Annotated in this window: 57 protein-coding genes and 2 pseudogenes (2 of these 59 cut by a window edge); 28 read left to right on the top strand and 31 right to left on the bottom strand. The window is 69.1% G+C overall.

What is annotated here, in order from left to right; translation table 11 throughout:
* Both G4Q83_RS11875 and G4Q83_RS11870 read right to left on the bottom strand, forming a co-directional pair.
* Nucleotides 1-79 carry the 5' portion of a serine hydrolase domain-containing protein gene (locus G4Q83_RS11875; RefSeq protein ID WP_343068351.1) on the bottom strand. It extends 1,136 nt beyond the left edge of the window, so the window shows 79 of its 1,215 coding nt (coding positions 1-79); it begins with the start codon at nt 77-79; its stop codon lies beyond the left edge, outside the window.
* Between the two features lie 273 nt (nt 80-352).
* Nucleotides 353-1,441: an alkene reductase gene (locus G4Q83_RS11870; RefSeq protein ID WP_128421277.1), complete on the bottom strand. Its 1,089-nt coding sequence runs from the start codon at nt 1,439-1,441 to the stop codon at nt 353-355.
* Between the two features lie 289 nt (nt 1,442-1,730).
* On the opposite strand from G4Q83_RS11870, the gene G4Q83_RS11865 reads away from it, so the two are divergent.
* Nucleotides 1,731-2,939, top strand: coding sequence for an MFS transporter (locus G4Q83_RS11865; protein ID WP_128421276.1), 1,209 nt, complete (start codon nt 1,731-1,733; stop codon nt 2,937-2,939).
* 330 nt (nt 2,940-3,269) lie between these two features.
* Here G4Q83_RS11865 and G4Q83_RS11860 read toward each other — a convergent pair whose 3' ends face one another.
* Entirely contained in the window at nt 3,270-3,614 is a 345-nt protein-coding gene (locus G4Q83_RS11860) for a hypothetical protein (protein ID WP_185817204.1), read from the bottom strand.
* Nucleotides 3,615-4,114: 500 nt separating this feature from the next.
* On the opposite strand from G4Q83_RS11860, the gene G4Q83_RS11855 reads away from it, so the two are divergent.
* The 5 genes from G4Q83_RS11855 (at nt 4,115) to G4Q83_RS11835 (ending at nt 7,866) form a co-directional block, all read left to right on the top strand.
* On the top strand, nt 4,115-4,570 hold the full coding sequence (locus tag G4Q83_RS11855) for a PA2169 family four-helix-bundle protein (RefSeq protein WP_128421274.1): 456 nt from the start codon (nt 4,115-4,117) through the stop codon (nt 4,568-4,570).
* Nucleotides 4,571-4,784: 214 nt separating this feature from the next.
* On the top strand, nt 4,785-5,423 hold the full coding sequence (locus G4Q83_RS11850) for a 2'-5' RNA ligase family protein (RefSeq protein ID WP_128421273.1): 639 nt from the start codon (nt 4,785-4,787) through the stop codon (nt 5,421-5,423).
* Nucleotides 5,420-6,028: an HD domain-containing protein gene (locus G4Q83_RS11845; protein WP_128421272.1), complete on the top strand. Its 609-nt coding sequence runs from the start codon at nt 5,420-5,422 to the stop codon at nt 6,026-6,028. Before G4Q83_RS11850 ends, G4Q83_RS11845 begins: the two co-directional genes overlap by 4 nt.
* 60 nt (nt 6,029-6,088) lie before the next feature.
* On the top strand, nt 6,089-6,280 hold the full coding sequence (locus G4Q83_RS11840) for an oxidoreductase-like domain-containing protein (RefSeq protein WP_128421271.1): 192 nt from the start codon (nt 6,089-6,091) through the stop codon (nt 6,278-6,280).
* Between the two features lie 209 nt (nt 6,281-6,489).
* Complete coding sequence (locus G4Q83_RS11835) at nt 6,490-7,866, top strand: virulence factor family protein (protein WP_128421279.1); 1,377 nt, start codon at nt 6,490-6,492, stop codon at nt 7,864-7,866.
* A gap of 121 nt (nt 7,867-7,987) precedes the next feature.
* On the opposite strand, the gene mprF is transcribed toward G4Q83_RS11835, so the two are convergent.
* Nucleotides 7,988-10,552 carry a bifunctional lysylphosphatidylglycerol flippase/synthetase MprF gene (gene mprF, locus G4Q83_RS11830; RefSeq protein WP_128421270.1) on the bottom strand — a complete coding sequence of 855 codons (2,565 nt, stop codon included), beginning with the start codon at nt 10,550-10,552 and terminating at the stop codon, nt 7,988-7,990.
* A gap of 451 nt (nt 10,553-11,003) precedes the next feature.
* Here mprF and G4Q83_RS11825 point away from each other — a divergent pair, with 451 nt between their 5' ends.
* Both G4Q83_RS11825 and G4Q83_RS11820 read left to right on the top strand, forming a co-directional pair.
* Nucleotides 11,004-11,678, top strand: coding sequence for a DUF998 domain-containing protein (locus tag G4Q83_RS11825; protein WP_128421269.1), 675 nt, complete (start codon nt 11,004-11,006; stop codon nt 11,676-11,678).
* The gene (locus G4Q83_RS11820; protein ID WP_128421268.1) at nt 11,675-12,019 is read left to right on the top strand and encodes a RidA family protein; all 345 of its coding nucleotides are present in this window, start codon (nt 11,675-11,677) and stop codon (nt 12,017-12,019) included. The genes G4Q83_RS11825 and G4Q83_RS11820 overlap by 4 nt, the downstream gene beginning before the upstream one ends.
* Before the next feature lie 223 nt (nt 12,020-12,242).
* On the opposite strand, the gene G4Q83_RS11815 is transcribed toward G4Q83_RS11820, so the two are convergent.
* The 17 genes and pseudogenes from G4Q83_RS11815 to G4Q83_RS23345 all read right to left on the bottom strand — a co-directional run.
* Nucleotides 12,243-13,319 carry an SAM-dependent methyltransferase gene (locus tag G4Q83_RS11815; protein WP_128421531.1) on the bottom strand — a complete coding sequence of 359 codons (1,077 nt, stop codon included), beginning with the start codon at nt 13,317-13,319 and terminating at the stop codon, nt 12,243-12,245.
* 22 nt (nt 13,320-13,341) lie between these two features.
* Nucleotides 13,342-14,124 (bottom strand): DUF1295 domain-containing protein, encoded by a 783-nt coding sequence (locus G4Q83_RS11810; RefSeq protein WP_128421532.1) that lies wholly within the window; start codon nt 14,122-14,124, stop codon nt 13,342-13,344.
* Complete coding sequence (locus G4Q83_RS11805) at nt 14,121-14,672, bottom strand: DUF2878 domain-containing protein (RefSeq protein ID WP_128421533.1); 552 nt, start codon at nt 14,670-14,672, stop codon at nt 14,121-14,123. The genes G4Q83_RS11810 and G4Q83_RS11805 overlap by 4 nt, the downstream gene beginning before the upstream one ends.
* Nucleotides 14,669-15,994: an SAM-dependent methyltransferase gene (locus G4Q83_RS11800; protein ID WP_128421534.1), complete on the bottom strand. Its 1,326-nt coding sequence runs from the start codon at nt 15,992-15,994 to the stop codon at nt 14,669-14,671. The genes G4Q83_RS11805 and G4Q83_RS11800 overlap by 4 nt, the downstream gene beginning before the upstream one ends.
* On the bottom strand, nt 15,991-16,854 hold the full coding sequence (locus G4Q83_RS11795) for a DUF1365 domain-containing protein (protein WP_128421535.1): 864 nt from the start codon (nt 16,852-16,854) through the stop codon (nt 15,991-15,993). The genes G4Q83_RS11800 and G4Q83_RS11795 overlap by 4 nt, the downstream gene beginning before the upstream one ends.
* Nucleotides 16,851-18,113, bottom strand: coding sequence for an NAD(P)/FAD-dependent oxidoreductase (locus tag G4Q83_RS11790; protein WP_128421536.1), 1,263 nt, complete (start codon nt 18,111-18,113; stop codon nt 16,851-16,853). Before G4Q83_RS11790 ends, G4Q83_RS11795 begins: the two co-directional genes overlap by 4 nt.
* Nucleotides 18,110-19,027 (bottom strand): acyl-CoA desaturase, encoded by a 918-nt coding sequence (locus G4Q83_RS11785; RefSeq protein ID WP_246432075.1) that lies wholly within the window; start codon nt 19,025-19,027, stop codon nt 18,110-18,112. Before G4Q83_RS11785 ends, G4Q83_RS11790 begins: the two co-directional genes overlap by 4 nt.
* A gap of 595 nt (nt 19,028-19,622) precedes the next feature.
* A complete protein-coding gene (locus tag G4Q83_RS11780) occupies nt 19,623-20,390 on the bottom strand; it encodes an anti-sigma factor (protein ID WP_128421537.1) in 768 nt (255 codons plus the stop codon).
* Nucleotides 20,387-20,944 carry a sigma-70 family RNA polymerase sigma factor gene (locus G4Q83_RS11775; protein WP_128421538.1) on the bottom strand — a complete coding sequence of 186 codons (558 nt, stop codon included), beginning with the start codon at nt 20,942-20,944 and terminating at the stop codon, nt 20,387-20,389. Before G4Q83_RS11775 ends, G4Q83_RS11780 begins: the two co-directional genes overlap by 4 nt.
* A gap of 58 nt (nt 20,945-21,002) precedes the next feature.
* Complete coding sequence (locus G4Q83_RS11770) at nt 21,003-21,374, bottom strand: DUF4345 domain-containing protein (protein ID WP_128421539.1); 372 nt, start codon at nt 21,372-21,374, stop codon at nt 21,003-21,005.
* Between the two features lie 88 nt (nt 21,375-21,462).
* The gene (locus G4Q83_RS11765; protein ID WP_185817202.1) at nt 21,463-22,251 is read right to left on the bottom strand and encodes a hypothetical protein; all 789 of its coding nucleotides are present in this window, start codon (nt 22,249-22,251) and stop codon (nt 21,463-21,465) included.
* 89 nt (nt 22,252-22,340) lie between these two features.
* Nucleotides 22,341-22,757, bottom strand: a complete 417-nt coding sequence (rnfB, locus tag G4Q83_RS11760) for an Rnf electron transport complex subunit RnfB (RefSeq protein WP_246432074.1) — start codon at nt 22,755-22,757, stop codon at nt 22,341-22,343.
* A 198-nt stretch (nt 22,758-22,955) separates the two neighbouring features.
* The gene (locus G4Q83_RS11755; protein ID WP_221893084.1) at nt 22,956-23,468 is read right to left on the bottom strand and encodes an HlyD family secretion protein; all 513 of its coding nucleotides are present in this window, start codon (nt 23,466-23,468) and stop codon (nt 22,956-22,958) included.
* Nucleotides 23,469-23,529: 61 nt separating this feature from the next.
* On the bottom strand, nt 23,530-24,132 hold the full coding sequence (locus G4Q83_RS11750) for an HAD family hydrolase (RefSeq protein ID WP_128421544.1): 603 nt from the start codon (nt 24,130-24,132) through the stop codon (nt 23,530-23,532).
* A gap of 88 nt (nt 24,133-24,220) precedes the next feature.
* The gene (gene metG / locus G4Q83_RS11745; RefSeq protein ID WP_128421545.1) at nt 24,221-26,290 is read right to left on the bottom strand and encodes a methionine--tRNA ligase; all 2,070 of its coding nucleotides are present in this window, start codon (nt 26,288-26,290) and stop codon (nt 24,221-24,223) included.
* Between the two features lie 156 nt (nt 26,291-26,446).
* Nucleotides 26,447-26,899, bottom strand: a complete 453-nt coding sequence (locus G4Q83_RS11740) for a DUF2147 domain-containing protein (protein ID WP_128421546.1) — start codon at nt 26,897-26,899, stop codon at nt 26,447-26,449.
* 248 nt (nt 26,900-27,147) lie between these two features.
* Nucleotides 27,148-27,338, bottom strand: a pseudogene (locus tag G4Q83_RS23345) (VOC family protein); the annotation flags it as partial.
* Between the two features lie 4 nt (nt 27,339-27,342).
* Between G4Q83_RS23345 and G4Q83_RS23340 the strand changes: the two are divergent.
* Nucleotides 27,343-27,653: pseudogene (locus G4Q83_RS23340) on the top strand (homocysteine S-methyltransferase family protein); the annotation flags it as partial.
* Nucleotides 27,654-27,792: 139 nt separating this feature from the next.
* On the opposite strand, the gene G4Q83_RS11730 reads toward G4Q83_RS23340, so the two are convergent.
* The 3 genes from G4Q83_RS11730 to G4Q83_RS11720 all read right to left on the bottom strand — a co-directional run bounded on the left by G4Q83_RS11730 (nt 27,793) and on the right by G4Q83_RS11720 (nt 31,303).
* Nucleotides 27,793-29,673, bottom strand: coding sequence for a DUF885 domain-containing protein (locus tag G4Q83_RS11730; protein ID WP_128421547.1), 1,881 nt, complete (start codon nt 29,671-29,673; stop codon nt 27,793-27,795).
* 168 nt (nt 29,674-29,841) lie between these two features.
* Entirely contained in the window at nt 29,842-30,615 is a 774-nt protein-coding gene (locus G4Q83_RS11725) for a queuosine precursor transporter (protein ID WP_128421548.1), read from the bottom strand.
* A 10-nt stretch (nt 30,616-30,625) separates the two neighbouring features.
* Nucleotides 30,626-31,303, bottom strand: coding sequence for a DUF502 domain-containing protein (locus G4Q83_RS11720; RefSeq protein ID WP_128421549.1), 678 nt, complete (start codon nt 31,301-31,303; stop codon nt 30,626-30,628).
* Nucleotides 31,304-32,141: 838 nt separating this feature from the next.
* Here G4Q83_RS11720 and G4Q83_RS11715 point away from each other — a divergent pair.
* Entirely contained in the window at nt 32,142-32,336 is a 195-nt protein-coding gene (locus tag G4Q83_RS11715) for a hypothetical protein (RefSeq protein WP_128421550.1), read from the top strand.
* A 103-nt stretch (nt 32,337-32,439) separates the two neighbouring features.
* Here G4Q83_RS11715 and G4Q83_RS11710 read toward each other — a convergent pair whose 3' ends face one another.
* Nucleotides 32,440-33,423, bottom strand: coding sequence for an IS5 family transposase (locus tag G4Q83_RS11710; RefSeq protein WP_185817191.1), 984 nt, complete (start codon nt 33,421-33,423; stop codon nt 32,440-32,442).
* A gap of 115 nt (nt 33,424-33,538) precedes the next feature.
* Between G4Q83_RS11710 and G4Q83_RS11705 the strand changes: the two genes are divergently transcribed.
* Nucleotides 33,539-35,422, top strand: a complete 1,884-nt coding sequence (locus G4Q83_RS11705) for a methyl-accepting chemotaxis protein (protein ID WP_281401953.1) — start codon at nt 33,539-33,541, stop codon at nt 35,420-35,422.
* A 6-nt stretch (nt 35,423-35,428) separates the two neighbouring features.
* Here G4Q83_RS11705 and G4Q83_RS11700 read toward each other — a convergent pair whose 3' ends face one another.
* Nucleotides 35,429-36,235 carry an IS5 family transposase gene (locus G4Q83_RS11700; RefSeq protein ID WP_185817193.1) on the bottom strand — a complete coding sequence of 269 codons (807 nt, stop codon included), beginning with the start codon at nt 36,233-36,235 and terminating at the stop codon, nt 35,429-35,431.
* 110 nt (nt 36,236-36,345) lie between these two features.
* Between G4Q83_RS11700 and G4Q83_RS11695 the strand changes: the two genes are divergently transcribed.
* Nucleotides 36,346-37,329 (top strand): IS5 family transposase, encoded by a 984-nt coding sequence (locus G4Q83_RS11695; protein ID WP_185817191.1) that lies wholly within the window; start codon nt 36,346-36,348, stop codon nt 37,327-37,329.
* 182 nt (nt 37,330-37,511) lie between these two features.
* Nucleotides 37,512-38,495 carry an IS5 family transposase gene (locus G4Q83_RS11690; protein WP_185817191.1) on the top strand — a complete coding sequence of 328 codons (984 nt, stop codon included), beginning with the start codon at nt 37,512-37,514 and terminating at the stop codon, nt 38,493-38,495.
* A 114-nt stretch (nt 38,496-38,609) separates the two neighbouring features.
* On the opposite strand, the gene G4Q83_RS22620 is transcribed toward G4Q83_RS11690, so the two are convergent.
* Complete coding sequence (locus G4Q83_RS22620; protein WP_221893083.1) at nt 38,610-38,774, bottom strand: hypothetical protein; 165 nt, start codon at nt 38,772-38,774, stop codon at nt 38,610-38,612.
* Nucleotides 38,775-38,781: 7 nt separating this feature from the next.
* On the opposite strand from G4Q83_RS22620, the gene G4Q83_RS11685 reads away from it, so the two are divergent.
* Nucleotides 38,782-39,624 (top strand): substrate-binding domain-containing protein, encoded by an 843-nt coding sequence (locus G4Q83_RS11685; RefSeq protein ID WP_221893082.1) that lies wholly within the window; start codon nt 38,782-38,784, stop codon nt 39,622-39,624.
* Between the two features lie 414 nt (nt 39,625-40,038).
* Here G4Q83_RS11685 and parE read toward each other — a convergent pair whose 3' ends face one another.
* Entirely contained in the window at nt 40,039-41,928 is a 1,890-nt protein-coding gene (gene parE, locus G4Q83_RS11680) for a DNA topoisomerase IV subunit B (RefSeq protein WP_128421032.1), read from the bottom strand.
* A gap of 166 nt (nt 41,929-42,094) precedes the next feature.
* Between parE and G4Q83_RS11675 the strand changes: the two genes are divergently transcribed.
* The 8 genes from G4Q83_RS11675 to truD all read left to right on the top strand — a co-directional run bounded on the left by G4Q83_RS11675 (nt 42,095) and on the right by truD (nt 49,478).
* Nucleotides 42,095-42,355, top strand: coding sequence for a hypothetical protein (locus tag G4Q83_RS11675; protein ID WP_128421031.1), 261 nt, complete (start codon nt 42,095-42,097; stop codon nt 42,353-42,355).
* Nucleotides 42,356-42,491: 136 nt separating this feature from the next.
* Nucleotides 42,492-44,156 carry a CTP synthase gene (gene pyrG / locus G4Q83_RS11670; RefSeq protein ID WP_128421030.1) on the top strand — a complete coding sequence of 555 codons (1,665 nt, stop codon included), beginning with the start codon at nt 42,492-42,494 and terminating at the stop codon, nt 44,154-44,156.
* A gap of 137 nt (nt 44,157-44,293) precedes the next feature.
* On the top strand, nt 44,294-45,130 hold the full coding sequence (gene kdsA / locus G4Q83_RS11665; protein ID WP_128421029.1) for a 3-deoxy-8-phosphooctulonate synthase: 837 nt from the start codon (nt 44,294-44,296) through the stop codon (nt 45,128-45,130).
* Nucleotides 45,131-45,304: 174 nt separating this feature from the next.
* The gene (gene eno / locus G4Q83_RS11660) at nt 45,305-46,597 is read left to right on the top strand and encodes a phosphopyruvate hydratase (protein ID WP_128421028.1); all 1,293 of its coding nucleotides are present in this window, start codon (nt 45,305-45,307) and stop codon (nt 46,595-46,597) included.
* A 2-nt stretch (nt 46,598-46,599) separates the two neighbouring features.
* Nucleotides 46,600-46,947, top strand: a complete 348-nt coding sequence (ftsB, locus tag G4Q83_RS11655; RefSeq protein WP_128421027.1) for a cell division protein FtsB — start codon at nt 46,600-46,602, stop codon at nt 46,945-46,947.
* Nucleotides 46,947-47,648: a 2-C-methyl-D-erythritol 4-phosphate cytidylyltransferase gene (gene ispD, locus G4Q83_RS11650; RefSeq protein ID WP_128421026.1), complete on the top strand. Its 702-nt coding sequence runs from the start codon at nt 46,947-46,949 to the stop codon at nt 47,646-47,648. The genes ftsB and ispD overlap by 1 nt, the downstream gene beginning before the upstream one ends.
* A gap of 78 nt (nt 47,649-47,726) precedes the next feature.
* Nucleotides 47,727-48,218 carry a 2-C-methyl-D-erythritol 2,4-cyclodiphosphate synthase gene (gene ispF / locus G4Q83_RS11645; protein WP_128421025.1) on the top strand — a complete coding sequence of 164 codons (492 nt, stop codon included), beginning with the start codon at nt 47,727-47,729 and terminating at the stop codon, nt 48,216-48,218.
* 201 nt (nt 48,219-48,419) lie between these two features.
* Nucleotides 48,420-49,478 (top strand): tRNA pseudouridine(13) synthase TruD, encoded by a 1,059-nt coding sequence (gene truD / locus G4Q83_RS11640; protein WP_128421024.1) that lies wholly within the window; start codon nt 48,420-48,422, stop codon nt 49,476-49,478.
* 150 nt (nt 49,479-49,628) lie between these two features.
* On the opposite strand, the gene G4Q83_RS22615 is transcribed toward truD, so the two are convergent.
* The 3 genes from G4Q83_RS22615 to G4Q83_RS11630 all read right to left on the bottom strand — a co-directional run bounded on the left by G4Q83_RS22615 (nt 49,629) and on the right by G4Q83_RS11630 (nt 50,848).
* Nucleotides 49,629-49,862, bottom strand: a complete 234-nt coding sequence (locus G4Q83_RS22615; protein ID WP_211288325.1) for a helix-turn-helix domain-containing protein — start codon at nt 49,860-49,862, stop codon at nt 49,629-49,631.
* Nucleotides 49,863-49,871: 9 nt separating this feature from the next.
* Nucleotides 49,872-50,189 carry a sigma 54-interacting transcriptional regulator gene (locus tag G4Q83_RS22610; RefSeq protein WP_211288324.1) on the bottom strand — a complete coding sequence of 106 codons (318 nt, stop codon included), beginning with the start codon at nt 50,187-50,189 and terminating at the stop codon, nt 49,872-49,874.
* Nucleotides 50,190-50,311: 122 nt separating this feature from the next.
* Nucleotides 50,312-50,848, bottom strand: coding sequence for a Smr/MutS family protein (locus G4Q83_RS11630; protein ID WP_128421023.1), 537 nt, complete (start codon nt 50,846-50,848; stop codon nt 50,312-50,314).
* Nucleotides 50,849-50,944: 96 nt separating this feature from the next.
* On the opposite strand from G4Q83_RS11630, the gene surE reads away from it, so the two are divergent.
* The 6 genes in view from surE to G4Q83_RS11600 are tightly spaced (at most 19 nt apart) and all read left to right on the top strand, a layout consistent with a single transcriptional unit that may run on beyond the window.
* A complete protein-coding gene (gene surE / locus G4Q83_RS11625; RefSeq protein ID WP_128421022.1) occupies nt 50,945-51,724 on the top strand; it encodes a 5'/3'-nucleotidase SurE in 780 nt (259 codons plus the stop codon).
* Nucleotides 51,721-52,398, top strand: coding sequence for a protein-L-isoaspartate(D-aspartate) O-methyltransferase (locus G4Q83_RS11620; RefSeq protein WP_128421021.1), 678 nt, complete (start codon nt 51,721-51,723; stop codon nt 52,396-52,398). The genes surE and G4Q83_RS11620 overlap by 4 nt, the downstream gene beginning before the upstream one ends.
* Nucleotides 52,399-52,417: 19 nt before the next feature.
* Nucleotides 52,418-53,032: a YqaA family protein gene (locus G4Q83_RS11615; protein WP_128421020.1), complete on the top strand. Its 615-nt coding sequence runs from the start codon at nt 52,418-52,420 to the stop codon at nt 53,030-53,032.
* The gene (locus tag G4Q83_RS11610) at nt 53,011-53,805 is read left to right on the top strand and encodes a peptidoglycan DD-metalloendopeptidase family protein (RefSeq protein WP_128421019.1); all 795 of its coding nucleotides are present in this window, start codon (nt 53,011-53,013) and stop codon (nt 53,803-53,805) included. The genes G4Q83_RS11615 and G4Q83_RS11610 overlap by 22 nt, the downstream gene beginning before the upstream one ends.
* 5 nt (nt 53,806-53,810) lie before the next feature.
* A complete protein-coding gene (locus tag G4Q83_RS11605) occupies nt 53,811-53,954 on the top strand; it encodes a hypothetical protein (protein ID WP_158255047.1) in 144 nt (47 codons plus the stop codon).
* 5 nt (nt 53,955-53,959) lie between these two features.
* Nucleotides 53,960-54,046 carry the 5' portion of a hypothetical protein gene (locus G4Q83_RS11600; RefSeq protein WP_158255046.1) on the top strand. The gene runs 57 nt beyond the window's last position, so only the first 87 of its 144 coding nucleotides appear in the window; it begins with the start codon at nt 53,960-53,962; the stop codon falls past the right edge of the window.

Raw genomic sequence — 54,046 nt, 5'->3', positions numbered from 1 at the left:
CCCGGCCTGCTCCGGCGACAGCGCCGGGGCAGCGGGGGAGGTGGGTGGAACGGCGCTGGGAGAAGGGGCCATGAGACATCTCGCGGAGACGGGGAGCGCAGCATGACGGGTTGCCGATGGCGGAACAAAGAGGGGCTGGGGTACCTCTGTTCTTCAAGGGCGCGAATGTCCGCAACGGGAGCGGCCCTGGGCAGCTTGCGCGGCTTGGTGCAGGTGGTGGAGAGCGGCGGTTTGCCGCGGCGGCGCGGGTGCACGGCGTGTCCGCGTCGGCCGGCCACGGCCGAGCGCGTCGCGCGGCCTGGGGCGTGGTGGCTCGCGACCGGCCGCGATGGCCGCGGCCGGTGCGCGCGGTTCAGTCCAGCGTCGGGTAGTCGGTATAGCCCTTGGCGCCGCCGCCGTAGAGCGTGTCCGCATCCAGCGGGTTGAGCGGCGCATCGCGGCGCAGCCGTTCCAGCAGGTCCGGGTTGGCGATGAACGGGCGTCCGAACGCCACCGCGTCGGCGCTGCCGGAGGCGATGGCCTGCTCGGCCAGCGCCTTGTCGTAGCCGTTGTTGACCAGCCAGCGTCCGTGGAACTTGGCGCGCAGTGCGGCGTAGTCGAAGGCGATGTTGTCGCGCGGGCCGCCGGTGGCGCCCTCGATCACATGCACGAACGCCAGGCCGAGCGCATCCAGGCGCTCGATCGCCCGCTCGAACAGGGGCTGCGGGTCGCTGTCGCGCGCATCGTTGGCCGGGGTCACCGGCGACAGGCGCACGCCGGTACGGTCGGCGCCGATCTCCTGCGCTACCGCCTGCACCACTTCGAACAGCAGCCGGGTGCGGTTTTCGATGCCGCCGCCGTAGGCGTCGTCGCGGTGGTTGCTGCCGTCGCGCAGGAACTGGTCGATCAGATAGCCATTGGCGGCATGCACTTCCACCCCGTCGAAGCCGGCGGCGATGGCGTTGCGCGCGGCGCGGCGGTAGTCCTCGATCAACCCGGGGATCTCGTCCAGGCGCAGCGCGCGCGGCTGCGAGACATCGCTGAAGCCATCCGCGGTGTAGGTCTTGGCTTCGGCGCGCAGCGCGCTCGGCGCCACCGGCGCGGCGCCGTCCGGCAGCAGGCTGACGTGGGAGATGCGGCCGACGTGCCACAGCTGCAGCACGATCCTGCCGCCGCGGCGGTGCACCTCGGCGGTGACCCGCTTCCACGCGGCGACCTGCACATCGCTGTAGATCCCGGGCGTGTCCATGTAGCCCTGGCCCATCGGGCTGATCTGGGTGGCCTCGGCGACGATCAGCCCGGCATCGGCACGCTGTCCGTAGTAGTCGGCGGCCAGCGGCGAGGGGATGCGGCCTTCGCCTTCGGCGCGATTGCGGGTCAGCGGCGCCATCACCACGCGGTTGGTCAGTTCGATCGCGCCCAGGCGCAGCGGCGCGAACAGGTGAGAAGCAGTAGCGGTCATCGGTGATCCTCGATTCGGGGGAGCGGGCGCGCAGTGCTGCCGGCGCATGCGTGCAGTGCAGACATGGGGCCAGCGGCCGTGGATTGGCGCGATGCCGGTAGGACAGTGCGTTGCTGCCCGCGGCGGCGCCTGCCGGCGGGTTTTGGGATAGGTCGGTGCGCCGCGGCGGCAGTGCAGCCGGCGGAGCCATCCGCACGCGCCAAGCCGCAACGCGGCGTTGCACGGGCATGGCTTCTAATTGCGTGCTGCAATGCACAACAATGGAAGGCCCCTCGCTCAGGTCCCGGGCATGTCCACTCCCGCCACTGCTCCGACGCCGTTGTCGCGCCGAGGCTATGTGCTGACCCTGTCCGCGCTTGCGATGGGCGGCTTTGCGATCGGCACCAGCGAGTTCTCCACGATGGGCCTGATGCCGTACATCGCGCGCGGACTGGCGATCGATGCGCCGCAGGTCGGGCATCTGATCAGCGCCTATGCGTTGGGCGTGGTGGTCGGCGCGCCGCTGCTGGCGATCGTCGGCGCGCGCTGGCCGCGGCGCACGCTGCTGCTGGCGCTGATGGGCTTCTATGCGGCCGGCAACCTGGCCAGCGCACTGGCGCCGGATTACCGCAGCATGCTGCTGGTGCGCTTCATCGCCGGCTTGCCGCACGGCGCCTATTTCGGCGTGGCCACGCTGGTCGCCGCGTCGATCAGCCGGCCCGACCAGCGCGGCGCGGCGGTGAGCCGGGTGCTGCTCGGGCTGAATCTGGCGGTGCTGGTCGGCAATCCGCTGGCGACTTGGCTGGGCCAGGTGGCGCAATGGCGCTACGCCTATGCGCTGGTGGCGTTGATCGCGCTGCTGACCGTGGTGCTGGTCATGTGGCTGTTGCCGGCCGACCCGTACGAGCCGCGGCAGCGGCCGCTGCGCGAACTGCGCGCTTTCAACCGCCCGCAGGTATGGCTGGCGCTGGGCATCGGCTCGATCGGCTTCGCCGGCATGTTCTGCGTGTTCAGTTACCTGGCCCCGACCCTGACCGAGGTCACTGGCGTGTCTGAGCGCTGGATCCCATTGGCGATGTGCGCGTTCGGCCTGGGCGGCCTGCTCGGCAACGTCGCCGGCGGCTGGTTGTTCGACCGGTTGCAGTTCCGCGCGGTGCCGCTGGTGCTGCTGTGGTCGATGGCGGTGCTGCTGGCGTTCCCGCTGGCCGCGCAGTCGCCGTGGGCGGTGCTGCCGGCGGTGGTCGCGGTCGGCAGCATGGGCGCGCTGGCGCCGGTGCTGCAGACCCGGCTGATGGACGTGGCCAGCGAGGCGCAGACCCTGGCCGCGGCCTCCAACCACGCTGCGTTCAATCTGGCCAATGCACTGGGTCCGTGGCTGGGCGGGATCGCGATCGGCGCCGGGCTGGGCTGGACCTCGACCGGCTACGTCGGCGCCGCGGCGGCGCTGGGCGGGCTGCTGGTCTACCTGTGGGCGCGCCACGACGCGCGCCGGGCGCAGCAGCTGGCGACCGCCGGCTAGCCAGGATGCGGCGCGGTCGCGTGCGGACAGGCCGCCTGCGCAACCGGTCAACGCCGCGCCTGCGTCGCGTGCGCCAGGCGCCGCAGCACGTCCAGCCCGGCCTGGTAGCGCGCTGCGCGGTCTGCTCGGCGTGCGTCAGGGCCTGCTGCATCGTCCAGTTCGCGCGGTGCGGGTCGCCGCCGCGCAGAGAGGCGCGGGCCAGGGCGAAGAAGTACAGCAGGTGCGCGCCCGGGTACAGGCGCAGCGCATGCCGGCAGTGGCCGAGCGCCGCGGCGTAGTCCTGGCGCCGCTCGGCCTGTTCGCCGAGCAGGTATTGGCGGAAGGGATCGGTCAGTTGCACGCGTCGCAGCCGTGCCGGCATCGCCGCCTCGCGCCGCGGTCGCCCAGCGCGCCACAGGCTGGCGGCGTTGGAGAGGGTGGCGGCATGGCCGGATCGATCGCCAGCGCGGTCGCGTCATCCTGCTCGGCGCCACGCGCGTGGCCCTGGCGTCGCGCCAGCACGCCAAGACTGTCCCAGGCGGCGACCAAGCGGCGGTCCATCTGCAGCGCCATCGCCAGGTGCTGCCGCGCAGCGGGCAGGGCGCCGTCGGCGCGCAGTTCGGCACCGCGGTTGTTGTAGCGTTGTAGCGCCAGCGCGCGGCGGTCGGAAATGGGTTGCGCACCGCGCCGCTCCATCGGCACGCTGCGGTTTGGGTCGACGCTGCCGCGGCGCGGCGACGAGGGCGAATGCGGTGCAACCGAACATGGCGCACCTTGCGGCAGTCGCGGATGGGAGGCGTCGTCGCCAACATAGTGCGTCGCCGGCGCGCGGCGTGCCGCAAGACGCGGCGATCGAGGCCCTCCGCCGCCGGCGGCGGTCCTCCACCGTGGCTGCGCAGGAACGCGGGTCGGCATGGGCTGAGCTGTCCGCGGCGTGCCGGGCAGTGGCCGGGCCGGCCTGGCGCATGGCCGCGCCGGTCTGCCGCCGATGAACGCCTGTTCATGCCTGCCAGCGTCGTGTGAGGACGCGGCGGTCTCGGCTCACGTGCACTTCATGCCACGGTGTCCAGCATCTGTCCCACGACGCAACGCGGCAATTCTTCATTCGCGGCCGAGCGATATGCAGGAGTTGGGCGACACGACCCGCCGTGCCCGTCGCGCGATCTCGCCAGCCCACCCAGAAAGGAGTTCCATCCATGAGCATTCAAAGCAAGACCGCCCACAGCCTCAACGATCTCATCGCCATTTCCCGCGACGGCAAGCAGTTCTACGAAGAAGCCGCGCAGAAGGTCGGCGACACGGAACTGTCGGCGCTGTTCCTGCGCATCGCTGGGGTCAAGTCGGACATCGTCAGCAGCCTGAGCGCCGTGGTCCAGGCCGCCGGCGGTACGCCGGACGAGCACGGAACGCTGGTCGGCAGCATGCAGCAGATGTACGGCAAGGTGCGTGCCGCGCTGGGTGACACCAAGTACGGCTATGTGGCGGAGTTGGAAGAGTCCGAGGATCGCCTGCTGAAGGCGTTCAACGAAACGATCGCCGACAGCGACACTCCGGTCGCCGCGCGCGATGCGGCCACCCGCCTGCTGCCGGAAGTGCGTTCCTGTCACGACGTGATGCGCACCCGCAAGCTGGCGATGAAGAACGCCGCCTGAGCGCCGCCGGCCGGATCCCGCGCATCCGGCCGTTTCCTGCACCAGGCACGTTGCCCGCAGTGGGCGTCGCGCCGATGCCGCGCAGACGCAAAGGCCGACCGGATCCTCCGGCCGGCCTTTCGCGTTCCAGCGTACGCCCCGGCTGCGCGGCGCTTGCTACCATGGCGGCCCGCTCCGTCGCCGGACCGCCCGCGGCTTTCGCCGCATCCTGCCCATGACCCACCCTGCTTTCCCCGCAGGCGCACAGTTCCCGCTCGGGTTCGCGGGGCCGGCGTCGCGCGAGAACCTGTGCTTGGCGCTGCTGCCGGATCCGGCCACCGTGCAGCGCGCGTTCGCGCGGGGTGCGCCTGCGTGGTGCGCATGGTCTGCGCGGCCAGGTGCTGCGCCCGGACGCCTGCACGTCACCCTGCATCACTTGGGCGAGTACGCCGGCATCCCGCCGCGCCTGCTGCTGCAGGCGCGGGCCGCCGGCCAGGCGCTGGCGTCGGCGCCGTTCGAACTGGGATTCCATCGGGCCGCCCGTTTCGGCGGCCGCGCCCGGGCGCGGCCGCTGGTGTTGCGCGGCAACGGCGAGCCGCCGCCGCTGCGCCAGCGGCGCGCGGCCCTGCAGCGGCAGCTCGGCCGCCATGGCCTGGCCACACACGCCAGCGTGGGGTATCTTCCGCACATCACCCTGGCCTACGACGAGCGGGCGGTGCCGCTGCAGCCGGTACCGGAACTGCGCTGGACGCTCGCCACGCTGAGCCTGATCCGCAGCGTGCAAGGACACGGGCGCTACCTGCACGAAGCGACCTGGGCGCTGTCCGCACACGCGCTCGTCGCGCCGCACGATGGCGCGGCGCCGCGCCGATGAGCGTGCCGGCGCCGGCGCCGCTGACGCTGCCGGCTGCGCAGTGGACGCAACTGCACGCGGCCTATGCCACGCCGCCGCGCGCCTATCATCACTTCGGCCACGTGCAGGCGGTGCTGGCGCATTATGCAGAGGTCGCCGCCGGGGTGGGGTGGCGGCAGCCGCGCGAGGTCTACCTGGCGGTGCTGTACCACGACGCGGTATACCAGGCCGGGCGTGGCGACAACGAGATGCAGTCGGCGCGCTTGGCGCAGGCGGCGATCGCGCAGTGGCTGCCCGATGCCGGGCTGGACGCGGCGCGGGTCGCCGCGCTGATCGAACTGACCGTGCACCACGGCCAGTTGGCCGCCGATGCGGTGGACGCGGAGGCGGCGCTGTTCCTGGATTGCGACATGGCCATCCTCGGCGCCGAGCGCGCCGTGTTCGCCGCTTACGATCGCGCCATCGCCGAGGAGTATCGCGGCGTGGTGCCGGACCGGCTGTACCGGCGCAAGCGCCGCGCGTTCCTGAAGACGCTGCTGGCGCAGCCGCGCATCTTCCTCAGCGACCGGTTCCATGCGCGCTACGACGCGGCGGCACGCGCCAACCTGCGCCAGGCGATTGGCTGAGCCCGCGGCGGCGCCTGCTGCAATACGCGCCAGCCCGCCTTGTGTCGCCTCCCGCCCACCGTGAGACCCGATCCCGTTGCCGCCGCTGCCGATCCGCGCCCGCAACCGCCGCTGCCGCCCGAGCCCGGCGATTGCTGCAACAGCGGCTGCCCACTGTGCGTCCATGACCTGTACAACGATGAGGTGGAGCGTTACCGGCAGGCGCTGGCAGTGTGGCGATCGCGCCATCCCGAGGCCGGCGCGGACAGCTGAAGCTGTGTCGCGTTGCGCGGCCCGTTCCGGGATGCCGTCCCGCGGCTGCAGCGGCCGCCGGGCGCCGCCGACCGCGCCCATGCCGCCGCGACGCTCTGGCCTATCCCGCATGAACCGGCATCGACGCCGCGCTTCGCGCCATCGCCATTCGGGATTATCTTTACACGCCTTTTCAGGATTGCCGGATGATGCGAACGCGTGGCGGATGGATGTGGGGATGTGTGCTGACCGGGTTGTTCGCACCGGTCGTCGCCTCGGCGGCGCCGGCCGTAGCGCCGGCCGGTGCCCCGGAAAAGCTCAGCCACGGTCGCTTCGAGCAAGTGCCGGTGCTGTTGCCGCGGGGCGAGGCCGAGCGCGTGGTGCTGTGGTTCGCCGGCGGCAAGCATGGCCAGGCGGAGCGCGCGCGTCAGATCGAAGCGCTGCGCGGCGACGGCGCGATGGTGGCGGTGATCGACACGGCGCACCTGCAGGCGGTGCTGGCCAAGATCGACGGCACCTGCGGCTTCTCCGCCGGCGACGTGGAGAACTTCTCGCGCTACGTGCAGGCCTACTATCACGTGCCCACCTACCGCCTGCCGCTGCTGGTCGGCGACGGCGACGGCGCCGCGCTGGCCTATGCGATCGCGGCGCAGTCGCCCAAGCACGTGCTGGCCGGCATGCTCACCGAGGACTTCTGCCCGGTGCAGGTGCTGGACGACCAGGTCTGCGGCGCCGGCATCACCGCGCCGGCGCGCGCGTTGCAGCCCACCGCGCTGCCGCTGCCGTGGCTGGCGGCCGCCGCAGCGCCGGGCAAGGCGCGCTGCGCGCAGCAGAGCCAGGCGTTTGTGCAGAAGGTGCCGCAGGCGCGGCCGTTCCGCCGCAGCGCCGGCGGCGATCCGCTGCCCGGGCTGCGCGCGGCGGCGCGTTCGCTGGGCGCGCAGCGCGGTGTCAGCCTGCCGCCCACGCCGGTCGATCTGGCCGGGTTGCCGGTGGTGGAAGTGCCGGCCGATCCTGCCGGCGGCGCGGCCGGCGACAGCGCAGTGTTCGCGATCTTCGTTTCCGGCGATGGCGGCTGGGCCGGGCTCGACCAGCAGGTCGCCGACGCGCTGGCTAAGGCCGGCATCCCGGTGGTCGGGGTGGATTCGCTGCGCTACTTCTGGAGCGAACGCACGCCGCAGGTCTTCGCTACCGACCTGGACCGGATCTACCGCCACTACAGCCGCCTGTGGCAGCGCGGGCAGGTGGTGCTGATCGGCTTCTCCCAGGGCGCCGACGTGCTGCCTGCCGCCTACAACCAACTGCCGCCGGCGATGCGCGCGCAGGTGCGGATCACCGCGCTGCTGTCGCTGGGCAAGACCGCCGACTACGAGTTCCACGTCTCCAACTGGATCAGCTCCGGCAACGACGGCCTGCCGATCGCCCCGGAGGTGGCGAAGATGCCGGGCGCGAAGACCCTGTGCGTGTACGGCGAGGACGACGACGACGCGCTGTGCCCGGACCTGGCGCCCGGCGCCGCGCAGCTGGTGAAGCTGCCCGGCGACCACCACTTCGAGGGCGACTACGCGGAACTGGCCCAGCAGATCCTGCGGCGGATCGGGGCGAAATAGTCGGGACTGGGGACTGGGGACTGCGGACTGGGGACTGGGGACTGCGGACTGGGGACCCGAAGAACGTTTCTCGGTAAGACCCCCCGCTTTTGCTGTTGCTTTCCCGAGTCCCGGGTCCCGGCTACTCCGGCTTCCTGGGATCCAACGAAATCAACCGCGTCACGTCCAGCAGCGTCGCCGGCAGGTGCATGCCGCCGGGCGCCGCCAGATAGCGGGTGCGCCAGGTCGGCGCGAACTTGGACTTGAAGCGGCGCAACCCGCTGAAGCCGTAGAAGCGTTCGCCATGGCGCACGATCAGGTTGCCGAAACGGTTCCAGCGCCCCGCCAGGCGGTGTTGCGCGAGGCCCGACAGCGGCGCCATGCCCAGCGAGAAACGCTTGTAGCCCTGGTCGCGGCCCCACAGGAACAGTTCGATGAACAGGAAATCCATCGTGCCCTTCGGCGCGTCGGCGATGTGCCGCATCAGGTCCACCGACAGTTCGCGCCCGGCCGGCGCTTGCCATAGGTTGGCGAACGCCACGACCTTGCCCTCGGCCTCGACCACCGCGACCGGGAAGCGGCGCAGATAGGCCGGATCGAAGCTGCCGAGCGAGAAGCCCTTCTCCTCGCCGGCCTTTTCCTCCAGCCATTGCTGCGAGACCTGGGCCAGCACCGGCATCAGCACATCGATCTGCTCCAGCGGCAAGATGCGGAAGCTCAGCCCGCTGCGCTTGCCGCGGTTCCATGCCTGGCGCAGATCGGCGCGGTCGCGGCCTTCCAGATGGAAGCCTTCCAGCGGCACCATTGCTTCCTCGCCGAGCTTGACCAGGGTCAGGCCCAGGTCCAGGTAGGTCTGCCAGTGCTGTTCGCCGACCTGGTAGAACACCGGGCGCAGGCCCAGCCGGTCGGCTTCCTCGCGGAAGCGCCAGATCAGCGCCCGCGCCACCTCCGGCGCTCCCACCGGATCGCCCATCGCCACCAACGAGCCGCCGTAGCGCTGCATCATCACGAAGCCCTGGCCGCCCTCGTCGGGCAGCAGCGCCTTGTCGCCGGTCAGCACCAGGCAGGCCTGGGTATCGGTGGTCGCTGCCAGCACCGGGGTCAGCGCGTCCAACTGCGCCGCGCTGGCCGCCGGCAGCGGCGAGCGCGTGCTGTGCAACAGCCGCGCCAGCCCGAACACCACCACCGCCACGCTGACCAGCAGCACCGCGCGCAGCGCGCGCGGCGCGTTGGCCGAGGTCGCGAAATGCCACCACAGCTCGTTCTGGTATTCGACATGGCTGTAGACGAAGAACAGCAGCCACACCGTCGCGATCAGCACCAGGCCCAGGTTGCGGATCCACGGCCACGACCAGGCCTCGTCGAGCAGCGCGCCCTGGCGATAGAACTCGCGGCGCGCGCCCCACAGCCCGATCGCCACCACCAACGAGGACAGCGCCACCGAGACGTGGCCGCCGCGCAGCCAGGCCGGCAACGGCAGCAGCACGCAGATGCCGATCGCCAGCACCCAGGCCGCATGGCTGCGCCGCTGCAGGCCCTGGCCGATCAGCAGCAGCACCACCCCGCCGAGGCTGGCCAGCAGGTGCGAGGTCTCCACGATCGACAGCGGCGCCATGCCCAGGCGCCGCTTCGGCGTCGGCAGGGTGCCGTCGATGACCAGCGCCGCGCCGACCGCGAACACCGCGATGGCGATGATCTGCGGCAGCCACGGGCGCAGCGTGCCCCAGGCCACCCGCACGCTGCCCGCGCCAGCGGCCAGCGGCCGGCGCAGGCCCGAGGCCGCGGCCATCAGCACCGACAGCAGCAGCGGCACCACGTAGTAGGTGATGCGGTAGATCAGCGCCGCCGCCAGCACCGCCGCCGGTGCCACGCCGGGCAGCAGCTTGAGCAGGCTCCATTCGAACACGCCCAGCCCGGCCGGCACGGTCGACATCAGTCCGGCCACCACCGCGACCAGGTACAGGCCGACGAAGCCGACGAACTCGATCCCCGATTCGTTCGGCAGCAGCACGTAGAACGCGGCGCTGGCCAGGCCCAGCTCGACCACGCTCAGCGCGGTCACGCCCAGCGCGGTGCGCCGGTCCGGCAACCACAGCGCGTGGTCGCGCCAGCGCAGCGTGCGGCCCTCGCGCCCGGCCAGCAGCAGCAGCAGCCCGAAGCCGGCAAGCAGCGCGACGCCGATCGCGCGCACCGCCGGCGCGCCGAGCGGCAGCGCCAGCGCCGCCGCCGCCGGTTCCAGCGCCAGCGCCAGCGCCAGCAGCAGCCAGGCGCCGAACACGAAGCCGAGCGTGCTCATCAGCACCACCTGGCCGATCTCCGCCAGACTCAGCCCGACCCGGCCGTAGCCACGCAGGCGCACCGCACCGCCGGTCAGCGCGGCGAAGCCCAGGGTCTGCCCGACCGTATGCGCCAGGAACGCGGTGACGCCGATCCGCATCGGATGCAGCTTGCGCCCGCTGCGGTGCAGGCCGACCGCGTCGAACCCGATCAAGCAGGCATAGCTGCTCAGCCCCAGCAGCAGGGTCAGCGCGATCTGGCCGACGCCGAGCTGGTTGAAGGCGTGGCGGATCGCGGCATAACCGTGGGTGCTGAACTCGGTGGCCAGCGCGCGCAGCGCCAGCGCCAGGATCAGCAGGCTGACCACGACCGGCAACGCGCGGCGCCAGCCTGCAGGGGAGTGGGGAGCGGGAAGTGCAGCGTCGGTCATTGCAGGCGAGCGTAGACGAAGAAGAAGGACGGCGCAGGGCGCGCGCCGGTGCTGCCCATGTGCGCTGCATCGACGGCGTGGGCCGTCGCGGCGGTGGCGGACCTGGCAGCGGAAAGGGGACGGTACATGGCGCTGCCCGGGTTGGCTAGGGCCGGTCGATGCCGCGGACACGGGCCGCGGCGCGCCGGCGCGCCGCACCCGGGCGCGGATGCAGCCGCATCATCATTGGCTCGCTCATCGACATAAAGATCCCTCGTTCTTCAACCTGCCGCGCACGCGCCCGAGTGCGGCGTGGTCTATCCCGGTGGCGTTGACAGGCCCTTGGACGGTACCGATGGGCTGTACCGACGGCGCCGGCGACGCGCATCATAGTGGAATCGCACGTCGGCGCCGCGTCGGGGTGCGTCGCGTCCCCCCGATCCGCCCCGGAGCCGAACCGATGCCGCCGCCCATGGCCGTCGTCCCCGCAGCGCCACGCTGGCCGCGCGCCGCCGGCGCCCTCGCCGCAGTCCTGTGCCTGCTGTTCCTGGGCGTGGCGCTGGCGCTGCAGCTGTCGCGTGCGGACCTGCACTGGCAGCAGGCGACGCTGAGTCTGTACCTGCATGGCCCGGGCGGGCTGTTGCTGCGAATCGTCTACGTGCTGCTGGCGGTGGGCATCGTCGCGCTCGCCGCCGGCCTGTATGCGCAGTCCCCGTCGGCGGCGCGCAGTGCCGCGCCGCCGCTGCTGTTCGCGGGCGCCGCACTGGGCCTGTGCGGGGTGGCGATCGGCGACAGCTACCTGCCGCAGCGCGCGCCGTTGCTGGCGCCGCTGCTGCATGCGCTGTCGGCGCAGGCCGCGTTCCTGTGCGTGACCACGGCGATGCTGTTGCAGAGCGCGTGGCTGCGCCGGCAACCGCCGTGGCGCGGTCTCGCCGTCGCCGCGCCGGCGCTGGCCGCCGCGGCGTTCGTGGCGCTGTGGGTGCACGTGCTGTGGCGGGCGCCGCCGCGCGTGCTGACCCAGAAGCTGGCGATCGCGCTGATCCTGGGCTGGCTGCTGCTGGTCGCGTACCGGCTGTGGCGCCCTGCAGGCTTGGCGCAATCGCGCGACAATGCCCGGGTTTCCCTTCTTCAGGACAGCGCATCATGATCCAGCGTTTCGATACCGGCCCGCGCATGTCGGAAATGACCGTGCACAATGGCGTGGCCTATCTGGCAGGGCAGATCGCCGATGACACTGGCGCCGACATCGCCGGGCAGACCCGCCAGGTACTGGCGGCGATCGATGCACTGCTGGCGCGCGCGGCCAGCGACAAGAGCAAGGTCCTGCGCGCGGAGATCTTCATGACCGACCTGGCCGAGTTCGCGGAAATGAACAAGGTCTGGGAAGATTGGGTGTCGCCGGGCAGCACCCCGGCGCGCGCCACCGTGCAGGCCAGGCTGGCCAATCCGGACTGGAAGATCGAGATCGTGATTACCGCGGCGGTTTGATCGGGACTCGGGACCGGGGACCCGGGGGGGGGGGGGATGGTCGCGAGTGCGCTGCATCTTCGCTTTATCTGTAGGAGGGGTTGGGCTGAAGTTGCGAAAAAATCCACTTTTTTAAGAATTTTGCACTTTTTTCATCAAATCGCTTGACAGCGATTTGCGCCGGGACATCATCCCGAGTCCCGAGTCCCGAGTCCCGAGTCCCGAGTCCCGAGTCCCGAGTCCTTCAGCGCCTCACGAACCGGTAATGCGCCACGCCCCACTGCTGGCCGCAGTCGTAGCCGAACAGTTCGGCGCAGGCCATCCAGAACATGCGCCAGCGTTGCCACCAGATCCCGGCGTCGGCGCCGTAGGTGGCCTGCAGCACCGGCATCAGTTCGGCGCGGTGCCGGTCTTGGTTGCGCAGCCAGGCATTGGCGGTTTTCTGGTAGTGCTCGCCGGAGAGCAGCCAGCGCCGTTCCAGCGCCAGATCGTCCTGGAACTGCAGCAGGGTGTCGGCCGCGGGCATCAACCCGCCGGTGAAGAAATGCCGGCCCATCCAGTTGTCCTCGCCCTGCACCTCGAACGGGTAGGCCAGGTCGCGGTGGCAGAAGATGTGCACGAACAGCTTGCCGCCCGGCACCAGCCAGTGGCCGATCCGGGCCAGCAGTTCGCGGTAGTTGCGCATGTGCTCGAACATCTCGATCGACACCACGCGGTCGTAGCTGTCGGCCGGCAAGGTCAGGGTGTTGGCGTCGTGGGTGATGACGGTGACATTGTCCAGCCCGCGCGCATGGCACTGCGCCTGGATGTGTTCGCGCTGCGGCCGCGAGTTGGATACCGCGGTGATGCGCGCGCCGGGGTAGTGCTCGGCCATCCACAGGGTCAGCGAGCCCCAGCCGCAGCCCAGCTCCAGGATGCGCTGGCGGTCGCGCAGCTGCGCGCGTTCGGCGTACAGGTGCAGCATGCGTTCCTCGGCCGCGTCCAGGTCGGCGGTGCCGGCGTCCCAGTAGCAGCTGCTGTACTTCAGGCGCTTGCCCAGGCACAGCGCGAAGAAGCGCGGCGGCAGCTCGTAGTGCTGGCGGTTGGCCGCCTCGGTCTCGATCGCGATGGCGCTGCCGCGCAAGGCCTCGAGGAACGCGCGCTGGCGCTCCCAGGCGGCGTCGGCGCCGCCGCTGCGTTCATCGCGCAGGCGTTGCGCGCATAGCCTGCGCATCGCGCCGCGCAGCAGCGCGTCGGGCAGCAGGCCGGATTCGGCCACGCGCGTGGCCAGCGGTTCGGCGGGCAGCGTCGGTGGAGGCGTGGTGGCGAGGGTGCTGGACATCGGCGGGTCTCCTGAAGCGGGATCATTGCCGCGGCGGCAATGGAAAGAAGGCGCTGGTGCTGCGCTGGTAGTCGGCGTAGTCCTGGCCGCGCGAGCGCAGCGCCTGTTGTTCGGTGTAGGGAATGCCGGTGACGCGGTACAGGAACGCGAACATCAGCAGCGGCCCCAGCGCGGCGAGGCCGACCCACAGCGCGCCGCCGCCCACCGCCAGGAACACGTAGGCGAACCAGTGCACGAACTCGAAGAAATAGTTCGGATGCCGCGAGTAGCGCCACAGGCCGCGGCGGCAGGTCTTGCCGTGATTGCCGGCACCGGCGCGGAACGCGGCCAGCTGGCGGTCGGCCAGGCTTTCCCCGCCCACCGCCAGCAGCCAGGTCGCCAGCGCCAGCGTGGTCCACACGTTCCAGTGCGGCAGCGGATTGTACGCGGCGATCGACAGCGGCACCGCGAACAGCACCACCACCAGCGCCTGGCCGAGGAAGAACAGCAGGAAGCGGCGCTGGTCGCCGTGCCAGTGCGCGCGCAGCGCGCGGTAGCGGCCGTCCTCGTGCGCGTCGCCGAACACGCGCACGCCCAGGTGCCAGGCCAGGCGCGCGCCCCACAGCCCGCCCATCGCCGCGGTCAGCACGCGCGGCAGCGCGGCGCCGTCGGCGCGCCAGGCGCAGTACACCGCGGCCAGCGCCATGCACCCCGCCCACAGCACATCGACCACGCCGGCGTTGCGGCTGCGCCGCTGCCAGGCCCAGCCGGCGAGAATCGCCAGCGCGGTGAAGACGCCCACGTGCAACAGCGGCCAGGCGTTCATGGAGCGGCTCCGGCGCCGAGCGGCGCGGACCGGGCCGGTGCGGCCAGGCGCCGTGTCGCCAGGCTCAGCAAGGCCAGCGCCGCGGCCCAGGCCAGCGCCAGCGCGAACACGGCGTGCAGCCACGGCGCGCCCAGGGTCAGCGCCTGCCAGCCGCGCGCGGCCAGCACATAGCCCAAGGGGCCGAACACCGCGCCGAACAGCGCCGCGCGCCATGGGCGGTGCATGACCCAGGCCAGCGAATGGTTGAAGGTCAGCGCGAAGCCGGCCCACAGCGCCAGGATCCACAGCGGCGCCCACGGCGCCGGCGGCAGCGCCGCGGCGTAGCGCACCCAGCCGCCGGCGGCCAGCGCGGTGTCGACGCCGGCGCCGAGCAGCAGCGCCAGCGCCATCAGCGTCGCGTCGCCGCGCGCGCGGCGGCGCGGCTGCAACTGGTACAGCGCGAACAGCGCCAGCGCCGCCGGGCCGGCCCAGGCCAGCCCGTGGCCGGCGCCGGCCACCGCGGCCAGCCACAGCGCCTGCAGCGCGACGTAGTTGGCCAGGTTGCTCATGCGTCGTGCGCCAATGGCGGCGCGAACTGCGCCGGGCGCGCGCCGGGCTTGCTCAGCCACAGGTGCACGTCGCCGATCGAGCGTTCCAGGAAGCCGCCTTCGCAATAGGCCAGGTAGAACTCCCACATGCGGATGAAGCGTTCGTCGTAGCCCAGCGCGCGGACCTGCGGCAGCCTGGCCATGAAGCGCTGGCGCCAGGCGCGCAGGGTCAGCGCATAGCTGGGACCGATGTCTTCCAGGTTGAACAGGCGCAGGTCGCTGGCGCGCGCGACCGCGCCGGTCATCGCCGCCACCGAGGGGATGAAGCTGCCGGGAAAGATGTGGCGCTTGATGAAGTCCACCGAAGCCAGCGCCTGCGCGTAGCGGTGGTCCTCGATGGTGATGGCCTGGATCAGCGCCTGGCCGTCGTCCTTGAGCAGCGCGCCGACCTTGCCGAAATAGGTGTCCAGGTACTGGTGGCCGATCGCCTCGATCATCTCGATCGAGACCAGCCGGTCGTAGCGGCCGTCGAGGTCGCGGTAGTCGCGCAGCAGCACCTCGACGCGATCGGACAGGCCGGCCGCGTCCACGCGCTGCCGCGCCAGCTCGTACTGCTCGCGCGAGATCGTGGCGGTGGTGACGCGGCAACCGTGGTGCTTGGCCGCATGCAGCGCGAAGCCGCCCCAGCCGCTGCCGATCTCGACCAGATGGTGATGCGGCTGCAGCGCGAGCTTGGCGCAGATGCGCTGCAGCTTGCGCTCGGCGGCGCGCTCCAGCGCGGCGTCGCCGAGCGCGGCGTCCGCGTCGCGGAAGATCGCCGAGGAGTACATCAGGTTGCGGTCCAGGAACAGTTCGAACAGCGGATTGCCCAGGTCGTAGTGCGCGGCGATGTTGCGGCGGCTGCCGGCGCGGGTGTTGCGCGCCAGCGCGTGCAGGCCGCGCATCGCCAGGCCGCCGAGGCGGGCCAGGCCGGTCTCCATCGCGTCCAGGCGGTCGCGGTTGCGCACTAGCAGCCGCACCAAGGCGACCAGATCGTCGCACTCCCACAGCCCGTCCATGTACGCCTCGCCGACGCCGACGCTGCCGTTCAGTGCGGCTTGGCGATAGAAGCGCGGATCGTGGATGCGCAGCTGCGCCTGCAGCGCGGCGCCGGCGTGCGCGCCCGGCGCGGCATGGCCCAGTGTGGTGATCGTGCCGGCTTCCTCGATGCGTAGCTGGCCGTCGCGCAGGCCGTCCAGGGTGGCGAACAGGCGCCGCCGCAGCATGCGGTCGAGGCCGCGCAGCGGCGGCGCGGCGGGGGCAAGCGCGACGGAAGCGGAGGAGGGCGCGGGCGGAGCGTTCATCGGCGTTCTCGCGGAAGGGAATGGTCGGGGTGGTCGTGCACCGGATTGCCGCGCAGCCACAGGCGCAGCGCCTGCCAGTGGATCTTGGCCACGACCTGCAGGCTCATCGCCGGATAACGCAGCAGCGTGCGCGCCAGGCTGGCGCCGGAGATCTCGCGCCGCTGCAGCACCAGCGTGGCGTCGAAGCGCCTGGCCGCCGGCTGCGCATCGAGCACGTCCATGTGCACGCGCAGCTGCGCGCCCGGTTCGCTGCAGCGCCATGCGTATTCGTGTGCCATCGCCATGAACGGAGAGACGTGGAAGCGCTTGTCCAAGCGCCAGGCGTGTACGCTGCCGTGGCGGCGCGCGGCGGCCACCGGCAGCACGTAGGCATGGCGCTGCCGCCACGGCGTATTGGTGATCTCGGCGACGATGCTGTGCAGGCGCAGCTGCGCGTCGTGGCAGTAGTAGAACGTGACCGGATTGAAGCAGTGGCCGAAGTAGCGCAGGTGTGTGAGCATGCGCACCGGGCCGAGCGGGCGCTCGCCGCTGTGCTGCTGCACGCGGTCGCGCACCGCCTCGTCCAGCGGCTGCGCCGGATCGCCCAGGTAGTCGCTGCGGCGGAACTGCGCCAGGTTGCGGCGGCCGACCGACCACAGCCAGCGCCGCGCGAACACCTGCTCGAGTTCGGCCAGGTCCAGGTACATCAGGAAAATCGGATAGCGGAACGCCAGCGCCTTGGGCGCATAGCGCCGGTGCCGGATCCAGCCACTGTAGATCGCACTGTGCAGCCCGTGGGTGGTCGTGCCCGCCGCCGCCGGCGTTGTCGAGACGGCGCCAGCCGGGGGGGCGGACACGGTAGCGCTGCGCAGCAGGTTCATGGCCAGGGGACCCCGAGTCCGACAGCGACGTCGACCGCGCTGCGCAGGCCGTCCTCGTGGAAACCGAATCCCCAGCCGGCGCCGGCGAACCAGGTGCCGCGCTGGCCCTGGATCTCGCCCTTGCGCGCCTGCGCCGCCACCGAGGCCTGGGTCTGCAGCGGATGCCGGTAGCGCATGCGCCGCAGCACCTTGGCCTGGTCGATGTCGCCGTCGCGGTTGAGGCTGACGATGAACGGGTGCGGCGAGCGGATCGATTGCAGCGCGTTCATCCAGTAGCTGACCGTGCACGGCGCATCCGGATCGGCCGGCACGTGCGCGTTCCATGCGGCCCAGGCGCGGCGATTGCGCGGCAGCACGCGCGCATCGGTGTGCAGCACGGTGTCGTTGTCCTGGTAGGCGATCGCGCCGAGGATGTCGCGCTCGGCGGCGCTGGCGTCGTTGAGCAGGCGCAAGGCGTCGTCGGCGTGGCAGGCCAGCACCACGTGGTCGTAGTGCCGGGCGTCTGCATCGCTGTCGGCCTCGGTCAGCACCGATACGCCCTGCGACAGCCGTTGTACCGAGCGTACCGGCGTGCCGATGCGCTCGCGCACCCGCCAGCGGCTGCGCAGCGCGCGCACGTAGCTGTCGGAGCCGCCTTCGACCACCTGCCACTGCGGCCGGCCGCCGATTTGCAGCATGTGGTGGTTGGCCATGAAGCCGATCAGCTGGCGCATCGGGAACTGCAAGATTTGCTGCGACGGCGAGGACCACAGCGCCGACGCCATCGGCACCAGATGCGCGTCGCGGAACACCTCCGAATAGCCATGCCGCTGCAGGAACTCGCCCAGGGTCAGCTGCGTCTGGTCGGGGCTGTCTAGCACCTGCGGCGCCTGCCGGTAGAAGCGGCGCAGGTCGCGCAGCATGCGCCAGAATCGCGGGCTGGCCAGATTGCCGGGCTGGCAGAACAGCCCGCCGAGGCTGCCGGCGTTGTACTCCAGGCCGGTGCGCGCCTCGTGCACCGAGAAGCTCATCGTGGTCGGCTGCGATGCCACGTCCAGTTGCGCGAACAGCCTGCTCAGCAGCGGGTAGTGCTGCGGGTTGAACACGATGAAGCCGCTGTCCACCGCGTACCGCGCGCCGTCCAGTTCGATCGCATGGGTGTGAGTGTGCCCGCCCAGGTAGTTGGCGGCCTCGTACAGGGTGACCTCGTGCCGCTGCGACAGCAGCCATGCCGCCCCCATCCCGGCGATCCCGGCGCCCACCACCGCGATCCGGCTCATCGTGCGCGCGCCTGTGCGCGCAGCAAGGCCGCCGGCACCGGCTTGAGTTCGCGCACCAGCCCGGTCCACGACAGCGCCTTCAGGCCATACCAGGTGAGATCGACTTCCCACCAGTGAAAGCCCTGCCGCGCCGCGCCCGGGAAGAAATGGTGGTTGTTGTGCCAGCCTTCGCCGAAGGTCAACAGGGCCAGCCAGGCGTTGTTGCGGCTGTCGTCGCGGGTGTCGAAACGGCGGCTGCCGAAGCGATGCGCCAACGAGTTGATGGTGAAGGTGGCATGGAACAGCGCCACGGTGGAGACGAAGAAGCCCCATACCAGCAACTGCGGCCCATCGGTGCCCAGTTGCGGAACGTGGCGCTGCAGCCAGCCGCCGAGCAGGAACAGCGCCAGCGCCAGCAGCACCGGCAGCAGCAGGTCGAACCGGTCGAGGAAGCGCAGTTCCGGGAAGCGGCGCAGGTCCGGGATCGCCTCCCAGTCGGTACGGAAACCGTGCGGGGTCAGGAACCAGCCGCTATGGCTCCACCAGAAGCCGTGCTGGCGCGGCGAATGCGGATCGGCCGGGGTGTCGGTGTGGCGATGGTGGTTGCGATGATGCGCGGCCCACCACAGCGGGCCGCGCTGCACGCAGGTGGCGCCGAGCGCGGCGAACAGGAACTGCACCGCCCGCGAGGTCTTGAACGCGCGGTGGGCGAAATAGCGGTGATAGAAACCGGTGAGCGCGAACATGCGCACCGCGTACATCGCCACGGCCATGCCCACCGCGAACCACGATACGCCGACCCAGAACACGGCCAGGCAGGCCAGGTGCAGGCCGAAGTAGGGGGCCGCACGCAGCCAGTCGATGCGGTCGGCGCGGGCCTCGTCCAGCGCGATCTCCGCGCCGGTGTCGAACCAGCGCCGCAGCGTGCCCGCCACGCGGCCGCCGCGCGGCACGGGCGCAGCGGCGGGCGCGGTGGTCGGTGTACGGGAATGGTCCGGAACGGGGCTCGGCACAAGCGCTTCTCATGGGGATTGGGATAGCGATACGGGCAAAGCCGGGAGACGGATGCATTCGCGTCGCGCCGTCGCTGCACGGGGCTGCAGGCACGGGATGGCCGGCTACGGCAGCACAGAGCGGTCGCCGCTCGCTGCAGCGTCCACGCAGGTCGGAATCGTCGGAAGATCGGCTGTCCAGCGTATGCGCGACGGCTGCTGCGATGCTGCCTGCGCGCCAGTGGTGGCAGGGTGAATGCGCGCGCCTGTCCGCTCGCTCCCTCGGGATCTTGTCTACGGCGTGCGGCGCAGCGTGCCGGCGGCATCGCGATCGCGTCGCTGCCTCTTGCGCCGGGAACGGGGTCGGGGTGAGGACGCATCGGTACCGACAGCACTCGCGCGCACGCATTTCCACGGCTTGGCGCGTATCCGTATCCGCCCCTTCGGGCACCTTGCCCCGGAAAAAGGGGGCCATGGTCCCGAGCGAAGCAGGGAGTCGCCTGCAGGCACACGCGCGGCGCGGTCCGCGCCGCGGCGACTACGGGGCCAGGTGCAGCGTGTTGATGCCGCCCTTGGCGACGATCGGACCGGTGGCGACGCCGCTGGGCGCGCCGCCGGGCGGTTCCAGCGTCACCGCCAGCAAGGCGCCGTCGCTGAGCAGCGGCATCAGCGCGTCGGGGATGCGCGCCGCATGCGCCTGCGCGTCGTCGAACACGCCCATCGAGCGGGCCTTGCCGTCGGCCGGGATCAGCCACAGTTCCGGCACGCGCGCGGCGTCGCGGCTGCCGGCCAGCGGCGTCAGGGTGATGCGCCGCTTGTCGGCATCCATCAGCACCACGTAGCCGGGCTCGCCGTCGTCCTGCATCAGCGTGGACGTCATCGCGATGCCGCTGTCGGCCGGCGTCGTCGCCACCGGCGGAACCGGCGGCGTGCGCGCCACCAACAGCGCGAACAGGCAGGCCGCCGCGGTGGCGAAACCGCCGGCGCTCAACCAGCGCCACGCGCGTACGCTCTCCCACAGGCCGGGCGCCGCCGCCGGCGCGCGCGGCGCGGGCGCCTTCAGGCCGAGCGTCGCGCGGATCCGCACCCACACGCGCTCGGGAACCGCGACCGGCGCGATCTCCTCGGCCAGCGGCATCAGATGCTGCTCCCATTGCGCCACCGCCGTGGCGAACGCGCCGTCGGCGGCGACGCGCTGTTCGGCGGCGCGGCGCTCGGGCGCATCGAGCACGCCGAGCACGTACTCGCCGGCCAGCACGTCGCGCGGCGGCGGGGTGTCCTGCGGATCGGGCACAGGTGCGTTCATCGTTCCAGGCACGCCTTCAGCTTGGCCAGGCCGCGCCGGATCCAGCTCTTGACCGTGCCCAGCGGGGTCCCGCTGCGCATGGCCAGTTCCTCGTAGGTGATGCCTTCGAAGAACGCGGTGCGGATCAGTTCGCCGCGCGGCGGTTCCAGTTCGCCCATGCACACGTCCAGGCGGCGCCCGGCGACGCGCCACTCGGTTTCGGCCAGCGGGTCGCGGCCGTCGTCTTGCAGCTCGCCGGCGTCGTCCAACGCCACCGATTGCCGCGCCGGGGGGCGCGCGCGCAGATGGTCGATGGCCTTGTTGCGCGCGATCATGGTCAGCCAGGTCAGGCCGCGCGCGCGTTGCGGATCGAACTGCGCCGCCTTGCGCCAGACCGAGGCGAACACCTCCTGCAGCACGTCCTCGGCTTCGCCGCGCTGCGGCACGATGCGCAGGCACACGCCGAACAGGCGCGGGGACGTGGTCCGGTACAGGCGTTCGAACGCGGCGCTGTCGCCGGCCGCGGTGGCGGCCAGCAATTGTCCTGCGTCGTCGTGATCGGGCGTCTCGGTCATGCCGGGCAACGGTGGCGAAGGTCGCCGCGATGCTACAGGCTTTCGACGCGGGCGTCGCTCAACGGCGCTGGCCGCGCCAGAGCGCGAGCGCGGCGAGCAGCAGCACGATTTCGAAGACGGCCAGGCCGGTCGTGGTCGGCCCCACCGGCCACAGCCGCAGCAGGCTGGCGCCGCGGTAGAGCACGATCGGCACATAGAAGGCGAGTGCCAGCAGCAGCCCGGTCCGCAACTGCCCGCTGCGGGCGAAATAGCCGAACAGGAACGCCATGCCCAGCTGCAAGCCGCCGTAGATGACCAGGTATTCGGACTGCCCGGAACGGTCCAGGCCGACGTAGCCGACCGCGGCGGCGGTCTGCGCCGGCAGCAGCGTGCACCAGACCGCCAGGACCGCGTACAGCGCGGCGTTGAACCACAGGTAGGCCTTGGCCATGGATGTTCCTTGTCGTGGGAGGGACGATGCCGCTGCACGCTTGCAACGCCCGCGCCGGAGGCCGGCGTGAACGCGGTGCCGGCGCGGGTCAGCGCGCGGCGCATTGCGCGACCAGGGGTTGCTGCATGGCCTGGTTCCACGCGCTGTCGTCGGCCTGGCCGCGCAGGCGCTCGGGAAACGCGATGCGCACCTGCGCATAACGGCCGCGCGCGTCGCGCACGTTGCCGATGCCGCGGAACTCCAGCAGGCGACGCTCGCTGCGCGTATAGGCGACCGCGATGTTCGGCAGCACGCCGCCGTACCAGGCATCGACCGCCAGCGTGTAGCGCTGTACGCCGACATCGGCGGCCGCGGGTTTGATCTGGAAATCCAGCGTGCGCAGGACGCTCGGCAGCACGAAGGCGACGCGCTGCGGCGTGCCCTGGTTCACCTGGTCCCAGTGCGTGCGCAGATAGGCATCGAAGCCGGCATCGATCACCTGCGCGGCGGCCGTCGCCGGGAGCGGCGCGCTGCGTTCGGCCTGGCCGTCGCGCTGGCTGAACATCACCCGGCCGCTGCCGGCACGGCGCACGCCTTCGCGATAGCCGCTGCGCGCGTCGACCAGTTCGAAATTCGGGGCGATGCCGCCGTCGGCGACGTGCTTGCGCGCGAACGGGGTTCCGTCGGCGCAGCGGTACAGCACCAGCCGCGCGCCGTCGTCACGGACCCAGTGGCTTTCGCGGTACAGCAGCCGTTGGCCGTCCGGCGCGTAGGCGAGGCCGTCGTAGTGCAGCATCGCCTGCGCCGGGGCGGCCGCGCCGAGCACGGCGGCGCACAGGGTCGCCGCCAGCGGCAGGCACGCGCGGGCGGGCGGGGAGGGGGCGAGTGGGATGGGCATGGGTGGGGCTTCCACAGGACGGTGACAGCTGGCAATACGCAGCGGGCGCCGATTCGGATGCGCGGGCGGCGGCGGCCGTCGTCGGGCGGCTAGGCGGGACGCAGCGCGATGCAATCCACCGGGCAGGCCGGCACGCACAGTTCGCAGCCGGTGCATAGCGGCGCCAGGACCGTGTGCATGTACTTGGCGCCGCCGACGATGGCATCCACCGGGCAGACCTGGATGCATTTGGTGCAGCCGATGCAGTCGGCCTCGATCACGAACGCCAGCTGCGGCGGCTTGTGCGTGCCGCGGTTGCGGTCGTAGGGTTGCGGCGCGATGCCGAGCACGCGCGCCAACGCCCGCGCGCCGGCATCGCCGCCGGGCGGGCAGCGGTCCACCTGCGCCGCGCCTTGCGCCATCGCCTCGGCGTACGGGCGGCAGCCATCGAAGCCGCACTGGCCGCACTGGGTCTGCGGCAGCAGGCGATCGAGGCGTTCGAGCAGCATGGCGGGGGCGGGCTTCATGGCGGCGTTGGCGTGCCCGACGCGTGCGCGACGGAGTGCTGTGGACGGGCAGCGGCCGTCAGCGGCCGCCGCCGGCCTGGCAACGGCGCGTGTCGGGACAGGCGCCATTGTAGCGCGCGGATCGGCTGGCCTCGCCGCAGGCGGTGCGGGGAGGGATGGCGCGGCCCCAGGGGGCGGATCGGTCGGGCCGCCGCTCGATCAGGGCCCGGAACGGATATCGATCTCCACCCGCGCCGCCACGCCAGGCCGGAACAGGGCGCGCTGCCTGGGTGGGGCATCGACGGCGATGCGCACGGGCCGGCGCTGCACGACCCCCACGACGTTGCCGGCGCTGCCGGTATCCTGCCCGTGCTCGGCGCCGACCGCCTGGACGCGGCCGGGCCATACCTGCCCCGGCGCTCCCTGCAGCCTGACCCGCGCCGCCTGCCCAACGCGGATCGCAGCCAGGTCGTCCAGCTTGAAGCGGGCGACCACGACGATTCCGTCCCGCGCATGCGGCACGCTGCCGGCCATCGCCTGCGGCGTGGCGACCGAGGCGTCGTCGCTGTGCTTGACGTTGTTGTCGTACATACGCCAGAGGCCCACGCCGGCCCCGGCGCAGGCGATCAGCAACACCGCCACGATCGACAAGGCGATGGCGGCGCTGCGGTCGCGGGGCCGCGGCGCGTGCGCTGGCGGGGCGGAAGGCGGTGCGTGGGGCATGGCGGTCATATTCGTTGTGGGTGGGGGTCGCACCGCGTGCGCGGTCGCTACGGCGTCCAGCGTCGCCGGCTCAGGCGACGCGGCGTCCGCGGTACCAGCGTTCGTGGGCCAGCGCCAGCATCGGCCGGTCTTCGCGGCTGTCGCCATAGGCGTAGACACGCGGATAGGCCGCCACATCGTAGCGCGCGCGGACCAGCCGCGCCTTGTGCGGGCCGCAGTCGCCGTCGGCGTAGCGGCCGGTCAGGCGCCCGGCTCGCTGCTCGAGCCGGTTGCAGATCAGCTCCAGCCCGTGTTCGTCGCACCAGGGCTGCAGATACAGGTCCAGCGATCCGGACACGAGCGCGATGCGGTGGCCTTGCGCATGGTGCCAGGCGATGCGCTGCATCATCTCGGGCCGCAGCAGCGTCGGCAGCACCTGGCGCGCATAGGCATCTGCCTGCGCGGCGATCTCCGCGGCCGCGCGCCCGGCGAACGCCACGTGCGTGACCCGCCGCCGGATCGCCCGCGCCGGGACCAAACCCAGCCGGTACCCGGCCAGCCACGCTCCCACCGACCACTTCGCCCGCGCCAGCTGCTGCGGCGTGGCGACGCGTCGCAGGAAGCGCGAATAGCTGTCGCCGGTGGTGACCGTATGGTCGAAGTCGAACAGGGCCAGGGAGCCGGGATGGGGCATTGGGGATTCACACAGGCAGGCCATGGAGCGGATCGAGCAAGGGAACCCCTGCAACCACTCCCCAATCCCGACTCCCGATTCCCGGCCTTCAGCGCACCGGCATGCCTGGCTGTGCGCCGCCGTCGGCGTCGAGCAGCGCCAGCGCGCCGCCGTCGAAGCCGGCCGACAGGATCATGCCTTCGCTAAGGCCGAAACGCATCTTGCGCGGCGCCAGGTTGGCGATGAACACCACGTTGCGGCCGACCAGCTTCTCCGGCTCGGCGTAGCTGCCGCGGATGCCGGAGAAGATCTGTCGCCTGCCCAGTTCGCCGGCGTCCAGTTCGAAGCGCAGCAGCTTGTCCGAGCCCTCGACGAATTCGCACGCCAGCACCTTGCCGATGCGCAGATCGAGCCTGGCGAAATCGTCGATGCCGACGACGCCGGGATTCGGGAGTGGGGATTGAGCAGTGGCGGCAGCCGTCTTCGTGTCGGTCTTGGCCGGCGCCGGCTTGGCGGCGGGCGTGGGGGCGAGGGTGTCCTTGGAAGCGTCGGTCATGGCGTCGATCAGTTTGGGGTCGATTCGGGTGAACAGGGGGGTGTAGGACTGGACGACGTGCGCCAGCAGCGGCGCGTCGAGGTCGTCCCAGGCCGCCAGCGGCGCGGACAGGAACGCCTCGGCCTCGGCGCTGGTGCGCGGCAGCACCGGCTTCAGCGCGCCGGCCAGCACCCGGAACAGGTTGAGGCCTTGCGTGCACACCGCCTGCAGCGGCGCATCGGCACCGTCCTGCTTGGCGATCGCCCACGGCTTGTGCGCATCGATGTACTTGTTGGCCTCGTCGGCCAGGAGCATGGTCTGGCGGATGGCGCTGGCCGCGTCGTTGCGCTCATAGGCCTCGCGGATCGGCGCCAACGCCGCGACGAAGCGCGCGTACTGCGCCGGGTCCGGCAGCGCGTCGGCGAGCCGGCCGCCGAAGCGCTTGTCGATGAAACCGGCGCAGCGGCTGGCCAGGTTGACGAACTTGCCGACCAGGTCGGCATTGACCCGCGCCACGAAGTCGCCCAGGTTCAAGTCCAGATCGTCGACCCCGCCGGAGGACTTGGCGGCGAAGTAGTAGCGCAGCGCTTCCGGCTCCAGGCCCACGTCGAGATAGGTGCGCGCCATCACGAAGGTGCCGCGCGACTTGGACATCTTGGCGCCGTCGACCATCAGGTAGCCGTTGACGTGCAGCCGGGTCGGCGCGCGGTGGCCGGTGCCGTGCAGCACCGCCGGCCAGAACAGGCCGTGGAAGTTGACGATGTCCTTGCCGATGAAATGGTGCAGCTCGGTGTCGGTGCCGGCGGCCAGATGCGGTTCGAACGCTTCGCCCAGGCTAGCGCACAGCGTCTGGAAGCTGCTCAGGTAGCCGATCGGCGCGTCCAGCCACACGTAGAAATACTTGCCCGGCTGGCCGGGGATCTCGAAGCCGAAGTACGGCGCATCGCGCGAGATGTCCCAGGCGCGCAACCCGCCCTCGCTGTCCAGCCACTCCAACAGCTTGGCCTTGACCCCGGGCAGCGCCACGTCGCCGGCCAGCCACTGCCGCAGGAAGCCGTCGAAACGCCCCACTTCGAAGAAGAAGTGCTCCGAGTCGCGCAGTTCCGGGGTGGCGCCGGAGATCACCGACGTCGGCTCCTTCAGCTCGGTCGGTGCGTAGGTGGCGCCGCACACCTCGCAGTTGTCGCCGTACTGGTCGGCGCTGCCGCAGTTGGGACAGATGCCCTTGATGTAGCGGTCGGGCAGGAACATGCCCTTGGCCGGATCGTAGAACTGCGCCACCGAGCGCCGCGCGATGTGGCCGTCGGCGTCGAGTTTGGCGTAGAACGCCTCGGTCAGCGCGCGGTTGGCGGCCGAGTTGGTCGAGTCATAATGGTCGAAGGCCACCCCGAAGGCGGCGAAATCGCGCTCGTGGCTGGCCTGGATGTGGGCGATGAAGTGCTCCGGGGTGACCCCGGCCTTCTCCGCGGCGAGCATGATCGGCGTGCCATGGGTATCGTCGGCGCACACGAACCAGGTGCGGTCGCCGCGCAGCCGCCGCGCGCGCACCCAGATGTCGGCCTGGATATAGCCGACCAGGTGGCCCAGGTGCAGCGGGCCGTTGGCGTAGGGCAGGGCGGTGGTGACGAGTGCGGTGCGGGTCATGGGGAACGGCGATCCAGGGGGATCGCGATTATCGCATTAGTCGTGGAGTCGGGAGTCAGGAAAGGCGCCTCGCGGCGCCTTTCCTGACTTTGGAAGCAAGCGTTGTCGCCAACGCCTGCTTCAGCCGGCTGTTCCGGGTCCCCAGTCCCGACTCCACTACTCCCTGATCCACGTCTGCGTCCGCCCCAGCGCCTCGATGCCGATGTAGCCGCGCATCTGCAGCTTCTTGCCGCCGTCGGTGAGGGTCACCTTGGCCTTGTAGGTCTTGCCCTTGGCCGGATCCAGCACCGAGCCGTCGCTCCACACTGCGGTCCCGTCCGGCTTCAGCCCCCACAGGATGGTCATGCCCTTGATCGGCTTGCCCTGCTGTGTGCCGTCGCACTTCTCGCACAGCGGGTTGGGGCCCTTGTCCGATTGCAGGATCTCGATCACCTTGCCGCTGAGCGTGCCGTTGCCGGCCTGCTCGATCTGCACGATGGACTTGGGCTTGCCGGTCTCGTCATCGATGGTTTGCCAGCGGCCGACCGGCGAGGTGTCGGCCGCCTGCGCGACGAACGCGGCCACGCTCAGCGGCAGGGCCAGCATCACGGTCTTGAAGATGGTGCGCATATGTCCCCTCCCAGGGTGTGTGCAGTGCGGTCGGCGCGATGCCGGCCTGAGGCCGACTGTATACCCAAGCGTATGGTGCTGGGAATCGCTGGCCGCCGGCGGTTCAGCAGTCGCCGGCGCCGGGTTGGGCGGTCGCAACGCGGCTGAAGCTGCATAGCTGTTGCGCTCCTGGCCGCCTTCTGCGCGGCGGCAGATGCGACTGCACAGGGATAGGAAGTCCAGTCGGACCTGCGCGGGCATGGTCCCGCTCAGCCGGTCTGGTAAAGTTCCAGCGGCAGCGCGTCCGGGTCGGCGAAGAAGGTGAAACGGCGCCGGGTGCATTCGTCGAGGCGGATCGGCTCGGTCGCCACGCCGTGCGCCTCAGGTGGGCGACGGCGGCGTCCAGGTCGTCCACGCGCAACGCCAGGTGGCGCAGGCCGCAGGCTTCCGGGCGGCTGGCCTTGCTCGACGGCCATCCGCAAGTCGTCGCGCTCGACGTCAACTGCATCGCGCCGGCGCTGTGCACCGCAGCGCTGCGGCAGCTGGGGCGCTGACCGCGCTGCCGCTGCTGGCGTATCCCAATTCCGGCGAACGCTACGACGCTGCCGGCAAGCGCTGGGACGGCGGCGCTGCCGCTGCCTGCACTGTGGCCGATCGTCTGGATGCCTGGCGCGGCGCCGGTGCGCGCTTGATCGGCGGCTGTTGCCGCACCACGCCGCGCGATATCGCGCTGTTGGCGCAGCGTCTGGCGTTGGATGCGCCGCACGCCGTTTGATCCGGTTCCGCGTCGGCAATGCCGCGCAGGAGGGCTCTGGATGGCCTCGGGCCATCGGCCCCGAGGCTTTATGGAAGGCGTCGGGATTGATGGCCCGAGGCCACCCAGAACCCCTTCCACGGGTGTAGCGCCGTTGCGCTCAGCCTTTCTTGCTCGCCACCCAGCGCTCGATCTTGTGCTGCAGCACGTCCAGCGGCACCGAGCCGTCCTTCAGGACCTCGACATGGAACGCGCGGATGTCGAACTTGCCGCCGAGCTGCGCGCGCGCGTAGTCGCGCAGCTGCAGGATCTTCATCTCGCCGATCTTGTAGGACAGCGCCTGGCCGGGGATGGCCATGTAGCGCTCGGTCTCGGCCTCGGCCTCGGTGCGGCTGGCGGCGGAGTTCTCGAGCATGTAGGCGATCGCCTGCTCCCGGCTCCAGCCCTTGCTGTGCAGGCCGGTATCCACCACCAGGCGGATCGCGCGCCACAGCTCGTTCTGCAGGTAGCCGAAGTAGTTGTACGGATTCTGGTACAGGCCCAGGTCCTTGCCCAGCGATTCGGCGTACAGGCCCCAGCCTTCGATGTAGGCGGTCTCGCCGCCGAGACGGCGGAACTTGGGCAGGTTGCTCAGTTCCTGCTGCAGGCCGAGCTGGAAGTGATGGCCGGGAATGGCCTCGTGCAGGTACAGGTCCTCCGCATCCCAGGTCTTGCGGCTGGGCAGGTCGTAGGTGTTGACGTAGAAAATGCCCGGGCGCGCGCCGTCCTCGCTGGGCCGCATGTACGAACCGTCGGCGGCCGACTGTGCGCGGTACGGCTCCACCGGGCGGATCTCGAACGCCGCCTTCGGCTTCAGCGCGAACAGGCGCGGCACCGCCGCGTCCACCTGCGCCTCCAGGCCGCGGTAGTAGCTCAGCAGTGCGTCCTGGCTCTTGAAGGTGAAGCGCTTGTCGGTCTGCATGAACTTGAAGAACTTCGGCATTGAGCCGCGGAACTTCACCTGCTTCATCACCCCCCGGATCTGCGCCTGGATGCGCGCGACCTCGTCCAGGCCGATCTGGTGGATCTGCGCCGGGCTCAGGTCGGTGGTGGTGCTCTGGCGCACGTTGTAGGCGTACCAGGCGTCGCCGCCTGGCAGCGCGCCGATGCCGGCGGTGCTGCGCGTGGCCGGCAGGTATTCGGTGGCGATGAAACCGCGCAGCGCGCGGTAGGCCGGCATGATCCGGTAGTCGATCATGCGCTTGTAGTCGGCGGCGATGCGCTGTTTGTCGGTCTCCGGCATGTCTGCGGGCAGGTTGCGCACCGGGCCCCAGAACAGGCTTTCCTCGGCGCTTGGCTTGATGATCGCGTCCAGCTGCGGCAGCACCTTCTCCATCAGCGCACGCGGCTGCACCACGCCGGCCTTCATGCCTTGGCGCATGTTGGCGATGGCCTGGTCGAACAGGGCGGGGATGCCGAGCGCGCGCCGCGACCAGTTGTCGTAGTCCTTGACCGTGTGGAACGGCTGTGCGCCAGTGCCCGAGCCGAGCATCACCATGATGCTGCCGACGTTGTAGAACTGGTTCACCGGCTGCATCCAGCTCGGGTACTTCTCCGCCTCCAGCGCATTGCGCGCGTCGCCGACGAAGATCTCGTAGCTCAGCAGGTCCTGCCCGGAGAGCCCGTCGTTGCCGATCGCTTCGGCCTTGCCCAGCCATTGCACCGTGAACGCGTGCGATTGCTGGCGGAACGCGGCCGACAGGAAGTTCGGCAACTGGTCGTTGTAGCGGCTGTCGCCCTGGAACGTGGCCTGCAGCGGGTTCAGCTTCAGCGACGCTTCCCAGTAGTCGTCGTACAGGCGATTGAGCTGTTCGGCCTTGCTGTGCACCACCGGCGCCGGTGCCGGCTGCGCCTTCCTGGCCTTCTTGGTCTTGGCGTGGGTCTGCGCGGTCTGCTGCTTGGTGGTCTTCTTCTTCTTGGCTGCGTCCGCCGGTGCGGCCAGCGACAGGCTCAGGACGGCGGCGATGGCGAGCGACAGCAGGCGGGGAAAGCGGAAGGGCATTGCAGGCTCCAACGACAAGCGAGCCCGGGAGCTTGCCCGATCCGCACCGTGGAGGCCACCCATTGCCGGGCGCGCAGTCAGGAAACTGCCGGCGCCGCGATGACCGCCGCCGCCCGCGGCCGACGCGCGCCCGGGCCGGACGGGTGTCTGCGGCGTTTCCCCGCAGGCTCAGTCGGCCGCGGCTTCCTGGCGCAGTTGCGCGGCGCGTGCGGGGCTCAGGTAGTGCGTGATCAACCGCCGCATCAGGTACAGCAGCGGGATCAGCAGCACTGCCAGCAGCATTTTGCAGAGGTAGTTGAGCGTGCTCACCGTCAGGAACAGGGGGATCGGCCAGTGCTGCGGGCCGAGCACGAAGGCGATGTAGATGACCACGAAGCTGTCGATCAGCTGCGACACCGCGGTGGAGCCGGTGGCGCGCAGCCACACGTGCTTTTCGCCGGTGGCGCTGCGGATGCGGTGGAACACCGCCACGTCGATCAGCTGCCCGGCCAGGAACGCCACCAGCGAGCCGGCGATGGTCCACAGCCCTTGCCCGAACACCGCCGCGAACGCGGCCTGGTAGTCCGGCACGCCCTGCGCCTGTGCCGCGCCGACCCAGAACCCGGCCGGCGCCAGCGCGATCGCGGCGAACGCGAACAGGAAACCGTAGCCGATCAGCGCCACCGCCAGCCAGGAGATGAAGCGCACCCCGCGGCGGCCGAAGAACTCGTTGATGGTGTCGGTAAGGATGAACACCAGCGGCCACAACAGCGTGCCGGCGGTGAAGTTCATCGAGCCGTTCTGGCCGAACAGGTTCCAGTTCAGCGGCGCGATGCCGAGGGTGTCTTCCAGCGCGAAGATCTTGACCCCGATGAATTCGGCCAGCGCGGCATTGACGCAGAAGAACGCGGCCAGGCCGATGAACAGGCGAACGGGGCGATCGTCGAGCGTGCCGTTGCGCATGGGCCTTCCCTCAGCGGTCCATGGTGCGGGTGAACGGCACGCTGTCCGGCGCCACCGCGCCGCCGGAGATGATGAAGCTCATCGCCTGGTCCACGCTCCAGTCGGTCGGGGTCAGCAATTCCACCGGCACGATCTCCAGGTAGCCCGAGGTCGGGTTTGGCGTGGTCGGCACGTACACTGCGGCCAGTTCGCGGCCGCTGCCCTGTTCCCTGATCACCCGCGTCACCAGGCCGACCGATTTCATGTCGCGGTGCGGGAAGTCGATCAGCACCACGCGCTGGGTGCTGCCGGGCTGGGTCTGCAGGATGTCCAGCAGCTTGCGCGCGCTGTCGTAGACCACGCTGGCCAGCGGGATGCGGCGCATGACCGCCTCGAACCAGCGCAGCAGCCGCTGCCCGACCACGCGCCGGCTGAGGATGCCGACCAGCAGGATCACCGCCAGCGTGGCGATCAGCGCGATGGTGTTCTGCACCCACAGCGCGGTGGCCCAGCCCAGTTCGTGCGGGAACGAGGCGGCGATGCGCGCCGACAGCGGCACCACCCACGGGCTGCTGATGCCCGACAGCAGCACGAACACGAACTTGACCACGACCCAGGTCAGCCAGATCGGCAACAGGGTCAGCAGGCCGGTGAAGAACAGCCGTTGCAGGGACGGGCGCGGGTGCGGAGCGGGGGTATCGGGCGACATCGGCACAGTGTAGTGCAGCGCTGCGCCCAGCGCTGCGTCGGCGGCCTAGGCGGCGCACGGTGTGCAGGCGCGATGGGGGACATATCCGCAAGGACCGGCAAGCGGGTGGTGTGCGGATTTGGCGCGCTCCTGCTGCTGGCCGCGGCGCTGCATCCGGGCGAGGTCCCCCCGAGATCGAATAGCGCACCGGTTTGGAGTGGTCCAATCCTCAATGACAAGAAGATTGGACGTGAAGAAGCGTTATGGGGAAGAGCAGAGCATCGGCTTGCCACGTGAAGACCGGAGCCGGTGTGGCGGTGGAGGACCGGTGCCGCCGCCACGACTGCTTCAGCGAGGGGCGTACCGCCCGTGGCGCGGCAAATTCGGCGGGATGATCGCCGGTCCTGATCTGCCGCTCGTGCTGCCCGCACGTTCCCAGGTTTGGCGCGCAGGGCAGTCTCTATACCGCGCTCGCCATCCTCGACCCAACTTCCGATCTCTAACGGCGCCAGGTCGAGCCGGCGACTGGCCGCCGTCGCCGTGGTCTTGCGCTGGATGACGTTCCAGGACCAGCGCCGACTTGCGCTGGGCGGTCCAGCGCTTGGTTTCTTCTTCCATACACGGCTTTCGGAACCGGCAGTGACGAAAATTCCGTCGAAGTCAAGGCTGAATCGACCGGTTGCCGCTCGGCTTCGACTACCGGGATGATCATTTATTGTTCAGCTTCAGCCGCCGCACTCGTCGCGACCACGCCTCAAGTGTGCTGCGGTAGTGTCGATAAATGATTGCCAAGGAGTGCCAACCTCACGCCAGCCGCTGTGCGAGCGTGCTCTCAATAACATCGAATTGGACAACAAGCATGTCCCCGACCCGCCGCCTGCGCTTTGCGGATCTTTCCATTCTCTACAAAATTCTCTCCGGCTTCTCCTTGTGCTGCTTTTTGGCGGCGGCGTTGGGGGCATTCGCGGTTTGGCGGCTGAATGACGGCAAAAACCTGATGCTCGATTTCAGCAATTCATCGTTGCCGTCGATTCAGTCCCTAAGGATAGTCTGATCAACGCGGTCGGAGGATGAGGCAAGCCATATCGACCACGCCCACGGCGCTCAGACCCTCGGTTTTTCGCCGTTTCCGGCGCATTTCCGGGGTATTTCCCGGATTACAGGCACACCCTCCCCACGACAGGCAGCAACTGCTTTCGCTTCAGCCACAGGTTCGACAGCGCAAACAGCGTCAGCACTTGCGCCGTGTTCTTCGCCAGGCCGCGATAGCGCACCTTGACGTAGCCAAACTGGCGCTTGATCACCCGGAACGGATGCTCCACCTTCGCCCTCAGGCTGGCCTTGGCGTGCTCCCAGCGCTGTGCCCACTTCAATTCGCGCTTGCTCTTGATCTGCTTCAGCTTCGAGGGCTTCTCCGCGATCAGATAGCGCAGCTTGCGCTTGCTCGCCATCTCCTCGCGCTTGGCCAGCCCGGTGTAGCCGCTGTCGCCGCATACCGTGTCTTCCTTGCCGTGCAGCAGCTTGTGCGCCTGGGTGATATCTGCGGCGTTGGCCGCCGTGCATTCCAAGTGGTGCACCAGCCCGGACTCATCGTCCACGCCGATGTGCGCTTTCATCCCGAAGTAGTACTGATTGCCCTTCTTGGTCTGGTGCATTTCCGGGTCGCGCTCGCCGTTCTTGTTCTTGGTCGAGCTGGGCGCGGCAATGATCGTGGCGTCCACGATGGTGCCGCCGCGCAGGCTCTGGCCCTTGCGCGATAGGTGCGCGTTGACCCGGTTGAACAGCGTGCGCGCCAGATCGTGCGTCTCCAGCAACCGGCGGAAGTTGAGGATCGTGGTCTCGTCCGGCACCTCATCCAACCCGCCGATCCTGGCGAAACGGCGCATCGACGCCGTGTCGTACAAGGCTTCTTCCGCGCCCGGGTCGCTCAGTGCGTACCACTGCTGCAGAAAGTGGATGCGCAGCATTGTCTCCAGCGGGTACGGCTGACGGCCCGGATGGCCCGACTTCGGATAGTGCGGCGCGATCAGCGCCAGCAGGTCTTTCCACGGCACCACCTGATCCATCTCGGCCAGCAACCTTTCGCGCCGCGTCTGCTTGCGCTTGCCGTTGTACTCCGCGTCGCCGAAAGACAATTGCATCGTCGTTGTCCTGTTGGGCTTTGTACGATTGTCGCAGGATCAGAGGGAGTTGTTCAGACCATCCCTAATGATCATGCAGTCGGCTGCCTCAGGCATTCACGCTGCAGAACTCAGCATGCTTTATGCCGATCAGCTTCCCACGCGCCTGCGCTATCAACAGCAGATTTATGCAATGCGGAACCGTTATCTTGGTTCCGATGTGCTTTATCAGACCCTGATCCGCGACGCGCAGACACGCAAGCTGTATGAACCGGTCCAAACGAGCGCACAGCGCTACTTTTCGCTGGGTGATCGAATCATCTCCCTCGTGGATGCCGGCGACACCAGCGGCGCTCAGGAGCTTGAAAGCGAAGCGGCGCAGGTGCAGAGCGCGCTTGCCGATTCATTGAAGGCGGCCGTCGACCAACACACCATCGGGTTGCAGCAAACGATCATCAACACAACTTTGCGTTTCCATAGCTATGTGCTTTGGATCGTCATTGGCACCGCTGTCACCGTGATCCTGTCGCTAGTGGTCGGCGGACTGTTGTCGGGAGCCGTCGCGCGCCCGTTGGGCCGCGCTGCGGATTTTGCCACAGCCATCGCCCAGGGCGACCTGGATCGTGCCATCGTCGTGCACAGCCACGATGAGACGGGCCGCGTATTGCTGGCGATGCAGCGCATGTCCAAGGTGCTCGGTGAATTTTCTTCGGCACAGGTGGAAATGGCGAACCAGCATCGGCAGGGGGTCGTCGACTATCGCATCGACGCCGCGCGATTCCCTGGTGGCTTCGGAAGGCTCGTCAATGATCTCAACGATTTGGTCGATGGTCACATCCGAGTCAACCATATGGTCATGGAACTGGTCGGCCGATATGCGATCGGAGATCTTTCGCGCGACATGGACAAGCTGCCTGGTCAATTGGCGCAGGTCACGGCCTCGATGGACACTGTCAAGTGCAACATGAGTGGGGTCAATGGCGAAATCCAGCGCTTGGTCCAGGCAGGCGTCGCCGGGGATTTCTCCGTGCGCGGAAATGCCGAGGCCTATCAGTTCGAGTTCCGTGCAATGGTCGATAGCCTCAATCAATTGATGAACGCCAACGACCATGCCACTGGCGCGTTGGGCACGGCCCTCTCGGCATTGTCCGATGGAGACCTGACCGTGCGTATGCACGGCGAATATGCCGGCCGCTTGGCGCAGATGCAGAGCAGTTTCAACACCACGGTCGAGGCGTTGGCCGCCCTGATCACCCAGATCGGCGCGGCCGGTCTGGCCATCGATACCGCTGCCGGCGAGATCGCATCGGGCAACGAAGATCTTTCCCAGCGCACCGAGCAGCAAGCCGCCAACCTCGAAGAGACCGCCGCCTCGATGGAGGAACTGACCGCCACCGTCAAACAGAACGCCGAACACGCGCGCCAGGCCAATCAGTTGGCCATGGGTGCGGCCGATGTCGCTTCGCGCGGAGGAGACGTGGTTGGTAAGGTCGTCACCACGATGACGGGGATCGAGGCGTCGTCGAAAAAGATTGCCGAGATCATCTCGGTGATCGACGGCATCGCCTTCCAGACCAATATTCTCGCGCTCAATGCGGCGGTAGAGGCCGCACGCGCCGGCGAGCAAGGGCGCGGTTTCGCCGTCGTTGCTTCCGAGGTGCGTTCCCTGGCCCAGCGTTCAGCCGGTGCAGCCAAGGAAATCAAGAGCCTGATCGACGATTCAGTCGAAAAGGTCGCCGAGGGTTCTTCGCTGGTGCATACCGCAGGCCAGACCATGGGCGAAATCGTGACCAGCGTGCAGCGCGTGACTGCGATCATGGGCGAGATATCGGGAGCTTCCCAGGAGCAATCGGCGGGTATCGAGCAGGTCAATCACACCGTGACCCAGATGGACGAGGCTACGCAGCAAAATGCCGCGCTGGTGGAGGAAGCGACCGCCGCTGCGCGCTCCATGGAGGAGCAAGCGGCCAATCTGATGGTGTCTGTGCGCCGGTTTCGGCTGGACTGCGCCAGTGCCTAGAGCGTGTTATGAACTTTGAAGGATGGTAGCGGCGTTGCTGAGCATGAGCACGGTGAAGACGACGAAGTGCAAGCCAGCCAAGGTTTCCGGCAAGCGCTCATAGTCGCGTGCCAATCGTCGGAATCGGTTGACCCAGCCGAAGCTGCGTTCGACGACCCAGCGCCGAGGAAGCAAGACGAATCCTTTCTTGGCTTCGGGAAGTTTCACCACGTGCAGTTCGATTCCTTCTGCCTGCGCGGCTTGCGCCGGCTCCTGCCCGGTGTAGCCTTGATCCACGAACGCCAGTTTTACCGTATCGCCCGTGACATGTTGCACCTCTTGCGCCAGCGAGCGCACCTGAGCGCGTTCTTGCTCGTCGGCAGGTGTGACTTGCACTGCAAGCAAATATCCGAGCGTGTCCACCGCCATATGCACCTTGCTGCCCTTCTTGCGCTTATAGCCGTCGTAGCCTGCACGTGTGCCGCTCTCGCAGGTGGATTGCAGCGTCCGCCCGTCCAGGATGACAGCACTGGGTTGGCCATGTCTGCCTTGGGCAACACGCAGGATGGAACGCAGGTCGTTGACCATGGCTTCAAAGCAGCCCGCCTGCAGCCAGCGTTGTGTCTGTTGGTAGACCGCTTCCCATGGCGGGAAGTCCTTGGGCAAAAGGCGCCATGGCGCTCCAGCACGTGCCATCCAGCGCAGCGCATTGAACATTGCCCGCAGCTCGTACTTGCGCTGCGGAGCGTGCTCGGTCATCAGGCTCAGGTAAGGCGCTGCGAACGCCCACTCTTCGTCGGAAATGTCGGTCGGATATGGGCGTTTGCTCTGCATCCCGCTACGATAGCCGGATCGACTCAAAGTTCATAACACGCTCTAAGGATGGTCTGAACAACTCCCTCTGATCCTGCGACAATCGTACAAAGCCCAACAGGACAACGACGATGCAATTGTCTTTCGGCGACGCGGAGTACAACGGCAAGCGCAAGCAGACGCGGCGCGAAAGGTTGCTGGCCGAGATGGATCAGGTGGTGCCGTGGAAAGACCTGCTGGCGCTGATCGCGCCGCACTATCCGAAGTCGGGCCATCCGGGCCGTCAGCCGTACCCGCTGGAGACAATGCTGCGCATCCACTTTCTGCAGCAGTGGTACGCACTGAGCGACCCGGGCGCGGAAGAAGCCTTGTACGACACGGCGTCGATGCGCCGTTTCGCCAGGATCGGCGGGTTGGATGAGGTGCCGGACGAGACCACGATCCTCAACTTCCGCCGGTTGCTGGAGACGCACGATCTGGCGCGCACGCTGTTCAACCGGGTCAACGCGCACCTATCGCGCAAGGGCCAGAGCCTGCGCGGCGGCACCATCGTGGACGCCACGATCATTGCCGCGCCCAGCTCGACCAAGAACAAGAACGGCGAGCGCGACCCGGAAATGCACCAGACCAAGAAGGGCAATCAGTACTACTTCGGGATGAAAGCGCACATCGGCGTGGACGATGAGTCCGGGCTGGTGCACCACTTGGAATGCACGGCGGCCAACGCCGCAGATATCACCCAGGCGCACAAGCTGCTGCACGGCAAGGAAGACACGGTATGCGGCGACAGCGGCTACACCGGGCTGGCCAAGCGCGAGGAGATGGCGAGCAAGCGCAAGCTGCGCTATCTGATCGCGGAGAAGCCCTCGAAGCTGAAGCAGATCAAGAGCAAGCGCGAATTGAAGTGGGCACAGCGCTGGGAGCACGCCAAGGCCAGCCTGAGGGCGAAGGTGGAGCATCCGTTCCGGGTGATCAAGCGCCAGTTTGGCTACGTCAAGGTGCGCTATCGCGGCCTGGCGAAGAACACGGCGCAAGTGCTGACGCTGTTTGCGCTGTCGAACCTGTGGCTGAAGCGAAAGCAGTTGCTGCCTGTCGTGGGGAGGGTGTGCCTGTAATCCGGGAAATACCCCGGAAATGCGCCGGAAACGGCGAAAAACCGAGGGTCTGAGCGCCGTGGGCGTGGTCGATATGGCTTGCCTCATCCTCCGACCGCGTTGATCAGACTATCCCTAAGGATGGTCTGAACAACTCCCTCTGATCCTGCGACAATCGTACAAAGCCCAACAGGACAACGACGATGCAATTGTCTTTCGGCGACGCGGAGTACAACGGCAAGCGCAAGCAGACGCGGCGCGAAAGGTTGCTGGCCGAGATGGATCAGGTGGTGCCGTGGAAAGACCTGCTGGCGCTGATCGCGCCGCACTATCCGAAGTCGGGCCATCCGGGCCGTCAGCCGTACCCGCTGGAGACAATGCTGCGCATCCACTTTCTGCAGCAGTGGTACGCACTGAGCGACCCGGGCGCGGAAGAAGCCTTGTACGACACGGCGTCGATGCGCCGTTTCGCCAGGATCGGCGGGTTGGATGAGGTGCCGGACGAGACCACGATCCTCAACTTCCGCCGGTTGCTGGAGACGCACGATCTGGCGCGCACGCTGTTCAACCGGGTCAACGCGCACCTATCGCGCAAGGGCCAGAGCCTGCGCGGCGGCACCATCGTGGACGCCACGATCATTGCCGCGCCCAGCTCGACCAAGAACAAGAACGGCGAGCGCGACCCGGAAATGCACCAGACCAAGAAGGGCAATCAGTACTACTTCGGGATGAAAGCGCACATCGGCGTGGACGATGAGTCCGGGCTGGTGCACCACTTGGAATGCACGGCGGCCAACGCCGCAGATATCACCCAGGCGCACAAGCTGCTGCACGGCAAGGAAGACACGGTATGCGGCGACAGCGGCTACACCGGGCTGGCCAAGCGCGAGGAGATGGCGAGCAAGCGCAAGCTGCGCTATCTGATCGCGGAGAAGCCCTCGAAGCTGAAGCAGATCAAGAGCAAGCGCGAATTGAAGTGGGCACAGCGCTGGGAGCACGCCAAGGCCAGCCTGAGGGCGAAGGTGGAGCATCCGTTCCGGGTGATCAAGCGCCAGTTTGGCTACGTCAAGGTGCGCTATCGCGGCCTGGCGAAGAACACGGCGCAAGTGCTGACGCTGTTTGCGCTGTCGAACCTGTGGCTGAAGCGAAAGCAGTTGCTGCCTGTCGTGGGGAGGGTGTGCCTGTAATCCGGGAAATACCCCGGAAATGCGCCGGAAACGGCGAAAAACCGAGGGTCTGAGCGCCGTGGGCGTGGTCGATATGGCTTGCCTCATCCTCCGACCGCGTTGATCAGACTATCCCTAAGCATTCAGACAGGACCGGCTCTTCAATGCTTGATTTCTTTTTTCAGGATTTGCCCCAGTGAAATATTCACGTTCTTTCTCAAAATTGATGGCTGCCATTGCATTGGCGTTGGCGTTGGCCGGTTGCGGTAACCATGACCGAACGCGAGTGGTCGTCTCCATGCGAGACATGTCCGAGCCGTACGAAAAGGCCCTGGTGGAAGGTCTCCGTGACGAGGCCGACAAGCTCGGCGTCAGGCTCATGGTCGTGGATGGCTTCAACAACCCTGAAAAACAAATGGTTGATTTAGAAAGCGCGCGTGTTCAGAAAGTGGACGGCGTGCTGACGTTTCCCCAGAACGAGACGGTGTTTCCGCGCATCCAGGCATTGCTGGACGATGGCATTCCGGTCAATGTGCTGTCGCCGCCGACCGACAACAAGCTTGAGCGCGCAGGTTTCGTCCATGGTGACGACTTGATGATCGGCAAGATGATGGGGGAATGGGTGGTAGGGCGCTACCCGTCAGGCGCGCGTGTCGCGATTCTCAGCGGGCCTCTTGACCACGCCGCTTCGATCAAGCGCGTTCAGGGAATGCACGAGGTGCTGTCTGCGCACGGCGATCAGTATCCGGTCGTGCTGGAAAAGCCCGGGAATTGGCACCGCGCCGAGGCTGTCAAGGTCATGCAGCAATTCGTCGAGGCGACCCCGCTTGAGAAGATGCCCCAGGTGATCCTGGCTGCCAACGACGAGATGGCGATGGGCGCTCTCGATGCTTTGCAGATTTCTGGTCGCAATCAGCTTGGTATCGCACTTGTTGGATGCGACGCCACCCCCGTGGCTCTGGCCGCAGTGAGTCACGGTCAGCTTGCGGCAACCGTCGACCAGGCAGCCGCCAAGCAGGCCCAGTTCGCACTGCGGTCGCTTCTGGCTCGCATTGGCGAGAAGGGGCCTGTGCCAAATGAGGCGATCGAGCCGGTCATGGTCACTGCCACCACATTGGCCAAGCCCTCGGCGTCCACCCAAATGCGATAGCTCTGAAATTGAGCAACCAGATGCGGGAGTGGCCGATCTTTCTCTCACGGCCATCGGCATCCTTCTCGCATCCAAATGATGTCATCGAGTGGAACCCATCCCGAAGAGAAGATCGAGAGTTGCTTGCTTCAGAATGGGGGAGCAAACCCCTTCATCCGCGGGTCGCAGCGAACAGGAAATCCAGATCCGCTTCGCGGATCTCCCATTGTTCAGCAGATTGGAGAAGGGCGGTCTCAAGAATCAAGTGCAGCATGTGATTTGAAGCCGAGGATTTCCTGTTCCATCACCGCCGCTGGCCTGGCCCAGCCCAATGTCTGGCGCGGACGTCTGTTCATCGGCTTGGCTACGCGAACGCGCCGCTGCGGGGCGGGATGCCAGAGCACTTCAGCAAGCCCAATCCCACTGCCGGCGGTCTCAGACCTCCAGCGAAGCCAGGTCGCCCTTGGTCTCCAGCCACTGCTTGCGGTCGCCGGCGCGCTTCTTGGCCAGCAGCATGTCCATCAGCGAACGGGTCTGGTCGCCTTCGTCGACGGTCAGCTGCACCAGCCGCCGCGTGTCCGGGTGGATGGTGGATTCGCGCAGCTGCTGCGGGTTCATTTCGCCCAGGCCCTTGAAGCGGGTCACGCTGAGCTGGCCCTTGAGCTTCTCGCGCGCGATCTTCTCCAGCAGCGAGCGCTTCTCTTCCTCGTCCAGCGCGTAGAACACCTGCTTGCCCACGTCCACGCGGAACAGCGGCGGCATCGCCACGAACACGTGGCCGGCCCGGACCAGCGCCGGGAAGTGGCGCAGGAACAGCGCGGTCAGCAGGGTGGCGATGTGCAGGCCGTCGGAGTCGGCGTCGGCCAGGATCACCACCTTGCCGTAGCGCAGCCCGGTGATGTCGTCCTTGCCGGGGTCGCAGCCGATCGCGATCGCCAGGTTGTGCACTTCCTCGGAGGCCAGCACGCTGCCGGAGGCCACTTCCCAGGTGTTGAGGATCTTGCCGCGCAACGGCAGGATCGCTTGGAAGTCCTTGTCGCGCGCCTGCTTGGCGCTGCCGCCGGCCGAGTCGCCTTCCACCAGGAACAGTTCGGTGCGCGACAGGTCCTGGCTGATGCAGTCGGCCAGCTTGCCGGGCAGGGCCGGGCCGGAGGTGACCTTCTTGCGGGTGATCTGCTTTTCGGTCTTCAGCCGGGCGCTGGCGCGGTCGATCGCGATCTGCGCGATGCGCGTGCCGGTCTCCACGTTCTGGTTCAGCCACAGGCTGAAGGCGTCGTGCGCGGCGCCTTCGATGAAGCCGGCGGCCTGGCGCGAGGACAGGCGTTCCTTGGTCTGGCCGCTGAACTGCGGGTCGGTCATCTTCAGCGACAGCACGAAGGCGACGCGGTCCCACACGTCTTCCGGCGCCAGCTTGACCCCGCGCGGCAACAGGTTGCGGAAATCGCAGAACTCGCGCAGCGCGTCGGTGAAGCCGCTGCGCAGGCCGTTGACGTGGGTGCCGTGCTGCGCGGTCGGGATCAGGTTGACGTAGCTTTCCTGCACCAGTTCGCCATCCACGACCCAGGCCACCGCCCAGTCGACGATCTCGCGGTCTTTCTTCAGGCTGCCGACGAACAGGTCCGCCGGCAGCAGTTCGCGTTCGACCAGCTCGCCCTTCAGATAGTCGCGCAGACCGTCCTCGAAATACCAAGTGTCCTGCTCGCCGGTGGCCTCGTCGTGCAGCTTCACCGTCAGGCCGGGGCACAGCACCGCCTTGGCGCGCAGCAGGTGGCGCAGCGCACGCACGCCGAACTTGGGCGTGTCGAAATACTTCGGATCCGCCCAGAAGCGCAGCCGCGTGCCGGTGTTCTTCTTGCCGACGCTGCCGACGATCTCCAGCTTGGAGGCGGCATGGCCATCAGCGAACTGCATGCGGTATTCGTTGCCGTCGCGCTTGATGAACAGATCCACCTTCTTCGACAGCGCGTTGACCACGCTGACGCCGACGCCGTGCAGGCCGCCGCTGAAGGTGTAGTTGCGGTCGTTGAACTTGCCGCCGGCGTGCAGCCGGGTCAGGATCAGTTCGACGCCGGAGATCTTCTCCTCCGGATGGATGTCCACCGGCATGCCGCGGCCGTCGTCGGCCACTTCGCAACTGCCGTCCTTGAACAGGGTCACCTCGATGTGCCGGGCGTGGCCGGCCAGCGCCTCGTCGACGGCGTTGTCGATGACTTCCTGCGCCAGGTGGTTGGGGCGTGCGGTGTCGGTGTACATGCCGGGCCGGCGCTTGACCGGGTCCAGGCCAGAGAGAACTTCGATGTCGGCGGCGTTGTAGCGGGTATTCATGCGTCTCAACAGGTGGCGCGAAGCAGATCCGGAAGTGTGCGGTCTGCGGCGGCTTTTTGCACGTCGCCGGTGTTCAGGGCCGGTGCCGGGGCGGCGCGCTAGCCTTGCACTGGAAAAACCGCGACGGCATCCCCATTGTCGTTGCAGCCTCACGCAGGAGTACGCCATGAACGTTCGCAAGCTGTTGACCCTGGCCGCGCTGGTCGCCGCCGCGGTGGCCATCCCGGTCGCGATGGCCCAGGCGCAGAGCGCCGACCCGGCCGCTTCCGGCGCGGCCGCCTACGAGGCGCAGGTCGCGAAGGAGAAGGCCGAGGCCGAGGCCAAGGCCAAGCGTCGCGCGGCCGCGGCCGCGGCCGCCGAGTACAAGGCCGGCAAGGACGCGGCCACGCCGAAGAAAGAGGAAGAAGAGGAAGCGCGCAAGCCCTGAGCGCGCGCGCCCGTTTCGCTCTGCGACGCCCTGGCTGCCGCCGGGGCGTCTTCGTTTGTGCGGTCATCGCTCCGAAAGCGCTTGGGCAAATCGGCTTCACCCGTTAAACTATGGCTTTCCGGGAGGCCTTAGAGCCATGACCCCCCTGATCTTCGTCACCGGCGGCGTGGTGTCCTCGCTTGGCAAGGGCATCGCCGCCGCTTCGCTCGCGTCCATCCTCGAGGCACGTGGCCTGTCGGTCACGATGATGAAGCTGGACCCCTACATCAACGTCGACCCGGGCACGATGAGCCCGTTCCAGCACGGTGAGGTCTACGTCACCGACGACGGCGCCGAGACCGACCTGGACCTGGGCCACTACGAGCGCTTCGTGCGCACCCGCCTGTCGCGCAAGAACTCGGTCACCACCGGCCGCATCTACGAGAACGTGATCCGCAAGGAGCGCCGCGGCGACTATCTCGGCGCCACCGTGCAGGTGATCCCGCACATCACCGACGAGATCCGCCGCTGCGTGGACGAGGCCACCGCCGGGTTCGACGTGGCGCTGGTGGAGATCGGCGGCACCGTCGGCGACATCGAGTCGCTGCCGTTCCTAGAGGCGATCCGCCAGGTGCGTACCGAACGCGGCGCCGAACGCGCCATGTTCATGCACCTGACCCTGGTGCCGTACATCGCCGCCGCCGGCGAGCTCAAGACCAAGCCGACCCAGCATTCTGTCAAGGAGCTGCGCTCGATCGGCATCCAGCCGGACGTACTGCTGTGCCGTTCCGAGCAGGCGATCCCGGATTCGGAGCGGCGCAAGATCGCGCTGTTCACCAACGTCTCCGAGCGCGCGGTGATCAGCGCCGCCGACATCGACGTGCTCTACGGCATGCCGCTGGAACTGCACCGGCAGGGCCTGGACGAGATCGTCATCGACCAGTTCAAGCTGCGCGACAAGGTCGGCTCGGCCAACCTGTCCGAATGGGAAGCGGTGGTCGACGCCACCAAGCATCCGCTCGACGAGGTCACCATTGCCGTGGTCGGCAAGTACGTGGACCACCAGGACGCGTACAAGTCGGTCGGCGAGGCGCTCAAGCACGGCGGCCTGCGCCAGCGCACCCGGGTCACCCTGAAGTGGCTGGAAGCGCAGGAACTGGAGGGCAGCGACCTGTCGGCGCTGGCCGACGTGGACGGCATCCTGGTGCCCGGCGGCTTCGGCGACCGCGGCTTCGAAGGCAAGGTGCTGACCTCGCGCTATGCGCGCGAGCACCGCGTGCCGTACTTCGGCATCTGCTACGGCATGCAGGCGGCGGTGGTCGACTATGCGCGCCATGTCGCCGGCCTGGACGGCGCCAACAGCACCGAGAACGATCGGCAGTCGCCGTATCCGGTGATCGGCCTGATCACCGAGTGGCGCACCGCCAGCGGCGATGTGGAGAAGCGCGACGAGAAGTCCGACCTCGGCGGCACCATGCGCCTGGGCCTGCAGGAACAGCGGCTCAAGCCGGGCACGCTGGCGCGCGAGATGTACGCCAAGGACGTGGTGGCGGAACGCCACCGCCATCGCTACGAATTCAACAACCGCTACCGTACCCAGCTCGAGGACGCCGGCCTGGTGATTTCCGCCAAGTCGATGGACGACACGCTGGTGGAGATGGTCGAGTTGCCGCGCGCGACCCATCCGTGGTTCCTGGCTTGTCAGGCGCATCCGGAGTTCCTGTCCACGCCGCGCGACGGCCATCCACTGTTCATCGGTTTCGTGCGCGCCGCGCGCGAGCGCAAGGCCGGCGGCAAACTGCTGAAACAGGCGCGTGCCTGATTGATCTCCCCAGGGAGAAGGCGGCGCGCCGGATGAGGGAACGGGCGAAGTGGCGTGCGCTCATCCCAGCGTGGCGTGGCCCGTATCCGCATCCCAACCCTCTCCGCCCGGAGAGGGGCCAAACGATAGGTGACCTTATGAAACTGTGTGGCTTCGACGTCGGCCTGGACCAGCCGCTGTTCCTGATCGCCGGCCCATGCGTGATCGAGTCGATGCAGTTGCAGCTGGACGTGGCCGGCAGGCTCAAGGAGATCGCCGGCAAGCTGGGGATCAATTTCATCTTCAAGTCCAGTTTCGACAAGGCCAACCGCACCTCCGGCACCAGCTTTCGCGGCCCCGGCCTGGAACAGGGGCTGAAGGTGCTGGAAGCGGTGAAGCGGCAGATCGGCGTGCCGGTGCTCACCGACGTGCACGAGTACACGCCGATGCACGAAGTGGCGGCGGTGGTCGACGTGCTGCAGACCCCGGCGTTCCTGGTGCGGCAGACCGACTTCATCAAGAACGTCTGCGCCGCCGGCAAGCCGGTCAACATCAAGAAGGGCCAGTTCCTGTCGCCGTGGGACATGAAGCCGGTGGTCGACAAGGCCAAGTCCACCGGCAACGAGCAGATCATGGTCTGCGAGCGCGGCGCCAGCTTCGGCTACAACAACCTGGTCAGCGACATGCGCTCGCTGAGCGTGATGCGCGAAACCGGCTGTCCGGTGGTGTTCGACGCCACCCACTCGGTGCAACTGCCGGGCGGGCAGGGCGGCAGTTCCGGCGGCCAGCGCGAGTTCGTGCCGGTGCTGGCGCGCGCGGCGGTGGCGGTGGGCGTGGCCGGGGTGTTCGCCGAGACCCATCCGGATCCGTCCAAGGCGCTCTCCGACGGCCCCAACGCCTGGCCGCTGGACAGGATGGAGGCGCTGTTGGAAACGCTGTTGGCGCTGGACACGATCGCCAAGCGCAGCGGTTTCCCTGAGCATGGGCTGGGCTGAGCGGGCGATCGCGCGGCTGCGCCGGACGCGCTCGCCCGCGCTCGCCCGCGCCGGCGGTGGCGGACGCGGGGCGTGGCGTAGCGCCACGCGGTGCATTTGGCAAGCAGCAGCGCTGCGGCCATAATCCGACGGCTTCAGGTATCCCCTTTCTTATCCTGGTAACCGACTGGACCTATGACCACCATCGCCAAGATCCACGCCCGCGAGATCCTCGATTCCCGCGGCAATCCCACGCTCGAAGCGGAAGTCGCGCTGGCCGACGGCTCGCTCGGCCGCGCCGCGGTGCCGTCGGGTGCCTCCACCGGCACCAAGGAAGCGGTCGAGCTGCGCGATGGCGACAAGACCCGGTACCTGGGCAAGGGCGTGCGCAAGGCGGTGGAGAACGTCAATACCACGATCGCCACGGCGCTGCAGGGCTTCGACGCCGCCGACCAGCCGGGCCTGGACCGGCGCCTGATCGATCTGGACGGCACCGAGAACAAGGGCCGGCTCGGCGCCAATGCGCTGCTGGGCGTGTCGCTGGCCAATGCGCATGCGCTGGCCGCCTCGCGCAAGCAGGCGCTGTGGCAGTCCCTGGCCGTCGGCAACCAAGCCAACGTGGCGCTGCCGGTGCCGATGATGAACATCATCAACGGCGGCGCGCATGCCGACAACAACGTCGATTTCCAGGAATTCATGGTGCTGCCGGTCGGCGCCGCGTCGTTCTCCGAGGCGCTGCGCGCCGGCGCCGAGATCTTTCACGCGCTCAAGGCGGTGCTGAAGGGGCATGGCCTGTCCACCGCGGTCGGCGACGAAGGCGGCTTCGCGCCGGACTTCCGCAGCAACGTGGAAGCGCTGGACAGCATCCTCGAGGCGATCGGCAAGGCCGGCTATACCGCCGGCGAAGACGTGCTGCTGGGACTGGACGTGGCCTCCAGCGAGTTCTACGACAACGGCAAGTACCATCTGGTGGGCGAGGGCAAGCGCCTGACCAGCGAGCAGTTCGTCGACTTCCTCGCCGACTGGGCCGCGCAGTATCCGATCGTCAGCATCGAAGACGGCCTGGCCGAGGACGACTGGGCCGGCTGGAAGCTGCTGACCGACCGCCTGGGCAGCAAGGTGCAGCTGGTCGGCGACGACCTGTTCGTGACCAACCCGAAGATCTTCAGGCAGGGCATCGAGTCCGGCACCGCCAACGCGATCCTGATCAAGGTCAACCAGATCGGCACCCTGACCGAGACCCTGGAAGCGATCGCCATGGCCGACAAGGCCGGCTATGCGGCGATCGTCTCGCACCGTTCCGGCGAGACCGAGGACACCACCATCGCCGACATCGCCGTGGCCACCACCGCCACCCAGATCAAGACTGGCTCGCTGTGCCGCAGCGATCGCGTGGCCAAGTACAACCAGTTGCTGCGGATCGAGGAAGCGCTGGGCGGCGGCGCGCGCTACGCGGGGCGCGACGCATTCGTCTCGCTCAAGCGGTAGCCGTGCGCAACTGGCGCTGGCTGCTGCTGGTGCTGGCGGGACTGCTGGCGTGGCTGCAGTACCGCTTCTGGTTCGGTCCGGGCAATTCCGGGGAGGTCCTGGTGCTCGAGAGCCAGGTCGCGCACCAGAAGCGCGACAACGACGGCCTGCAGCAGCGCAACGCCGCGCTCGCCGCCGAGGTCAAGGACCTCAAGGACGGTGAGGCGGCGATCGAGGAACGCGCGCGCAGCGAGCTGGGCATGATCAAGCCCGGCGAGAAGTTCTACCGCGTCGTCGAGGACGCACCGGTGGCCGCCGCGCCGGCCGCCGACGGGACACCGGCGCCGGCCCCACCGAGCGAGCAACCCTGATGGCCATGGTCTGGGCGGTGGTGCCGGCCGCTGGCCGCGGCACCCGCTTTGGCGGCGCCATACCCAAGCAGTACCTGCAGGCGGGCGGGCGGGCGTTGATCGCGCATGCGCTGGAGGCCTTGCTGGCGCATCCGGCGGTGGCCGGGGCGATGGTCGCGCTCGGTGCCGACGATGCCGATTGGCCGGGCTGGACCGAACTGGCCGGCAAGCCGGTGCTGACCTGCGTCGGCGCGACCAGCCGCGCCGGCTCGGTGCTGGCCGCGCTGGACGCATTGCCGGAGACGGTCAAGCCGGACGATTTCGTGCTGGTGCACGATGCGGCGCGGCCCAACCTGGCGCTGGCCGACCTGGACCGGTTGCTGGAAACCGGGCGCGGCGATCCGGTCGGCGCGATCCTGGCCGCGCCGGTGCGCGACACGCTCAAGCGCGCCGGCGACGATGGCGGCATCGACGCCACCGAGCCGCGCCAGCGCCTGTGGCGCGCGCTGACCCCGCAGCTGTTCCGGCGCCTGCAACTGAGCCGGGCGCTGGAGCAGGCCGCGGCCGCCGGCGTCGAGGTCACCGACGACGCGATGGCCATGGAGCTGCTCGGCCTGCGGCCGCTGCTGGTGGAAGGCGCCGAGGACAACTTCAAGGTCACCACCCCGGCCGACCTGGCGCGTTTCGAGTTCGCGCTGTTCCTGCGCGCGCGGCAGCCATGAAGCGGCCGCGCCGCCCCCTCGGGCGCCGCGTCCTCGCGCTGCGCCGTCCCTTTTTCCTCTTGCGATCCTTCCACGCCCATGCCTGACTTTCCTCCCTTCCGTATCGGCCAGGGCTACGACGTGCACGCCTTCGGCGATGGCGACCACGTCATGCTCGGCGGCGTGCGCGTGCCGCACGCGCGCGGCGTGCTCGCGCACAGCGACGGCGACGTGGTGATCCATGCGCTGTGCGACGCGCTGCTCGGCGCGTTGGCGCTGGGCGACATCGGCCAGCATTTCCCGCCGTCGGACCCGCGCTGGCAGGGCGCCGATAGTGCGCAGTTCCTGGTCCATTGCGCGCAGTTGCTGCGCGAGCGCGGCTGGCAGTTGGGCAACGCCGACGTCACCGTGGTCTGCGAGCAACCCAAGGTCGGCCCGCATGCGCCGGCGATGCGCGAACGCCTGGCCGCGCTGCTGCAGGTCGGCATCGAACGCGTCAGCGTCAAGGCCACCACCAGCGAGCAGCTCGGTTTCACCGGGCGCGGCGAGGGCATCGCCGCGCAGGCGGCGGTGCTGCTGCACCGGCCGTAGCCTTTGCACGGGCGTCCGCCGTGGCAGCGGGTGTCCGGTGCTGCGCGCGTCCGCCCCCGGCCAGACAGGGCGGTCGAGGACCCGACCCAGGGCGGGATGTCCGCGCAGGCCGTCTACCCCAAGGTTATCGCCGCGTCCGCGCTGTTCCCTCTTTCCGCGCCCGCCGTCCGCTCCGGACGCAGGCCGCACAGGTTCCCCACCATGACCGATGTCGCTTCCTTGCCGCGGGCCCACGGCCCTTCCGTCCTTCGCGCGACTCTGCGCAGCGCGCCGGAGGACTTCCAGGTCGACGAACTGCCGGGCTTTGAGCCCAGCGGAGAGGGCGAGCACCTGCTGCTGACCGTGCGCAAGCGCGGCCAGAACACCGCCTTCGTCGCCAAGCGTCTGGCGCAGTGGGCCGGCCTGCCGGAGATGGCGGTCGGCTACGCCGGGTTGAAGGACCGCCATGCGCTCACCACCCAGTGGTTCAGCGTGCACCTGCCCAGGCGGGTAGCGCCGGATCTGGCGCTGCTGGACGACGCCGACGTGCAGGTGGTCGCCTCGACCTGGCACAGCCGCAAGCTGCAGCGCGGCACGCTGGCCGGCAACCGCTTCGTGCTGGTGCTGCGCCAGGTGCAGGGCGCGCGCGCGGCGATCGAGCAGCGCCTGGACGCGATCGCCGCGCGCGGCCTCCCCAACTGGTTCGGCGAACAGCGCTTCGGCCGCGACGGCGGCAACGTGGCCGCGGCGCTGGCGATGTTCGGCGGCCGCCGCATGCGCAAGGACCAGCGCTCGCTGCTGCTGTCGGCCGCGCGCTCGGCGCTGTTCAACCGGGTGCTGGCGCGGCGCGTGGCGCAGGACGACTGGGACCGGCCGCTGGACGGAGAGGTCTGGATGCTGGACGGCTCGCGCAGCGTGTTCGGGCCGGAGCCGTGGAGCCAGACGCTGGCCGAGCGCCTGGCGCGCTTCGACATCCACCCCAGCGGCCCGCTGTGGGGCGCCGGCGAGTTGCGCAGCCGCGACGCCGCCGCGGACCTGGAACGGGCCGCGCTGGCCGACGCCGCATCGCTGGCGCTGCGTGCCGGGCTGGAACAGGCCGGCCTGAAGCAGGAGCGGCGCGCGTTGCGGCTGCGGCCGCAGGCGCTGGCCTACCAGTGGCTGGACGCGGATGTGCTGCAACTGGCGTTCGCGTTGCCGCCCGGCTGCTATGCCACCGCGGTGCTGCAGGAGATCGGCGAGATCGCCGACGCGCCGCGGCCGCCGGCGGCCGCGGAAGACTGAAAGGGACGGGGCCGGCGGCCGGGCGTACGGTGTGGATGTCGCCAGGCGCGTGAGTTGCCTGGGCCGGCGCCCCGGGGCCAGACGCCGGCGTTGCGCGTTGCGCCTCGCCGGTGTCCGCCTTCCGTCAGCGCTCGATCGTGCGGCGCACGCTCAGCCGCGCTCCTCGATGCCGTACTTGCGGATCTTGTCGAACAGGGTGGTCTTGGCGATCTGCAGGGCCTCGGCCGCGCGCGAGATGTTGCCGTGCCGGCGCCGCAGCTCCTCGCCGATGAGGCCGCGCTCGTAGGCCTCCACCGCCTGGTTCAGCGGCAGCGGCCGGTCCGGCGGGTTCTGGCCCGGTGCGGTCTTGAGCCCCAGCGCGAAGCGCTCGGCCTGCTTGCGCACGTTGCCGGGTCAGGCATGCCCGAGCAGCTCGCGCGCCGCGGCCTCGCCGATCGGCGGTGGCCGGTTCATGCGCAGCGCCGACTGCCCGACGAAATGCTCGAACAGCAGCGCGATGCCCTCGCGCCGGGTGCGCAGCGGCGGCAGGTCCAGGGCGATGACGTTGAGGCGGAAGTGCAGGTCGGCGCGGAAGCGGCCGTCGGCCGAGAGCTCGCCGAGGTCGGCCTTGGTCGCGGCGATCACGCGGAAGTCGACCGGGATCAGCCGGTTGGACCCGAGCTGCTCGATCACGCGCTCCTGCAGCAGGCGCACCGCACGCGTCGACGTCACCGACGCTCGCGATGCTTTGCCGGTCCCTTCCATCCGATTGCCACAGCGGCCGAGCCGCGAAGAGCGAGCGCGCGTGCCGGGTGCGCGACCGCCGCTGCCCGGATTCCGGGACTCGGTGGATCTCAGCGCCGCGCCAGCAGCACCAGCATCGCCCCGGTGCCGCCTTGCGCGGCCGGGGCCGAATGGAAGGCGAGCACGTCGTTGCGCAGGCGCAGCAGGCGGTCGACCAGGTTCTTCAGCACCGGCGCGCCGCCATCGGACTGCCGGCCCTTGCCGTGGATGATGCGCACGCAGCCGTACTCGTGCGCGTGCGCTTCGAGCAGGAACTGGCGCAGCAGCGTCTCGGCCTGGGCGGCGGTGGCGCCATGCAGGTCGAGCTCGTCCTGCACCGAGAACTGGCCGCGCTTCAGGCGCTGGAAGCTGCGTGGCGGCAGCGCGTCGCGCCGGTAGCTTGCGGTGTCGCCGGCCTCCAGCGGCGAGGCGTCGCGCAGCAGGCGCTGGAACTCGCCGTGCGCCTCGGCCTCGTCGCGCTCGGCCATGCGCGCGCGCGGCTTCGGCCGCGGCTTGGGGTTGGCCGGCGGCGTCGCCTCGATCGGCGTGACCGCACCGATCGCCGCGCGGAACAGGGCGGCGGGATCTTCGTCTTCGGGCTGCGACATGCGCACAGCCTAACCCGCCTATGCCGTCGCGCAAGCGCGCTGTCGGCGACTTGACAGAAAGCATCCGGTATCATGCCGGGGTTTCCGAGGAGCACCATGCGCGTTCTGGTTTCTAACGACGACGGCGTCGACGCCCCCGGCATCAGGATGCTGGCCGAGCAACTGCGCGGCGCGGGCCATGAAGTGACCGTGGTCGCGCCCGACCGCGACCGTTCCGGGGCGAGCAATTCGCTGACCCTGGACCTGCCGATCCGGCTCAAGCGCATCGACCCGTCCACCTGCAGCGTGGCCGGCACGCCGACCGACTGCGTGCACCTGGCGCTCACCGGCATGCTCGAGCACGAGCCGGACATCGTGGTCTCGGGCATCAACAACGCGGCCAACCTCGGCGACGACGTGATTTATTCCGGTACCGTGTCCGCGGCGATGGAAGGCCGCTTCCTGGGCCTGCCAGCGGTGGCGGTGTCGCTGGTCACCCGCAATCACGAACCGAAGCACTTCCAGACCGCGGCGCGTGCGGCGGTGGAGATCGTGGCGCGGCTGAAGGCCGATCCGCTGCCGGCCGACACCATCCTCAACGTCAATGTGCCGGACCTGCCGTGGAGCGAGGTCAAGGGCTTCGAGGTCACCCGACTCGGCAACCGCCACCGCTCCGAACCGTGCCTGCCGCAGCCGGACCCGCGCGGCGGCACCGTGTACTGGATCGGCCCGGCCGGTTTGGAGCAGGACGCCGGTCCCGGGACCGATTTCCACGCGGTGCGCACCGGCTTCATCTCGATCACCCCGATCCAGGTCGACCTGACCCGCTACCAGGCACTGGACAAGGTCGCCAGTTGGGTCGGTGGGCTCAGCGCCGCGCTGGACGACCCGGCATGACACCACGGCTGCGCCTGCAACCGGAAGCGATCGGCATCGGCATGACCTCGCAGCGCGTGCGCGACCGCCTGGTCGAGCGCCTGCGCGACGCCGGCATCGGCGACGAAGCCGTGCTCAACGCAGTGCGTACCGTGCCGCGGCACCTGTTCATCGACGAGGCGCTGGCCTCGCGCGCCTACGAGGACACCGCGCTGCCGATCGGCCACGGCCAGACCATCTCGCAGCCGTGGGTGGTGGCGCGGATGACCGAGACCGTGCGCGAGGCGGCGCCGAAGAAGGTGCTGGAAGTGGGCACCGGGTCCGGCTACCAGGCCGCGATCCTGGCCGCGCTGGGGCTGGAGGTCTACACCGTCGAGCGCATCGGCGAGTTGCTGCGGCAGGCGCGCAAGCGCTTGCGCCAGCTCGGCATGAATGTGCGCAGCAAGCACGACGACGGCCGCGTCGGCTGGGCCGCGCACGGCCCCTACGATGCGATCGTGGTCACTGCCGCGGCGCCGGCGCTGGTCGATGCGCTGGTGGAGCAGCTGGCGCCGGGCGGCTGCCTGGTCGCGCCGATCGGCGGCCCCTCGTCGCAGTCGCTGGTGCGCCTGCGCCGCGATGCCGAAGGCCGGATCGAACACGATATCCTGGCGCCGGTGACCTTCGTCCCGTTGCTGTCGGGCATGCTGGATTGAACTACCGGAGCTGCGCGGGATGAAGATTTTTGGACCGTTGTACGAGCGCGCCATCGGCTGGTCGCGGCACCGCCGCGCCCCGGCGTTGCTGACCATGCTCAGCTTCGCCGAAGCGATCGTGTTCCCGGTGCCGCCGGAAGTGATGCTGGCGCCGATGTCGCTGGCGCAGCCGCGGCGGGCGCTGTGGTTCGCCACGCTGAGCCTGGCCGGCGCGCTGGCCGGCGCGCTGGTCGGCTACATGCTGGGCCACTTCGCCTTCGCCGCGGTGCAGCCGCTGATCGAGTGGCTGGGCTGGGTGCAGAAGATCGACGCGCAGGTGAGCCATCTGCGCGAAGTGGTCGCCGAGTCGCCGTGGCGGGCATTCTGGCTGCTGGTCTTGGCCGGCTTCACGCCGATTCCGCTGAAAATATTCACCTGGGCCTCGGGCATCGTCGGCATCCCGCTGCTGCCGTTTCTGGCGAGCATGCTGGTCGGCCGCGGCAAGCGCGTGTATCTGGTGGCCGGCGCGATCCGCCTGGGCGGCCCGCGCGCCGAGGCCGCCCTGCGTCGCTGGATCGAACCGCTCGGTTGGGTCGCCATGGCGATCCTGGTGCTGCTGGTGGTGTGGGTCATATGGAGAGCCAAGTACGGATGAGCGTCGATCGGGTGGTGCGCAATGGCCTGCTTGGCAGCGTGTGGCTGCTGATGGCGATAGGGTTGGGCGCATGCAGCAGCGCCACCGTGGTGCGGACGTCCGCTGCGCCTGGCACGTCCAGCGCGGTGGCGGCGCGTGCGTCGGTACCCAAGCCCGGGGTCAGCGCCACCGTGCGCCGCGGCGACACGCTGTACGCGATCGCCCGTGCTAACAACATCAGTGCGCAGGACCTGGCCGCCTGGAACCGGCTGTCGCCGCCGTACACGATCTACCCTGGGCAGTCGCTGAGGCTGTATCCGCCGGGCGCCGGCACGGTCGCCGCCCGTCCCGGTCCCGGCGCGGCGCTACCGCCCGCAGCGGCCGCGCGGCCGCCGGCCGCTGCGCCGACCCCGGTGAGCAGTGGTTTCAGCTGGCGCTGGCCGGCCGAAGGTGTGGTGGTCGGCCGCTTCGTCGGCGGCGAGGCGACCAAGCAGGGCGTGGACATCGCCGGCAGCAACGGCCAGGCGGTGCGTGCGGCCGCCGATGGAGTGGTGGTGTACTCGGGCGCCGGCCTGGTCGGCTATGGCGAGCTGATCATCGTCAAGCACAACGAGCAGTGGCTGTCGGCCTATGGCCATAATCGCAAGCGTTTGGTCAACGAAGGCCAGAACCTCAAGGCCGGCGAGCAGATCGCCGAGATGGGCCGCAGCGGCGCCGCGCGCGACATGCTGCACTTCGAGATCCGCTACAACGGCAAACCGGTGGACCCGCTGCTGTACCTGCCGAAGAAGTGACCGGCATGTTGGTATTCGGGCGGATCCCCGGCCCGGCGCAGCGCGCCGGGCGCTCGGCGGCGCGCGGTCCGGTGGACCGCAAGCAGCGCCGCGTCGCCCGCTACAACGGCAAACCGGTGGACCCGCTGCTGTACCTGCCGAAGAAGTGACCGGCATGTTGGTATTCGGGCGGATCCCCGGCCCGGCGCAGCGCGCCGGGCGCTCGGCGGCGCGCGGTCCGGTGGACCGCAAGCAGCGCCGC

The sequence above is a fragment of the Xanthomonas theicola genome (assembly GCF_014236795.1).
Taxonomy (GTDB): domain Bacteria; phylum Pseudomonadota; class Gammaproteobacteria; order Xanthomonadales; family Xanthomonadaceae; genus Xanthomonas_A; species Xanthomonas_A theicola.
Note: the sequence above shows the minus strand (reverse complement) of the source record. Positions and strands in the feature narration are given on the sequence as shown.

Bases quoted from the DNA above. Each gene is read 5' to 3' on its own strand.
- G4Q83_RS11815 (WP_128421531.1), bottom strand. From the start codon at position 13,319: ATGTCCAGCACCCTCGCCACCACGCCTCCACCGACGCTGCCCGCCGAA.
- G4Q83_RS11820 (WP_128421268.1), top strand. From the start codon at position 11,675: ATGATCCAGCGTTTCGATACCGGCCCGCGCATGTCGGAAATGACCGTG.
- G4Q83_RS11835 (WP_128421279.1), top strand. From the start codon at position 6,490: ATGTGGGGATGTGTGCTGACCGGGTTGTTCGCACCGGTCGTCGCCTCG.
- G4Q83_RS11750 (WP_128421544.1), bottom strand. From the start codon at position 24,132: ATGCCCCATCCCGGCTCCCTGGCCCTGTTCGACTTCGACCATACGGTC.
- ispD (WP_128421026.1), top strand. From the start codon at position 46,947: ATGGCCATGGTCTGGGCGGTGGTGCCGGCCGCTGGCCGCGGCACCCGC.
- G4Q83_RS11730 (WP_128421547.1), bottom strand. From the start codon at position 29,673: ATGCCCTTCCGCTTTCCCCGCCTGCTGTCGCTCGCCATCGCCGCCGTC.
- G4Q83_RS11620 (WP_128421021.1), top strand. From the start codon at position 51,721: ATGACACCACGGCTGCGCCTGCAACCGGAAGCGATCGGCATCGGCATG.
- G4Q83_RS11780 (WP_128421537.1), bottom strand. From the start codon at position 20,390: ATGAACGCACCTGTGCCCGATCCGCAGGACACCCCGCCGCCGCGCGAC.
- G4Q83_RS11870 (WP_128421277.1), bottom strand. From the start codon at position 1,441: ATGACCGCTACTGCTTCTCACCTGTTCGCGCCGCTGCGCCTGGGCGCG.
- G4Q83_RS11720 (WP_128421549.1), bottom strand. From the start codon at position 31,303: ATGTCGCCCGATACCCCCGCTCCGCACCCGCGCCCGTCCCTGCAACGG.
- G4Q83_RS11825 (WP_128421269.1), top strand. From the start codon at position 11,004: ATGGCCGTCGTCCCCGCAGCGCCACGCTGGCCGCGCGCCGCCGGCGCC.
- G4Q83_RS11690 (WP_185817191.1), top strand. From the start codon at position 37,512: ATGCAATTGTCTTTCGGCGACGCGGAGTACAACGGCAAGCGCAAGCAG.
- G4Q83_RS11710 (WP_185817191.1), bottom strand. From the start codon at position 33,423: ATGCAATTGTCTTTCGGCGACGCGGAGTACAACGGCAAGCGCAAGCAG.
- G4Q83_RS11770 (WP_128421539.1), bottom strand. From the start codon at position 21,374: ATGGCCAAGGCCTACCTGTGGTTCAACGCCGCGCTGTACGCGGTCCTG.
- G4Q83_RS11740 (WP_128421546.1), bottom strand. From the start codon at position 26,899: ATGCGCACCATCTTCAAGACCGTGATGCTGGCCCTGCCGCTGAGCGTG.
- G4Q83_RS11775 (WP_128421538.1), bottom strand. From the start codon at position 20,944: ATGACCGAGACGCCCGATCACGACGACGCAGGACAATTGCTGGCCGCC.
- parE (WP_128421032.1), bottom strand. From the start codon at position 41,928: ATGAATACCCGCTACAACGCCGCCGACATCGAAGTTCTCTCTGGCCTG.
- G4Q83_RS11695 (WP_185817191.1), top strand. From the start codon at position 36,346: ATGCAATTGTCTTTCGGCGACGCGGAGTACAACGGCAAGCGCAAGCAG.
- G4Q83_RS11850 (WP_128421273.1), top strand. From the start codon at position 4,785: ATGACCCACCCTGCTTTCCCCGCAGGCGCACAGTTCCCGCTCGGGTTC.
- G4Q83_RS11610 (WP_128421019.1), top strand. From the start codon at position 53,011: ATGGAGAGCCAAGTACGGATGAGCGTCGATCGGGTGGTGCGCAATGGC.
- G4Q83_RS11765 (WP_185817202.1), bottom strand. From the start codon at position 22,251: ATGCCCATCCCACTCGCCCCCTCCCCGCCCGCCCGCGCGTGCCTGCCG.
- truD (WP_128421024.1), top strand. From the start codon at position 48,420: ATGACCGATGTCGCTTCCTTGCCGCGGGCCCACGGCCCTTCCGTCCTT.
- G4Q83_RS22620 (WP_221893083.1), bottom strand. From the start codon at position 38,774: ATGGAGACGACCACTCGCGTTCGGTCATGGTTACCGCAACCGGCCAAC.
- rnfB (WP_246432074.1), bottom strand. From the start codon at position 22,757: ATGAAGCCCGCCCCCGCCATGCTGCTCGAACGCCTCGATCGCCTGCTG.
- metG (WP_128421545.1), bottom strand. From the start codon at position 26,290: ATGACCCGCACCGCACTCGTCACCACCGCCCTGCCCTACGCCAACGGC.
- G4Q83_RS11790 (WP_128421536.1), bottom strand. From the start codon at position 18,113: ATGAGCCGGATCGCGGTGGTGGGCGCCGGGATCGCCGGGATGGGGGCG.
- G4Q83_RS11865 (WP_128421276.1), top strand. From the start codon at position 1,731: ATGTCCACTCCCGCCACTGCTCCGACGCCGTTGTCGCGCCGAGGCTAT.
- G4Q83_RS11725 (WP_128421548.1), bottom strand. From the start codon at position 30,615: ATGCGCAACGGCACGCTCGACGATCGCCCCGTTCGCCTGTTCATCGGC.
- pyrG (WP_128421030.1), top strand. From the start codon at position 42,492: ATGACCCCCCTGATCTTCGTCACCGGCGGCGTGGTGTCCTCGCTTGGC.
- G4Q83_RS11845 (WP_128421272.1), top strand. From the start codon at position 5,420: ATGAGCGTGCCGGCGCCGGCGCCGCTGACGCTGCCGGCTGCGCAGTGG.
- G4Q83_RS11705 (WP_281401953.1), top strand. From the start codon at position 33,539: ATGCTTTATGCCGATCAGCTTCCCACGCGCCTGCGCTATCAACAGCAG.
- G4Q83_RS11800 (WP_128421534.1), bottom strand. From the start codon at position 15,994: ATGAACGCTCCGCCCGCGCCCTCCTCCGCTTCCGTCGCGCTTGCCCCC.
- surE (WP_128421022.1), top strand. From the start codon at position 50,945: ATGCGCGTTCTGGTTTCTAACGACGACGGCGTCGACGCCCCCGGCATC.
- G4Q83_RS11675 (WP_128421031.1), top strand. From the start codon at position 42,095: ATGAACGTTCGCAAGCTGTTGACCCTGGCCGCGCTGGTCGCCGCCGCG.
- G4Q83_RS11700 (WP_185817193.1), bottom strand. From the start codon at position 36,235: ATGCAGAGCAAACGCCCATATCCGACCGACATTTCCGACGAAGAGTGG.
- G4Q83_RS11715 (WP_128421550.1), top strand. From the start codon at position 32,142: ATGTCCCCGACCCGCCGCCTGCGCTTTGCGGATCTTTCCATTCTCTAC.
- G4Q83_RS11630 (WP_128421023.1), bottom strand. From the start codon at position 50,848: ATGTCGCAGCCCGAAGACGAAGATCCCGCCGCCCTGTTCCGCGCGGCG.
- G4Q83_RS11755 (WP_221893084.1), bottom strand. From the start codon at position 23,468: ATGACCGCCATGCCCCACGCACCGCCTTCCGCCCCGCCAGCGCACGCG.
- G4Q83_RS11860 (WP_185817204.1), bottom strand. From the start codon at position 3,614: ATGGAGCGGCGCGGTGCGCAACCCATTTCCGACCGCCGCGCGCTGGCG.
- G4Q83_RS11685 (WP_221893082.1), top strand. From the start codon at position 38,782: ATGTCCGAGCCGTACGAAAAGGCCCTGGTGGAAGGTCTCCGTGACGAG.
- G4Q83_RS11795 (WP_128421535.1), bottom strand. From the start codon at position 16,854: ATGAACCTGCTGCGCAGCGCTACCGTGTCCGCCCCCCCGGCTGGCGCC.
- eno (WP_128421028.1), top strand. From the start codon at position 45,305: ATGACCACCATCGCCAAGATCCACGCCCGCGAGATCCTCGATTCCCGC.
- G4Q83_RS11615 (WP_128421020.1), top strand. From the start codon at position 52,418: ATGAAGATTTTTGGACCGTTGTACGAGCGCGCCATCGGCTGGTCGCGG.
- kdsA (WP_128421029.1), top strand. From the start codon at position 44,294: ATGAAACTGTGTGGCTTCGACGTCGGCCTGGACCAGCCGCTGTTCCTG.
- G4Q83_RS11810 (WP_128421532.1), bottom strand. From the start codon at position 14,124: ATGAACGCCTGGCCGCTGTTGCACGTGGGCGTCTTCACCGCGCTGGCG.
- mprF (WP_128421270.1), bottom strand. From the start codon at position 10,552: ATGACCGACGCTGCACTTCCCGCTCCCCACTCCCCTGCAGGCTGGCGC.
- G4Q83_RS11805 (WP_128421533.1), bottom strand. From the start codon at position 14,672: ATGAGCAACCTGGCCAACTACGTCGCGCTGCAGGCGCTGTGGCTGGCC.
- G4Q83_RS11605 (WP_158255047.1), top strand. From the start codon at position 53,811: ATGTTGGTATTCGGGCGGATCCCCGGCCCGGCGCAGCGCGCCGGGCGC.
- ispF (WP_128421025.1), top strand. From the start codon at position 47,727: ATGCCTGACTTTCCTCCCTTCCGTATCGGCCAGGGCTACGACGTGCAC.
- G4Q83_RS11855 (WP_128421274.1), top strand. From the start codon at position 4,115: ATGAGCATTCAAAGCAAGACCGCCCACAGCCTCAACGATCTCATCGCC.